The sequence below is a fragment of the Microbacterium lacus genome (assembly GCF_044794305.1).
GTDB lineage: Bacteria > Actinomycetota > Actinomycetes > Actinomycetales > Microbacteriaceae > Microbacterium > Microbacterium lacus_B.
In genome coordinates this window covers 2697456-2754002 of sequence record NZ_CP084996.1, presented here as the reverse complement: position 1 = coordinate 2754002, position 56547 = coordinate 2697456, and the positions used below count along the sequence as shown (strand labels likewise).

The window sequence follows — 56547 nt, the reverse complement described above, 5'->3', positions numbered from 1 at the left end:
CGAGGCGATAGTCTCGTCCGATTCGTGCTCCGAGACGACCGCGTCAACGTCTACGTGTACCAGGGTGCCGCCGACCCGAACGCGTCGTGAGGCTGGCAGCCTTTTCGGCTCCAGCAGGATGTGAATCAGACCGATGGCAGACTTCGCCAAGTTCGATGGTGGCTCCGCCTCCAAGCGTGTCGTCTGCGCATCAACCCAGCCGCGCTGAGCTGTGTAGCAGGTTCCTGCGCCGTCGACCAGGGTGTGGTGGTCGTTTCGCGGCGCGCGTACGGTCAGATGATGAGCGACTCGACCGATGACATGACGAACGAAGACATGACGAATGAAGAGAAGCGCCGCGACCAGTTGCTGCGGGCAGAAGGATCCACCGAGGCTGACGCGGCACCGCGGATCGTGACCTCACAGCACGGATCGACCGTGCGCATCGATGTCGCAGACTCGGCCGCTGTGCGACCGGGCCCCGGGCCCGGCGCAGAAGACGCGACCGACAACGACGGCTGAGGATCCTCAGCGAGGTAGACATCACGCTCACGCCGGGCGAGGTGTCAACCGACGCGCGAGCGGATCGGGTTCAACACGGCCTCGGCCGCCCAGGCGGCGGCATCCGCAATGTCGCTTCGGCTCATTCCGAACTCTCGACGAAAGGTGACCCATGTCGCAGCAGAGTCCAGGTGGGCCAGAGCCGCGACGACCGCCCGGCGCTCATCGCCCCCCAACGAAGGGATCTCGGCATCGATCATCTGCTCGAGCACCTCTTTGCGCGGGCTGGGCGCAGCACCGCTGATCCCTCGCATGGCCGTCTCTGCCACCACATGCGCCAGCTCCGGTCGGCGGTCATAGGACTCCATCGCCGCGCGAATCGTCAGCGGCATATCGAAGATGCTCGGCGAGTCCTGCCGCAAGAAGATCGTGCGCTCAATCCATGCGGCGGTGGCGAGCAGAAGATCGACCCGCGTCGCATAATTGCGGAAGATGGTGCGCTCGCCGACTCCCGCACGTCGAGCGATCAGCCGAAACGGAACGTCGTCGGTACCGAGCTCTTCGATGAGTTCGGCGTACGCGGCAAGGATTGCCTCCTGGGTTCGACTTACCTCACTCGCGAGGCCATCGTCGGTTTGCGAGAGCGGCGGGTTCACGCGGACGCCCGACCCGTAGCCCTATCAGCGACGGCGCCGGTGGTGGTGACGACGGCCAGCGCTTGCGACACAGAACGCTCGAACACGTCGGCGATGTCGGGCGAACTCATCTCGAAGCCCGTTCGCATGCGAGCCCAGAACTGTGCCGACGCGAAGTACCGCAGGGTCGCCGCGATCCGGCGCAGATCGCGCTCGTTCAGCGATGGATAGTTCGTGGCGAGCATCGCCACAAGCGCACGGGTGAAGTAGGTGGGCTCAGTTTCGCCCGTCGGCGAGATGGATGCTGCGCGCGCACACACAAAAGCGAACGCCGGCGACGCGTCGAAGGCCGCGAACCGCGAGCGCGCCGCCTCCCGGAACTCCGGGATCGTGACGAACGGCGGCAGCGGGAAGGCGGTGGTCTCGATCCAGTCCGCAACACCCTCCAACAGATGGGATCTCGTGGGGAAGTGACGATAGACCGTCCGCTCCGATACTCCGACGGCATCGCCCAGTGCGCGATACGAAACATCGTCGAACGGACTTTCGCGCAACGCTGCTGAGGCGTGGGAAAGAATCGCAGTCGGCGTGTCCGTGCCCTCCGCCATCATGCGTTCCTTTCCCTCTCACGCACGGGCATTTCGACCGTCCGCTCCCCCGAGCGACTCATCCGTGCAGGCGGCGGCTCGGCCGGCAACACGTACTGATCCGAGTCGTCCAGCGTCAACGCGAGCGACGATACATACTGCGTCTCGCCGTGCGGGCCTCGCTCCGCCGATGCCAGCATATCCGGACGCTCGAACGTATAGCCCGTGACGTGGCAGCGCAGCCGCTCCCCCGACGGATTGCCGTCGGGGTCGAGGAGCGGCGAGGCGATGCCGTCCGTCTGGCGACGTAGGTAGAACTTGCCGCGAGTGAGCAGCGCCATGGCCGGAGTCACGACCATAGCGACGCCGATCGCGATCAGCACCGAGAACGGCCGCAGATCCGCGCCGAAGAGTCCGGCGAAAGCCGCGAGAGAGAGTCCCGATGCCAGGCCGACCGACACCAGGCCCACCGGGTTCCAATCGCGCAGCATCCCACGACGGAATTCCGGGTAGATCGGTGAGATGCGCAGCACATGCTTGTTGACCACGATGTCGGCGGCGATCGTCACCAACCACGCCATCACGACGTTCGCGTAGAGGCTGAGTACGAAGCTGATGAGACTGAAGACGTCCATCCACATCAGAGCGAGAGCGGCGCCGAGGTTGAAGAAGATGAAGATCGATCTGCCGGGGTACGTCTTAGTGAGGCGGGTGTAGACGTTGGACCACGCAAGCGACCCGGAGTACGCGTTCGTGACGTTGATCTTGATCTGTGCGATGACGACGAGGATGAGCGCGAGCCCCACCGCCAGCCACTCCGGCATGAGCGATTCGTACAGCGCGATGAACTGGCGGACCGGCTCGGCTGCGCGCTGCCCGAGACTCGGGTCGACACGAGTGATGAGGTAGACCGCGAGAAACACGCCGATCACCTGCTTGATGCCACTGAAGAGCACCCATCCGGGCCCCGCGAACAGGAGCGACGCCCACCATGCCCTGCGATTCGCGCGTGTGCGCGGCGGCATGGCGCGGATCACATCGATCTGCTCGGCCAGCTGCGGCGTCAGCGCGAAGCACACCGCGGCGCTTGCGATGATCGCCTCGAACCTGACTTCACCGTCAGAGGCACCCGTGAACGAAACGAATGCACTCACCGCGTCCGGCTCCGACACGATCACCCACAGCAACGGAAGGAGCGCAAGCGCAAGCCACAACGGTGTGGTCCAGAACTGCAGACGCTCCAGCGCGCGCATGCCATAGATCACGATCGGGATCACCACGACGGTCGAGATCAAGTAGCCGATCGGAAGTGGGATGCCGAGCGCGATGTGGAGCCCCTGGCCCATGATCGCCCCCTCGAGGGCGAAGAAGATGCACGTGAACACCGCGAAGATCACGGTGGTGATCGAAGAGCCGTAGTACCCGAAGCCCGACCCCCGCGCGATCAGATCCAGATCGAGGTTGTAGCGGGCGGCGTAGTAGGCGATCGGCGCACCGACGATGAAGATGATGATCGATGCAAACAGGATGCCGAGCACCGCGTTGTTCGTACCGTGCTCGATTCCGATGCTCGCGCCGATGGAGAAGTCTGCGAGAAAGGCGATCGAGCCGAGCGCGGTGATTCCGATCGAGCCGGCGCTCCAGCGGCGGAAGGTGCGCGGAACGTAACGGAAGGCATAGTCCTCGAGGCTGTCTTCGGCGGCCGCCCGCGCGTTGTCCGCTCTGTTCATCGTGAACCGCACAACCGTCGCCACCCTCCGCGCCTCGCACGTGGGTTCCATTGTCGCCATCGCGTGTTTCGGTGGCGTTGCAGGCAAACAGCGGTTTAGATTGCCATCGCCGCGCGCACCCCTTCCGCTGCGACCGCCCCGCCGTTTCCCGTGCTCGAAGCGAAGCCGCTCGCGAGCACAAGGTACTTCTCTGCCGCCTCGAGCGCGAAGCCGATGTGCTGCTCGACGAGAAGGACCGAGAGCCCCTCGCTAGCGAGTTGCATCACCGTGTGCTCGATCTCGGCGACGATCGTCGGTTGAATGCCCTCGGTGGGCTCGTCGAGGATGAGCAGCTTGGGTTGGGTGATGAGCGCCCGGGCGATCGCGAGCTGCTGACGTTGACCGCCAGAGAGCAGACCGGCCTTCCGCGTCGCGAACTTCTCCAAGGCGGGGAAGCGCGTGAGCTGTTGCTCGATGAGAGCCTTGCCACCACTGCGCCCGTCGGCGACGAGCTGCAGATTCTCCATGGTCGTGAGCTGCGAGAAGGACTGCTGCCCCTGCGGCACGTACGCCATGCCCCGCGCGACGCGCTTGTTCGGAGGAAGGGAGGTGACGTCCTCGCCGTCGAAGATGACTTTTCCGCTGCGCGGCCTGATCAGTCCGATCGCGACGCGAAGCAGTGTCGACTTTCCGGCGCCATTGTGGCCGAGAACGGCGACGACGGTCTCGGAATGCGGGAGCGTCACACCGTGCAGCACGAGTGTGCGGCCGTAGCCGGCGTGGATATCGTTCATTTCGAGCATGTCAGGCCCCGCTTCCCTGGGTCGCGGCATCCGTCACCGCTGTCGTCGTTTCGGGCACCGCCAGCATTCCCGTGGTTGTCGCCGCACCTGCGGTACCGAGATAGACCTCCTGCACCTTCGGGTCGGCCTGCACCTGCGCCACTGTGCCTTCGGACAGCACCTTGCCCTGGTGAAGCACCGTGACGCGGGACGCGTAGCGGCGCATGAAGTCCATGTCGTGCTCGACGACCAAGACGATGCGGTTCTTCGCGATGCGCTGCATCAGTTCGCCCGTGGCCGTGCGTTCGTCCTGGCTCATGCCGGCGACGGGTTCGTCCAGCAGGAGTGCGCGGGGATCCTGCACGAGCATCATGCCGATCTCCAACCACTGCTTCTGACCGTGCGAAAGAATGCCGGCGGGTGTATCGCGCTCCGCGCTCAGACCCGTCTCTTCCAGTGCCGACTCGATCGCCGGATCAATGCCGCGTCGGGCTCGCAGGAGCGAGAACGAAGAGCGCCGCAGGCCTGCGGCGATATCGAGGTTCTGCAGCACGGTGAGTTGCTCGAAGACGCTGGCGGTCTGGAAGGTGCGGCCGACACCGAGGCGAACGATCTTGTTGACGGGCGTGCCCAGGAGCTCGCGGTCACCGAGCTTCACTGATCCGGTGCCCTTCGACAGACCGGTGATCGCATCGATGCACGTGGTCTTTCCGGCACCGTTGGGACCGATGAGAAACCGGACCTCGCCGGGATGAGCATCGAACGAGACACCGCCGACCGCGACGAAGCCATCGAACTCCACGCGCAGGTCGGTGACGACGAGCGAATCTTCGGGCGCGGTCATTTCTTCACCTCGTCGAGAACGGCTGCCGATCCGGCAGCTGGTGTGGATTCGGTCCGCTTTGCTCGGGGGCGCCAGATCAGGTTCTTCGCCTTGCCCAGCAGAGACGACAGCCCCATCGGGAGGAAGAGCGTCACCAGGATGAACACCAGTCCGAGGATGTAGATCCAGCCGCTCGGCCAGCTCGATCCGAGGCTCGACTGGCCCCAGCCGATCGCCATCGCGCCGAGAGCCGGGCCGAAGAGCGATGCACGTCCGCCGAGTGCGACACCGGCGATCATCAGGATCGACGCAGAGGCTCCGATCTCGGCGGGGGTGATGATCCCGACGATGGGGACGAACATCGCTCCGGCAATGCTGGCCATCACCGCGGCGACCACGTACGCGACGAGCTTGATGTTCGCAGGGTCGTAGCCGAGGAATCTCACACGCTCCTCAGCATCCCGCGTCGCAATCAGGAGTTCACCGAAACGACTGCGGTTGAGCTGCCAGACCACCAACAGGCACACGATGAGAAGGGATGCCGCGATCATGTAGATCATGATCTTGTTGGCGTCATCGTTCAGGACGAACCCGAAGAAGTAGGTGAAGTCGCTGAGCCCGGTGTCGCCGCCGGTCTCACGGATCGTCGAGCTGATCAGCACCGCCATCGCCACGGCGAGCGCTTGGGACAGGATCGCGAAATACGCCCCCTTGATCCTGCGCTTGAAGAGCGCAAATCCGAGAACCGAGGCCACGATCACCGGGAGCGCGATGATCGCGACGATCGTGAAGACGTCGCTGCGGAACGGTTCCCAGAAGGCGGGAAGTCCTCCCGAGGGGTCGTACAGGATCATGAACACGGGAAGGCTGTCGGGCCCCGCGCTCTCGAGCGTGAGGTGCATCGCCATGGCATACGCGCCGAGTCCGAAGAAGACACCCTGGCCGAGCACCAGCATTCCGCCCCGGCCCCACGCAAGACCGATACCGACGGCGGCGATGGCCCAGCAGGCGTACTTTCCGAGGTTGTTGATCCAGTGCATCGAGAGCACCGCAGGCGCCACGACCAGGAGCAGGATCGCGAACACCGCGATGCCGATGAGGGGAAGCCACGGCTTCAGCTTCGTCATGGTCATGTCAGCCCCCGGGTCCGGACCGTGAAGAGGCCCTGTGGTCGGAATTGCAGGAAGATCACGAGCATCACGAAGGCGAGCACCTGCGCCATGCTTCCGGTCGTCCAGTCGGCGAAGTACGACAGGGCGATGCCGAAGGCAAGAGCCGCGATCACGGTGCCCTTGATCTGGCCGATGCCGCCGGCGACGACGACGAGGAAGGCAGGGATGATGTACTGCGTGCCCATCTGGGAGTTGGTCCCGCCGATGAGGGATGCTGCAACCCCGGCCACACCGGCAAGCCCCGAGCCGACGAAGAAGGTCAGTCGATCGATGGTGCGAGTGCGGATGCCGCTGGTCTCAGCCAAGTCGCGGTTTTGCACCGTGGCGCGGATCCGGCGCCCGAACGACGTGTACTTCAGCCATGCGGCGAGGGTGATCAAGCAGAGGACCGCCAGGAGGATCGTGAAGGCTTGGCGGAGAGGCCAGCCGTACCCGAAGACGTTGATCTGGCCATCCAGCCAGTCGGGGCTCTCCACAGGAACACCCTGTGCGGGGAAGATCTGCAGAGCCACCTGTTGCAGGATGAGGCTCACACCGACGGTGACCAGGAGTGTGTCCAGTGGACGCCGGTACATCCATTGGATGATGCCGACCTCGAGAAGAAGGCCCAGCAGTCCTGCGCCGATGAAGGCGAGCGGCAGAGCCAACAGGATGGACATGTTGACGGAGGTCACGACGAGCTGCGTCAGGTAGGCGATGAAGGCGCCGGCCATGATGAACTCGCCGTGCGCCATGTTGATCACCCCCATTTGACCGAAGGTCAGCGTGAGGCCGAGCGCGGCGAGCAGCAGCAGCGCTCCGAGAGCCGTGCCGTTCAGGAGCGGCGGTATGAGTGCGTCCACGTGCGGTCACTCTCTCTGCGGTGATGGAATCTGAAGAACGATGTGGAGCGTGGGGCCCGTGCTTTCGGACACGGACCCCACGCTTCGTGGGCTATCAGCCCGCGGCGGCCACGAGAGCGTCACGGACGTCAGCGGGGAACCAGTCGTACTCTTCGAGGTACGGGTCGGGCTCGATGAATCCGTCGGACGACCAGACGATGTCGAACTGGTTGTCTTCGTTGATCCGGCCGATGTTGCCCGGCTTCGAGATGTGGTGGTTCTCGCCGTTCAGCGTGACCACACCCTCCGGCGCGTCAACCGTGATCTCGTTCTCGAGCGCTGCCGCGTTGATGGCATCGACGTCGAACGAGCCGGCAGCCTCGACCAGTGCCTTGTAGAGGTAGAGCGAGATGTACGCGGCCTCCATCGGGTCGGAGGTCACTCCACTGCTGCCGGGGTAGGCCTGCCAACGCTCGATGAACGCCGGATTGTTGGGGGTATCCATCGACTGGAAGTAGTTCCACGATGCGTAGTTGCCCGTGACCTCGTGGCCCATGGCCGGTGCTTCTTCCTCAGCGATCGACACCGAGATGATCGGGGTCGTCTCGGGCGTCAGACCCGCGTCGTAGTACGCCTTGACGAAGCCGACGTTCGACGATCCGTTGATCGTGTTGAACACGTAGTCGGGGTCGGCCGCGACGATCTTGGCGACCTGCGTCGTCCAATCGTCCTTGTCGAGCGGAACGTACTCTTCGCCGACGATCTCGATGCCGAGTTCCTCCGCGTAGAGCTTGATGATCGCGTTCGCCGTGCGCGGGAACACGTAGTCCGAGCCCGCGAGGAACAGGGTCTCGACGCCCTCCGCGGCAAGGAAGTCCAGCGCCGGGATGATCTGCTGGTTGGTCGTGGCGCCGGTGTAGTAGATGTTCGGCGACGACTCGAGGCCCTCGTACTGCACGGGGTAGAAGAACAGGCCGTTGTGCTCTTCGACGACCGGCTTCACCGCCTTGCGGGAAGACGAGGTCCACCCGCCGAAGATCGCGCCGACGCAGTCCTGCGTGAGCAGTTTCTCGGTCTTCTCGGCGAACGTCGGCCAGTCAGTAGCACCGTCCTCCTGGATGTACTCGATCTCCTTGCCGAGGATGCCGCCGTCGGCATTGATCTCATCCGCTGCCATGTGCAGAACGTTCGAGACGGTCTGCTCCGAGATCGCCATGCCGCCGGTGAGCGAGTTGAGGAATCCCAGCTTGATGGTGTCGCCGGACGTATCGACGCAGCTTTCGGATGCTGCGGAACCGGATGCGGCGGGCTCCGCGGTGTCGCCGGCGCGGGCTCCACAGCCGACGAGGACGAGGGCCGCGCTGGCGACCATCGCCGGGACGACCAGGGCGGTCCTCAGCCGCCGTGTACGAATGGTGCTCATGTGAGGGATCTCCATTTCTGTGTGCTGCGTGATGGTGCGTTCGGGAAGGGGTGAAGCGATAGAGCGGTGCGATCACGGCCCTGCAATCCACGGTCGGCGAGGCACGCCGAAGTGAAGCTGCCTTCATCGATCCGCACACACCGATCAGCGGTGGTACCGGCCGAGAGACTTCGGCGGGGCTGCCTTCGTGGAAGCCAGAGCATGGAGCAGGAAGTGCGATGGTGCGGGATGGATCGCGGGACTGCTTCGGTAGAGCTGCGGTAGTGCCCAGCATGGGACCGTGTCATTACTCTGACATTTCTCGATTGTTCCGATTGTGTAAACCGTGCGGAGGCCGACGACGCGTATCTCCCGTAATTTCGGGGTTTGTGCGGGATTCCGGGCCAGGTACGCCCCCTTCTGCATCCTCTGAGAGCGTCCGTTGTGACACACTTCTGACATCGATCAGATGCCCGAGGAGAGCGATGCACTTCACGCCAGCCGAGACCGAGAAGCTCTTGCTCTCGGTCGCCGCCATGGTCGCTCGCGACCGGCTCGACCGCGGCATCGCGCTGAATCACCCCGAGACGATCGCCCTGCTGTCGTGCTGGGTGATCGAGGGGGCACGCGAGGGTCGCGGGGTCGCTGAGCTGATGGAGGCCGGCCGGCACGTGCTCACCCGCGACCAGGTCATGCCCGGCGTTCCCGAGATGATCGCCGACGTGCAGATCGAGGCGACCTTTCCTGATGGACGCAAGCTCGTCACCATCCACCACCCGATCGACTGAGGGCAGCACATGGCATCCGTATCGAGTGAAGGCCCGGGCGCCTTCCGGATCCAACCGGGGCGCATCGAACTGAACGCCGACCGGCGGGGCGACGAGCGCATCCGTCTGGTGTTCGTCAATACCGGCGACCGGCCCATCCAGATCGGGTCGCATCTTCACTTGCCAGACGCGAATGCCGCTCTCTCGTTCGACCGTGCGGCCGCGCACGGGTTCCGTCTCGACATCCCGTCCGGAACCTCGCAGCGCTTCGAGCCGGGCGCATCGCGCGAGCTCGACGCGGTCGCACTCCGCGGACTGCGCCGGGTTCCCGGCATCCAGATCAAAACCGACGGTGAGGAGTTGCTCGATGGTGTGGCTTGATCGATCGCGATACGCCGCCATCTACGGCCCGACGGTGGGTGACCAGGTGCGGCTGGGCGATACAGACCTGTGGATCGAGGTCGAGCAGGATCTCACGATCGGCGGCGAGGAAGCGATCTTCGGCGGCGGAAAGTCGATCCGCGAATCGATGGCGCAAGCCACGACGACGCGGGCAGACGGCGCGTTGGACACCGTGATCACGAACGCGATCATCCTTGATTGGTGGGGCATCGTGCGGGCTGACATCGGCATCCGCGACGGTCGCATCGTGGGCATCGGCCATGCCGGCAACCCCGACATCAGCGACGGCATCGACATGGTCATCGGCCCGTCGACCGACGTGATCGCCGGAGAAGGACGCATCGTCACCGCCGGCGCGATCGACTCGCACGTGCACTTGCTGTCCCCCTCGCAGATCCACGAGGCACTCGCCACCGGCATCACGACGATCGTCGGCGGGGGCACGGGGCCGTCGGAGGGGTCGAAGGCGACCACAGTCACCCCGGGCGCCTGGCACCTGACGAACATGCATCGGGCGCTGGATCCGCTACCCGTCAACGTACTGCTGCTCGGCAAGGGCAACACCGTCTCGGCGGCGGCGCTCAAGGAGCAGGCCCTCGCGGGGGCCGCCGGCTACAAGGTGCACGAGGACTGGGGCTCCACCCCGGCCGCGATCGACGCCTCGCTCAGGGCTGCCGAGGATTGGGGCCTGCAGGTCGCGCTGCACTCCGATTCGCTCAACGAGGCCGGCTTCGTCGAGTCGACGATCGAGGCGATGGGTGGCCGGTCGATCCACGCGTTCCACGTCGAGGGCGCAGGAGGTGGCCACGCGCCCGACATCCTGTCGATCGCCGGGCTGGCGAACGTGATCCCGGGGTCAACCAACCCGACGCTCCCCCACACCGTGAACACCGTCGCCGAGCATCTCGACATGCTCATGGTCTGCCACCACCTCAACCCCGCAGTGCCTGAAGATCTCGCGTTCGCAGAGTCCCGCATCCGGGCCACCACGATCGCAGCCGAAGACATCCTGCATGACATCGGGGCCCTCTCGATAACGTCCTCGGACGCGCAGGCCATGGGACGCATCGGTGAAGTGATCACGCGCACGTGGCAGGTCGCGCACGTCATGAAGCACCGCCGAGGCGCGCTCGGGGGCGGAATGCCTGCCGACAACGAGCGCGCGCGCCGCTACGTCGCGAAGTACACCGTGAACCCCGCAATCGCGCACGGTATCGCCTACGACCTCGGCTCGATCGAGGTCGGACGCCTGGCCGACCTTGTGGTGTGGGACCCGAAGTTCTTCGGCGTGCGGCCCGCGGTCGTCGTCAAGGGCGGCGCGATCGCCTGGGCCGCGCTCGGCGACCCGAACGCCTCGATCCCCACGCCGCAGCCCGTCATGATGCGGCCGTCGTTCGGTGACACGATCGGCGCCGACCTCTCGGTCACGTACGTCTCCCCGGCCGCCCTCGACGACGGCCTCGTCCAGACGCTGGGGCTACGGCGTCGCCTCGCGGCAGTTCAGCCGACGCGTCACATCGGCAAAGCCGACATGAAGAACAACGACGTGTTGCCCTCGATCCGGATCGAGCCCGACACGTTCGAGATTGCGATCGACGGTGATACCGTCGTGCCGGCACCAGCCGCGTCGCTTCCGCTCGCACAGCTCTACAACATGTTCTGATGACGCCGTCAGCCCACACGATCGCCCTCTTGCTGGCAGACGCGCGCCTTCCCTCGGGCGGCTACGCGTTCTCTTCCGGACTCGAGCCCGCCCTACAGGGCGGGTTGACGCCGGGTGAAGTGGGCGCGTTTCTCAGAGCGCGGGCGCGCACGACGACGATGGTGGATGCCGCGACCGCCGTGGTCGCGCGAGCTGCGGGCATCCGCGGCGATGCGTATTCGCCGGTGGAACGCGCCTGGGCGGCACGCACTCCGAGCCGCGCGGCCCGGCGATCATCTCGCGAGCTCGGCAGGGGGCTCCAGCGTCTCGCCACCAATCTGTGGCCCGCGTCGCCTCCGATCGTTCGCCTCATCCCCACCGTCGATGGGTGGTCGCGCCCGGTCGTACTCGGCGCCGTCGCTGCGCACGCCGGTCTCGATGCCGAGTCGCTCGTGCGTCTCGCGGTATACGACGACATGGCGTGCGCCGTGGCCGCCCTCCTCAAGCTCGAGCCGGGCGACCCGATCGACGGTGTCCGCCTCGTGATCGACGCGTGCGCGTCGGTAGACACCTTCACCACCCAGCTCGCCGCCCTCGCCTCTCCCGAGGCGATCCCCGCGGCGAGTGCTCCCCAATCCGAGTTGTGGGCAGAGACCCACGCCCTCACCAACAGGAGGCTCTTCCGTGCCTGAAACCCCCGCATCCGCCCGTGCCCTGAGGCTCGGGGTCGCCGGCCCCGTCGGCACCGGCAAGTCGTCGCTCATCGCGACGGTGTGCCGAGCGCTCGGCGAAGAGCTGCGGCTCGGCGTCATCACGAACGACATCTACACCGACGAAGACGCGCGATTCCTGCGATCGGCCGGGGTGCTCGATCCCGACCGCATCCGGGCCGTCGAAACAGGTGCGTGCCCGCACACCGCCATCCGCGATGACATCACCATGAACCTGCTCGCCGCGGAAGACCTCGAGCGGGATTTCTCGCCCCTCGACATCGTCCTCATCGAATCCGGCGGCGACAACCTCACCGCCACGTTCTCGCCCGCTCTCGTCGACGCGCAGATCTTCGTGCTCGACGTCGCCGGCGGCGGCGACGTCGCCCGCAAGGGCGGCCCGGGCATCGGCCGAGCCGACCTGCTGGTGGTCAACAAGACCGACCTCGCCCCCTACGTCGGGGTCGACGTGCCGCAGATGGTCGCTGACGCCGCAGAAGCTCGCGAGGGCCGCGCCGTGCTGGCGCTCTCGAAGCATGACGCGGAGTCCGTCGCCGCCCTGCGCGCCTGGGTGCTGAGCATGCTCGCCGCCCACCGTTCGGGTGACCACGTTCCGCAGGACCCGGGCCCGATGGCCCCGCACTTCCACGCCGACGATGAGCACCCTGAGGGTGGATTCGTCCACGCGCACGACGAACACGAGCACGCCGACGCAGAGGCGCACAGCCACTGACCAGCACCGCCCTTACGCAGCACCGCCGCTCACCAGAACAGGCACGAATGACCTCGACCCGCATCGCCGTCCGCCGAGGCGACCCGCGCGCACGGGTCGATCTCGCGGTCGGCGCGCTCGCGCCACGGCTGATCTCGCGCGATGAGTCGCGAGCACACGTCGCGCTCGCGGCAGCCGGCATGATGTTGCTCGGCGGTGACAGTGTGCACCTCAAGATCGAGGTCGGTGAAGGCTGCGTTCTTCAGTTGGAGGATGTCGGGGGCACGATCGCCTATCGCGCCGACGGCCATCCCTCGTCATGGACCCTGGACGCACGCGTCGAGGTGGGCGGCACGCTGCTCTGGCGAAGCCTCCCTTTCGTGGTGACCGATGGCGCGGATGTCGTTCGCCGTTCAACCATCGTGCTCGCGGCGGGAGCGACAGCGGTGATCCGCGAGACGCTCGTACTCGGGCGCCACGGCGAGCGCGGGGGCAGGCTGGCCTCGTCATTCACCGCGCGAGACCCCGATGGCCCTGTGCTGTTGGAGCATCTCGATCTCGACGGGTCGACCCCTGAACCCGGCGTGCTCGGCGGGCACCGCGTGCTCGATACCGTGATCGCGCTCGGGTTTCGGCCTCTCGTGTCAACAGGCGACCTCGTGCTCGAGCATCCGGGTGCGATTGCACGCCACCTCGGAACCGAGACTCATACGTCGCGGCTCGACCGCGTGTGCGACGAATGGTCGGCACTGCCGGCGCTGGCTCGGAACGTAAGCGGTAGCGAGTAGGCCCACAGCACGAACCGCCCGCAGTATTCTGCGGGCGGTTCGGAGCTCTGAGATGATCTCAGAGCACCCCAGCTTTGTTAGCCGTCCTCACGCACTTCGCGGCCGTGGACGATCAGAGCGTAGATGACCAGAACATCGATGGCGATCACGATGACCGACCACCAGGGCTGCGCAGGAATGAGGAGCATGGCGCCGACTGCGTTCAGGACCACCAGGATGATGGCGACGACACGAGCCCACGTCTGACCAGCGAGCAACGCGGCTCCGACGAGGACGAGAAGGAGGCCGATGATGAGGTTCCACCATCCCCATCCCGTGACATCGAGTAGCCAGAGCCCTCCCTCTGTCACCACGTAGTAGCTGCTCGGCCCGATGAGAGCTACGAGGCCCTGGACCGCGCTGAAGATGCCCACGGTCATGAGAATGACGCCGGCAAACACGACCCAGCCGGTCCACCCGCTTGTCTTGGTTGTACTCATTGGTTTCTCCTGTTCACCCGTGCTCCACGGACTTGTCGATGAGGGCAGGCTTCACACTTCAGCCATGAATGAAGTGAAGCGTTCACTGTGGCGAGAGCGCATCATCCGAGTCGGGTGACATCGGGGTTCGAGTCATCACCCGTCCGTCGCTGTCGGCGTCGGCGTTGGGTCGACGGGCGCCGCCGGCTGCTGGAGCCCCGCGATCGCCCTTTCGACGGCAGAGATCGTCGCGGCATCCACCGTGCCGGTGGGTTCAACACCGAGCGCGAGCTGCAACGTCTGAACAGCTGCGGTCAGTTCGGGCGTCCAGATGCCGTCCACGGGACCGGTCCACAGGCCCGCGAGTTTCAACGTCTGCTGAACCGCTGCTGTCGTCGCCACGGACTCTTGCGCCGCCGCGCCACCCAAGGCCAGCAGCTCCGCCTGTAGAGCGTCGGCTGTCGCGTTGTCCATGGTGCCCGTCACCGGCAGCCCGTTCGCCTTCTGCAGTTCTTCGACCGCTGCGACCGTTGCGGGCCCGTAGATTCCGTCGATCGCACCGGTGTAGTACCCCGCGGTAGCGAGATCCTGCTGGAGTGCCGTTGTGTAGACGGCAACGGCCGCCTGGGCCTGCTGGCGCTGGTCATCGGGCAGACAGCCCGCCTCGGCGAAGAGTCTCAGCCATGCCGCCTCGAGCGCGACAGCGGCGCTGTTGAACTGCTCGGATGCGTCGGTCAGCGGCGTCTCGTCGGTGATCGCGCTCTGCGCGTCAGCGAACTCCGACTCGGCCTGCGTGACCCGATCCACGGATGCTGCGGGCGCAAGCGGGGCGGGCGACGACGGCTCAGCCACGGGTGCGGCAGGCGTCCCGCTGGGGCCCGCCTCGGCCCGCGCCAAAGCCGCTTGGGCGTCGACAAGCTCTTGTTGGGCGGTGATGAGCGCCTGCTGCGCTTCGGCGGCCGCGGCGGCGCTGTCAAGTGCGGCGTCGCTCGGGTCGGCGAGGTCGGCGCCCGCCGCCCTGACGTCGCCGACGGTCGGTGCCGTGTCGTTGAGGATGTCGCCGTACTGGTCCAAGGCCAGGATGTATTCCTCGCTCGACTCGCAGAACTCCGCCGAGGCCTCGGTCAGGTCAGCCTCTGCTTGCGTCACTGCCTTCTGCGCCGCGGTCACCTGAGCCTGTGCCCGTTCGGCAGCGCTGACACCGTCCCCGCTACATCCCACCAGAACGACCGCGATGACCACGGTCGACACCGCCGCGACTGCTCGGTGGGTCAGGGTCCTCGTCGCTGCGATTTTCATCGTGGGCTCCGATCAGTAGAGAACTGCGAATGTCAAGAAGTCGAGCCTTGCCGCGACGTTGTCAGCGACCCTGCCAGACCTTCGCGGGTCCGGCGAGCGACGCCGACGAACACCCGTATGCCGGCCCCGAGGACGATGAGGTTCAGCACCATCTGCACGGTGACCAGGACTCGCGCGACCTGACTGGCCGCAGAGATGTCTCCGAATCCGACCGAACTGAACACGGTCACGGTGAAGTACAGGGTGTCGACGCGTGTGAGTCCCGCGACATCGAAGGTGGAAGCATCCTGCAACGCCATCGCGTAGTACGCGCTCGCGAAAACGAGGATGTACAGCGGCACCGTGATCGCGAGGGCTTCGACGCCCCGAAGCCTGGGGTGAGGAGAGGTGCTAATGGCAGTGAGCTGCCACGCGCCGATACCGACCAGCAACGCTCCGGCGACCGTGAGAGTGAAGCCGAGTGGGACGCCGCGGAGTCCGTCAAGTGGAGCGAGGAAGTACAGTCCGACGAGCACCACCATCGATAGCAGGGCGCGCATCAGGCTCCACGCGACGGTGGCTTGTGGAACCGGCGTAGCGGACGGTGCTGCAACTCCCGTCATCGTCACTCCGGCTGCGTGTCGGGGTGTCGGGAGTAGCGCGCCTTCCCGCGGTCGCGGGCGCGCTTCCAGAGGACATCGAACAGCACGGCTGCGGTCAGGATGACAAGGAGGGCGATCGCCGTCTTGGGTTCATTGACCAATGTCGTCATCGTGAAGACGACGAACGTGCCCAGCGTCGCGACGAGGGCGATGATCAGCACGATCAGGCTGGCGCCGGTTTCCTTATACGTCCTGAAGTGCGAGACGGTCACGGCCGAGAAGATGAGCAGGGCGACCGCGCTGCCGAGCGATGCAATGCTGTTCAAGTCGAGGGCGATGATCATGAAGATCGTGATGAGCGCCATGACGACCAGCCCCACCGGCGCTCGCTTTCCCACGTTGCGACCGAAAGCGGTGGGGAACTGGCCCACCTCGGCGAGATGACGCGTCATGCCCGCGGACGGGTACAGGCTCGCGTTCACGGCACCGGCGGTTGAGAACAGGGCCGTGATCACCATGAGGACATACCCGGCCTCACCGAGCACGGGTTTGGCAGCCTCCGCGAGCGCGGTTGCGCCGTACTCGACGACCTGCTCAGCCGTGAGCGTGCCGAACACCCCGAGGGAGACGCCGACGTAGACGGCCGTTGCGACACCGAGCGCGAGGTACATGGCACGCGGAAGCTGCCGCGCGGGGTTCGGGAGGTCTTTGGCGGTGAAGGTGATCACGCCGAAACCGAGGAAGGCGAAGAACGTCAGAGCGACACTGGAGATGATCTCGCGCAGACCCGGGTAGCCCGCCGGGTCGAGAAGGGTGGGGTCGAAGTTCACGATCGTCACGATGGCGAAGAGCGTGAGGATGGCGAGCACGATCTTGACGATCAGTGACTGAACCCGAGCGACCGCGCTGGACCCGACGATGTTGAGGGTGGTCATGACGAGCACAAGCAGGACGGCGAACACGACCGCCCAGACCGGGTCGTCATCGGCCACGACCGCACTGGCGTACCCGCCGAACGAGGTCGCCACCATGGCCGCGACGATGGCGCCCGTCATGTAGAAGAGCCAGGACACGATCCCGGTGATGTGCCCCTCACCGAATCCTTTTGCGAGGTACGCGAGCATCCCGCCCGATGAGGGGTAGGTCGATCCGAGCTTCGCGAACGAGTACCCCTGCAGGGCGGCGATCATCCCGGCGATGAGGAACGACAGCCATACGGCTGACCCTGCGACAGCGCCGGCGGCGCCGAGGAGCGCGAAGATGCCCGCTCCCACCATCGCACCGACACCGATGAACGATGCCTGCAGAACCGTCATCGCCTTCTTCGGCGCACCGGCCGGTTGCGGTTGCGGTTGCGGCACGCTCATCCCGATCGCCCGACCCTCATCGGGTCCCGACCGACGCGACATTGCGGATGAAGAGCGTCTGGGCCGTGATCATGCGCTCGATCTCCGCCGGATCCACAGATTCGTCGGAAGCGTGGATGCGGGACTGCGCAGTGTCTTCGGCACCCCAGAGCAGGATGGCCGCATCGGGCGAAACCTTCTTCAGCGAGGCGACGAGCGGGATGGACGCGCCGCTGCCGATGTTCTCGACCGGAGCACCGTAGGCCTCCTCCAGCGCAGCCTCGGCCGCGACGACCGCGGGATGCGACGCGTCGACGGCGAAGGCATGTCCTACCTTGACCTTCGCCACTTCGACCTCGCAGTTCCACGGCCGCTGTGCGCGGAGGTGCGCCATCAGGGCCTCGAGCTGCCCATCGCCGTCCGAGCCGGGAACGATCCGCATCGAGAGTTTCGCGGTCACCTCGGGCAGCAGCACATTCGACGCTTCCGCGGTGTTCGGCAAGTCCATGCCGAGGACGGTCACCGAGGGCTTCGCCCAGATGCGGTCGGAGAGCGATCCGGTCCCGAGGAAGTCGACGCCCGGAAGGATCGACGATCCCTCGCGGTACACCTCCTCGTCCATGTCGGCGCCCTCCCACCGGGAACTGTCGACCCCCGGGATGGAGGTGTCGCCGTTCTCATCGTGCAAGGTGTCAAGGATGCGGATCATCGCCGTCAGGGCGTCGGGTGCTGCTCCCCCGAACATGCCGGAGTGCACCGGGTTTGCGAGCGTCCGCACCGTGATCGTGCATGCGACATCGCCCCGCAAAGCAGTTGTCAGGCCGGGACGCCCCACTCGCTGGGGTCCGATGTCGGCAATGACGTAGGCATCCGCGTGGAACAGCTCCGGGTTGGCCTCGACGAAGGCTTCGAGGTGCGAGATGGTCTCTTCTTCGCCTTCGACGAGGATCTTGAGACTGCAGGGCAGCTCGTCGCCGAGCATCTTGAGTGTTCCGTAGTGAATCACCAACCCCGACTTGTCGTCCGCGGCGCCCCTCCCGTAGATCCGTCCGTCGTCCTTCGTGGTCGGCTCGAACGGCTCGCTCGTCCAGTTCTGGCTCTCCGGTGCGGGCTGCACGTCATAGTGCGCGTAGAGGAGCACGGTCGGGGAGCCGTCCGGGCCTGGAATGTCTGCATAGACGCACGGGTAGCCGTCGGGCACGTCGAGCAGCTTCACGCCGGCGACGCCTGCGGCCGCGAAGAGATCAACGACGGCGGCGCCCATTTCGTGCACCGGAGCCGGGTCGAACCCCGGGAAAGCGATCGACGGGATGCGCACGAGGTCTTCCAGCCGTGCGAGGACATCCGGCATCAGTTCTGCGACGTCCCGTTTGAGTTGATCGGAGTTAGTCATGAGTGACCCTTCGGATTGGCGTTGTAGTTGTGCAAGCTGTCGAGGCAGGACTCGCGGTTCAGGCCGGGACGACGAGCTGAATCAGCAGACCCGCAGCGACCACCGCTGCCCACGAGACGAGCATCGGGATCGTGAACGAGTGCCAGACGGGCACCTGGGTCAGCTTGGTGGAGCCGGTCAGGTCGGTTTCGACCGCAGCGATCTGTGATCCGTTCGCGGGGAACAGCCACACACCGATGAGCGAGGGCCACATGGCCGTGATGACGCCCGGTGCAAGACCGGCGGCCAACGCGATCGGGATGAGCGTGTTGGTCGTTGCCGACTGACTCGTCGTGAGACCGCAGACGAGGAAGAGCGCAACCGCCAGCAGGAGCGGATTGGCCTCGATCATCGCGCCGAGCGGCTCGATGATGGTCTCCTGGTTCGCTGAGATGAACGTGTCGGCCATCCATGCGATCCCGAAGAGGGCGACGGCCGCAACGAAACCTGCTTTGAGAAGCGGCTGCTCCACGACGACGCTCGGCTTGATGCGCCGAGCCAGGATGATGACGAGCGCCACGCTGAACATGATCATCTCGATCACCGTCGACATGCCGATCGGCGTGAGTTCACCTTCGTCGTTGGGGAAGGCCGGGCGCAGATCCGGGAACAGGCCGAGCAGCACGATCAGAAGCGTGCCGGAAACGAAGATCATCGCTGCGGTCTTGCCGCCCTTCGGCACGGGATGCTCGATGAGGGGCACAGCGGTCTTCGTGCGAGTCCGCGTCTCGTCGAGGCGGGTCTCCGTCGAACCGTCCGTCGTCGCGCCGCCACCGAACTTCTCGGCGTAACGGTCTCGCAGGCTGGCGGGCACTTCGACCGTGCCGGCCTTGACCCTCTTCAGGAATTCCTTGTCTTCCAGCAGGTCTTTCCCGACTCGCTGCTGGATGAAGGAGGTCGCGAGGCAGGCGACGATCGCCGCGGGGATCGTGATCGCGAGAATCTGTGGCAGTCCGTATCCCGTGCCTTCCATGAGCACGAGGTAGGCGGCCATCGCCGCTGAAACCGGGCTGGCTGTGATTCCCAGTCCTGACGTGACAGTCGAAGAGGCCAGGGCCCGCTCGGGTCGCTGACCGTTGCGGTATGCCGTTTCATAGATGACCGGGATGAGCGCGAAGAAGATGTTCGACGTTCCCGACAGAACGGTGAAGACGAAAGCAACGATGGGCGCGACGTAGGTCAGTCGTTTGGGATTGCGCTGGATGATCTTCGACGCGATCGAGACGAGGTAGTCGATGCCCCCTGCCGCCTGCATGGCCGAGGACGCCGTGATGACCGCGATGATGATGAAGAACGCATCGACCGGGATCGATCCAGGGGGCAGTTGGAAGGCGAAGACCAGGATGACGGTGCCGACCACACCCCACAGGCCCAGCCCCAAACCGCCTGTACGCACGCCCATCACGATCGCGCCGATGACCACACACGCCTGCAGCGCGACGATCAGGTATTCCATGGCCACTCCTCACCCAGCGCCGGGGCGCTCACGTTGCGCCGCTCATGCGACAACCACCCGTCCTGGTGGGGATTCGATGGGGGATGTTCGCTTGTGATGGGAGGCTACGACCGCGGCCGCCCGGGTCGTATCATTCCGACAGGGTGATTTCGGCGGCACCGGTCCACGTGCCGACACAGAGCGTCTTAGCATTGCCGGGCTCCCGTCGGACGCGGCGATGGTCGGAGGTGACCGTGCGGACAGAGAAAAAGAGCAGGTTGGAAGGACTTCTTCCGATCCTGCACTGGTTGCCCCGCTACGAGTCGCGGTGGCTCCGGGCCGACGTCATCGCGGGAGTCGCCGTCGTGGCGATGATCGTGCCGAAGAACCTCGGCTATGCCGAGATCGCAGGCGTCCCGGTTCAGAACGGTCTGTACGCTGCGGCCGCCGGCGCGATCATCTACGCGCTTTTCTGCACGTCACGGCAGATCTCCACGGGTCCGAGTTCGGCCTTGGCGACTGTCGCGGGGGGCGCCGTGATCGTGACAGGGGTCACCGGCGGCGATGCGGCGCAACTCGTGGCGGCCATCACGCTGGTGACCGGCATCCTGTTGCTCCTTCTGGCGCTCCTCCGAATGGGATGGATCGCCCAGTTCCTCTCGCGAGCCGTGGTCACGGGGTTCCTTGCCGGGGCGGCGATCGACGTCGTCGTCGGCGAGCTGCCCAAACTGACCGGCACCTCTGGCGACGGCGACAACGTCTGGCGAGAGTTCGCGTCGTGGATCATCGGGCTGGGCGCCATCCACCTCCCCACACTGGTGATCGGTGCCGTCGCTCTCGCGGTGATCCTCGCCCTGCGATTCTGGGCGCCGAAGGTTCCGGGCGCACTCGTGCTGGTTGTCGGCGGCCTCGTCGCCTCCTCTCTCCTTGGCCTGGGCGAGCGAGGCGTGGCGCTGGTCGGTGCCGTGCCGAGCGGGTTGCCCGTCCCGCAGGTGCCGAGTCTCGATATCGTGCTGCAGAACATCCCTGAGGTCTTGCTCGCGTCGTTGGCGCTCGTGCTGATCGGGTTCTCACAAACGGCGGGCGACGCTCGGTCGTTCGCGACGCGGCACCACTACCGCATCAACGTGAACCAGGAGGCGGTCGCTCAGGGGATGGCCAACGTCGGCGCGGGCCTCATGCAGGGAATGCCCGTTTCCACGAGCCTGTCGGCCAGTTCCCTCAACGAATCCGCCGGCGCGCGAACCCCCGTGGCTTCGCTCACCACCGGAGGGCTGGTGATCCTGACACTGCTCTTCCTCGCACCTCTCTTCTCAGACCTTCCGAAGGCGGTGCTCGGAGCGATCATCATCGACGCCGTCGTGTTCGGGATGATCGATCTGAAGGAATTCAGACGGTTGCGGCGCGTTTCCAGGTTCGATTTCTGGATCGCGATGGCTGCCTTCGTCGGTGTGCTCTCGGCGGGCGTCCTCTTCGGAATCGTCATCGGCATCGCACTGTCGCTCGCATGGCTGATCTACGTCTCGACACGGCCCGCCATGCCTCTGCTCGGCCGTGAGCCCGGCACCCAGGTCTTCCGCGACGTCGGCCTCAACCCTGCCGATGAGATCATCCCCGGCATCGCGGTGATTCGCCTGGACGGCGGCCTCTTCTTCGCCACCGCCGAGGCATTCGATGAGCGCATCCGCGAGATCATCGCCGGGGACTCGCCCCCCACGGCACTGGTGATCGACCTGGAAGGCGTCGCATTCGTCGACTCGCAAGGCGCAGCGAAACTCACCGAGCTGATCGACCTGACCGAGGCGGAGGGTGTCACGCTCCGGCTCGCGCGAATCAAGCCGCAGATCCTCGGTGTGCTCGAGGCCCAAGGCATCCTCGGGCGGATCGGTGCCGACCACTGTCACGGCAACGTCCATCGGGCCGTCGAGGCGCAACAGTCTCAGCGCGACTGACAGGATTGCCGGATGAGTCCCCCCGCAATGCCGCTGACCGAGATGCCGTCCCCGCAATTCGTGATGTCTGCCGACGGTCACCGCATCGCCACCTACATGTGGGGCGATGACGCCGCCCCGACCGTCCTGTGCGTGCACGGATTCGCGTCCAACTGTCGCGACAACTGGGTGAATACCGGGTGGGTGCGCGACCTGACCCGTGCAGGCTTTCGTGTGCTCGGGGTAGACCAGCGGGGGCACGGCGCCAGCGACAAGCCCCACGACCCGCAGGGTTACACGATGACCGCCCTCGTCGGCGACCTCTTGACCGTTCTCGATACCCATCTTCTGGACTCCGTTCTGTACGTGGGGTACTCGTTGGGCGGGCGGGTCGGCTGGCAACTCCTGGTCGACGCCCCCGATCGGGTGGGTCGCGGCGTGCTCGGCGGCATCCCCGATGGTCGCCCCCTCGCCCGCCTCGACCTTGAGCAGGCGCGCGCCTACGCCCAGTCAGGAATCGCGGTCACCGACCGGGTCACGCAGAACTATGTGACCCTTGCCGAGCGGGTACCGGGCAACGATCTGGGCGTGCTGGTGGCGTTGGCCGAAGGGATGCGCCTGGGCGACGCCGACCCTGACCCCCGACGACCCCCGCAACAACCCGTGCTGTTCGCCACCGGCAGCGACGACGCGATCCTCGAGCGATCGCGACACCTGGCATCATTCGCACCCCACGGACGGTTCGTCGAGATCCCCGACCGACACCACTTCAATACCCCTGGGTCGCGCGTCTTTCGGACCGAAGCACTCGGCTTCCTCGCCAACGCGTAGCTCGTCTCGCGCCTCCTGGTTTTCATCAAGCCCGTCGATGAACGCGGCGATGTGATCCGCAGCTCCCCCCACATCCCACAGGGACACTGTCGAGTGAGGTCTTGTAGACCGGCTGAATCCCCATCAATGATGACGCGACACCTAGGGGTGTTTCAGTGCCAACCCGCTCCAGGCAGCGTCGCGCCGGCCGCGGCGACCGCGCCCTCACCGCACAACACGCGAGGGATCACACGCGAACGGAGACACCACTCAAATGGACTGGACCAGTCGCGCCAGGTGGCCCGTCGCCTGACGTCATGATCGCCCCGCAACCGAGTCCTGTGAGTAAGCGCAATCACACCAACGGTGTTTGGGCCAGAGCATGGACGGCCATCTTCAGAGCGGTGGTGGCCATCGGACCAGGGGAAAACCGGTTCGCGCCGGCCGACGGGCCGGGTCGGCGTCGTGCGCCGAAGGGAGTATCTCACTTGGCCGTGGAGAAGCCGCACCCCAGGGCGTTCAGCGCGAATGAGGCGATGTCGAGCGTGGGCACATTCACATGGCGGAGGATGTCATCCCGAAGCGCGGGCAGCAGTGTGCACTCCAAGACGAGCACGCCGATGTCGGCGAGCCGACCGCCAGGAGCGCACTCCCGCTCCAGGACCGCGTTGACCCCATCCCGGAGCGTCTGATAATTCCACCCGTTGTTGTAGGCGTGATCGTTCGTGAGGATGCCGTCCCAGCCGGGCTGGTCTTCCAACCCGACAATCGTCAGCCGTGGCGCGAGTCGGTGGTTTTCGAGCAGCTTTTCGGCAAGCGGAGCAGACACCGTTAGCACGCCGATGGCTCCGTCGGTCATGGTCGCGGCCATCGGCAGCAAGTCGAGGCTGCTGGTGAGCGTGTTCGGTGCGGGCCGAGCGGATTGGCGCGCGTAGTAGAAGAAGCCGCAGTCAGTGATGATGAGCGAGCAGTCTGCGAGACGTTCGCGTGCCGCCCAGAACGCGTCGATGGCAACCGGGTCTCCGGTGACGAGCTGCTCGACGCGAGCACCACGGGCCACAGCGTACGAAACCGGCAGTCCGCCCCAGCTGCGAGGGTTCTCGAAGAAGCCGACCGGATTGTCGCTAATGGCGGTCGCGTCGGGTTGGACGCAGGAGATGTCGTCGACGGCGTACGAGTCGAGGTCACAGAGGATGACACCGAGTTTGCGCGAGGTCATGCCGCTTCCCCCTCGCTCTGGTTGCGGGCGGCGCTGCCGACCACTGCGACGGCGTTCACTTCGACGCAGATGCCGGGGATGTTGAGCTCCTTGCCGATGAGAATGCCGGTCGCGGTGGGGCCGGGCGCCGGGAAGTAGCCGAATCGGATGTCGTAGGTGCGCTGCCATTCTTCAACGCTGAGCTCGCCGGCGTAGAAGGTGTTGAACTGTACGACGTCGCCCATCGTGCCGCCGAGGGACTCGATGACGGCCTGGAGTGACTGCATGACCGCATGGGTCTGCGCAACGACATCGCCGGGATGGCGAACGTTGCCGTGCTCGTCAAGGTCTTCCTGACCGCCGACCCAGATCATGTCGCCGACACGGATGCCGTGGCTGTGGTTGATGGTGAACTGGCCCGGCACTTGCCAGTGCCCGGGGAGCTGTGCGGTGCGTCGTTCGATGGTCATGACTTCTCCTATCGCCTGATGTCCGAAGACGGAACGCACTCAGTCTGCAAGCGGGAGATGCGCTCCAAGCCGGTCGGAGAAGGAGGAACGCTGACGCTGTCGCAAGAACTTCTTCAGGTGGTCGCGGATGCTTCGGCGGCGGCGCGTCGAATCTCGTCGAGCACGGCACGCACGATGGGGCGGCGCTCGTCAGTGGTTCTGCTGACGACGAGCACCCGTCGGCCGAGCTTCGGCTGCTCCAACGCGAATACGCTCACTGGCGCGACTGCCTTGTCCACCGACAGAGGTGGGAGCACTGACACGCCGCGCCCACGAGAAATCGACTCGACGAGCAGCAGAAGGTCGGCGGTGTGCCAGCGCACATTCGGTTCGAACCCTTCCATGCGACACGCGAAGCGCACCGCTTGCCCGCACGCACCCGTTTCGTCGGGCATGACCCACGACTCGTTCCTGAGGTCGGCGAGCCGCACCGGCGACGGGGCGGAGAAGCCGGGAGGTGCGATGAGCACAAGGGGCTCGTTCATCAACTCCTCCGTGTGGAGGTAGTCGGGGAAGGTCATCGGCACGTTGTCGTACAGATCGATGACGGCGATGTCGAGTGAACCGTTCACCAGGGCATCGATGCTCGCCGACGGTTCGAGGACGTTCACGGTCAGCTCGATGTGCGGCAGCGCGTCACCCAGCTTGTCCGCGACGGGGAGCAGCATCGACCTCGCCACCGACGGGATTGAGCCGATACGCACGCGTCCGGCGAGCTCGCCGCTGAGCTGATCCATCTCTGCGCGCGTGACTTCGAGCATGCGCAGGATGCGGTGAGCGTGCTCGACCAGAACTTCGCCGGCGCCCGTGAGTCCGACGCCCCTCGGTGACCGGTCGAGCAGTGTGACTCCCGCTTCACGCTCGAGGACGCTGATCTGTTGCGACACGGCCGAGGGGCTGATACCGATCACACGCGCAGCGCCGGCCAGCGAACCCTGCCTCGCGACCTCGCTGAGGATGCGCAACCGGGGGACATCGGGGAGTGAGTTGTCCGTCATCGCCACATTCTTTCACCCTTAGCTGTACTTTTTACACATGCGGATGTATCGTAAGTTCAAACTTACACTCATCCCTCCCGCCCGAGAGGACGACGATGTCCACCGAAAGCCAGTCCCCGCCGGCGCTCGTCGCAGAGCATGGTGCTTCACAAGCCGTTTACGACACCATCACCGATGCCATCATCGAGGCTGAGGCCGCGCTCGTCGCCTTGAGTCACCGCATCCACGCAACACCCGAAGTCGGCTTCGATGAGCACCGCTCCGCTGCACTCGTCGCCGAGTTCTTGAGTGACCGCGGCTTCGCCCCATCTGTCGGTGTGTACGGGCTCGCCACCGCGCTGCAGGTGCAGACGGGCGCGCGTCGACCCCGGGTCGCCGTCCTCGCCGAATACGATGCATTGCCCGGCGTCGGGCACGGGTGCGGCCACAACGTCATCTGCGCGGCCGCCGTCGGCACGTTCCTCGGGCTGGCCGCCTCTGTCGACACGCTCGGGGGTTCGGTTGTTTTGGTGGGTACGCCCGCCGAAGAGAACGGCGGCGGCAAGGAACTGCTCGAACGAGCGGGCGCATTCGACGACATCGATGCCGTCGTGATGGTGCACCCGTTCACCGGACCTCACGAGGTCGCTTCGTTCACCTCGCTCGCCGTCCGCGACGTGGAGGCGACCTTCCACGGTGTCGCCGCCCATGCATCCTCCGCGCCGCAAGAGGGTCGCAACGCATTGGATGCCGTCGTGGCGGCGTACCAGGCCATCGCGGCGATGCGCCAGCACATGCCCGACACAGACCGCCTCCACGCCATCATCACCGACGGCGGCACGGCGACCAACGTGGTTCCCCACGTGGCGGGACTCACCGTGGAGCTGCGTGCGGAGTTCGTGAATGAGCTCGTCGAGCTGTCTCACCGCGTGCAAGCGGTCCTCGACGGCGCGGCGGTCATGACCGGCACGCGAGTCGAGGCCCGGTGGGATCCCTTCCCCGCCTACCTCCCGGTGCGCAGCAACGCCCCGCTTGCCGGGCGCTACTTCACTCATATGGCCGGCCGCGGCCGGTCCATCGTTTTGGAGCAGCCAGGCCTGGTGGGAGGCGGGTGGTCCACCGACCTGGGCAACATCAGCGTCCGTCGCCCCGCCATCCACCCCACGGTCAGCATCTGCCCGACCCCAACAGCCATGCACACCGAAGAGTTCGGTCGCCACGCCATCAGCCCAAACGGCGACAGGGCGATCATAGACAGCGCGGTCGGACTCGCCCTCACGGTCGCTGACTATCTCGCGGACTCCGAGCTCCGCGACCTCGTGCGCGAGGACTTTCGAGCCGCCGGTGGCGCCATCGACGTCGAACGGCTGGTCGCCGCCCCCGTCAACGCCGTCCACCCATAGCAGGGACCGACCCACCATGCTCAATCCCGTCCACCTCCGCACCCTCGCTGTCGTCGTGCGCACCGGTTCCTTCGCCAACGCCGCCCGTCAGATCGGGTACACCGGGTCGGCCGTCTCCCAGCAGGTCGCAGCCTTGGAGCAGAGCCTGCAACTGGAACTGTTCGAGCGGGACGCGCACAGTATTCGACCGACGCCGACCGCGACGTTTCTTGCCGAACGCGCTCACGACATCCTCGCCGCGCTGGGAGCGCTCGAAGACGACGTCCGTGGCTTGAACTCGGGAACCCTCGGCCAGCTCCGCGTCGGGGGCTTCGCGACCGCGAACGAGCTGTTGGTTCCCCGCAGCCTCGCCGGCTACCTGCGCACCCACCCCCGGATGGACATCTCCGTGGACGACGGGGAGCCCGAAGACCTCATCATGAAACTCAGCGATGCGGCGCTGGACATCGCAGTCGTGTACGAGTTCCACCTCGTGCCACAGCGCTGGCCCGCGAGAGTGACCGTCACACACCTGCTCGATGAGGACCTCCATCTCCTGGTCCCCCGTTCTCACCCGCTGCTCCACGCGAATGCCGTGGACATCGAAGACCTTTCGGACGAGACCTGGGTGTCCACCAAAGAGGGCACGGCCGCCGACACCTGCCTTGCGCGACTGTGCGCAGCCGCCGGCTTCGACCCCCTCATTGCGATGCGCGGCGCCCACTGCGACAGCGTGCGCGGGCTCGTTCATGCAGGCCTCGGTATCGCACTGGTCCCCGCGATGTCCGTCCTGCCCACCGACCACGTCGTGCCGCTGACCACACCGAATCGGACTGCCCTCCGCCGCGTGGTCGCACTCCATCACGCCGGGCAGCAGAACAGCCGCGCCTCGGATGCAGTCAGCTCGCTGAAGCGCGTCGCCAACAAGCTCGCCGAGGAGTTGCCCGGCGTTTCGACGGCCGCTCGTCCTCCACGGCCCCTCACCGCAGTCGAAGACCTGGCATCGCTCATGGCTGTCGCCAGCTGAGCACCGCCGGGCGCCGTTGACACTGTCCGTCGAGGCCGACGGCTTCAGGCAGACGAGGGCGGCCCGTGCATCTCGCACAGGCCGCCCCCCAGTTTGAGAAAGTCAGGTCTTCAGCCGGCGGGTGATCCCCGTGGTCGATTCGATGACCGGTGCGATCTTGCGGCCGAGAGCCTCGTAGAACATCGAAAGCGGAAACTCGTCGTCGAGCACGGCATCGGTGTATCCGGCCGGCGCGCCGGCGAGCGTCTCGTCTGGCAATCCCCGAGCCCAGATCGACGCGGGATGCGGTGTGAGCGTTTCGGTGAGCATTTCGTACGCAGCGAGCCAATGTGCCGTCTTCGGTCGGTCGATGGACTCCCAGTAGAGCCGGTTGATGCGGTCGCTGAGCGCCACGACCACCTCAGGCACAGCGTCCCAGTCGATGGCGAGTTGGGTGTCGGTCCAGTGCAGCACGCCGTGCTGGTGCAGCCACGCGAACAAGAGCTGGCCGCCGAGCCCGTCGTAGTTGCGCACTCGAGTGCCGGTGAGGGCAAACCGAAAGATGCGATCGAAGATGACGGCGTACTGGACGAGTTTCGCGTGTTCGCGGATCTCGCGTTGAGCGGCCGACAACGCCTCGCGCGGAAGAAGTGCGAGCTCCCGCTCCAAGCGCACGGACTCGCGGAATGCGGTCAGGTCGCAGCGCAGTTCCTCGAGCGAGTACAAGAAGTACGGCATACGCTGCTTGATCATGAAAGGGTCGAAGGGGAGATCGCCGCGCATGTGACTGCGGTCGTGGATGAGGTCCCACATCACGAAGGTCTTCTCCGCGAGGTGCTGGTCCTCGAGCAGGCGGGCAGCATCCGCAGGCAGGTCGAGCTTCGTGATCTCCACAGCCTCTCGTACGACGCGCCGGTAGCGGGCCGCCTCTCGATCCTGGAATATGGCACCCCAGGTGAATGTCGGCACCACCTTGACCGCGACGCTCTCCGGGAACAGCACCGCGGAGTTGGTGTCATATCCCGGCGTGAAGTCGATGAACGCGATGGGTACGAACAGTGGGTTGGCGTACTCGTTCTCCAACTCATCGATGAAGTCCGGCCAGATGACCTCGACCAGCACGGCCTCGACGAATCGGTTGTTGCTGCCGTTCTGGGTGTACATCGGGAAGATCACAAGGTGTGTAAGCCCATTCACACGATGCAGCTGAGGCTGAAAAGCGACGAGCGAATCGTGGAAGTCAGGGACGCCGAAGCCGCCGTCCGCCCAGGACCGGAAGTCCCGGTCGAGCGCGTCGAGATACTCGGAGTCATGCGGGAACAGGGGTGCAAGCTCAGCCACGGCGTGCAGGATGCCGCTCACCAGCTCGGCCGCCGCCTCGTGTCTCGCCAACTCCGGAACGGAGCCGTCTTTTGTCTGCAGCGACTGCAAGTCGATCACGGCTTGCTTGAGCGAAAGCCAGTCAGGGTTCGTCGCCAGCCGGTCACTTCCGGCCATCTCGGCCACGGCGTGCGTGGTCTCAGGGGTCATCGGTATCTCCTTTCATCGAAACGGTGGCGGTAAGGCTGCCGGGCGGGCGGGGTTTGTCGCGACTCGCCCGCCCGGCAACCAGCTATTCGATGAGTCGGGGCTCACCGGTATCTGCGGCGGAGGCGGGCAGTCCGTGCGCCTCGAGGATCTCGGCCAATCGGCCGTCCTCCCTCATGGCGACGATGAAGGAGTCCAGCGCAGCGAGCAGTTCTGGGTTGTCCAGCGAAACCGGGAAGGTCGTCTGCGGCGCCTCCAGCGATGCGCCGATGGCGGGGTCGGGTTCGGCCACCTCGACCGCGAAGTCCGGCGCGTTGAACGAGCCGGAACCGAAGCTGTCCATAGCGACGTCGATGCGACCCGCCGTGAGGTCGTTGTACATGTCGGGCGTCGACTTGTACACCTTCAGAGCGTCGCCGAAGTACGCCTTGGCCTCGGCTGTCCAGAGGTATCCGTCGACAGTCCCCACCGGCTTGCCTTCCATCTCCGACAGAGAGGAGAACCCCTCTTCGGAAATGTAGGCCATCTGGTCGAGATAGATCGGGCCCGTGAGCCCGACGATTTCCGCGCGCGACGCAGAGCGCCACCACGAGCCGGCCGCGACGTCCGAGCGTCCTGTCTGCACGGCAGGAATGACGGCGGCGGTGGCGACGGGCGTGCCGGTGACGGTGAGGCACTGTTCCTCGGCGAACGCTGTGAGGATCTCGCCGTCGATTCCGCCGACGGTCGAGCCATCAGCGGTGACGAACGGTGGCAGGGCGGCCAGGGTGACCGTGAGAGTGCCCCCGGTGATGGTGGTCAATGTGTCCGCGGGTGTGCAATCCGCCGTGACGTTTGATGTCGCGGTTGCTGCTCCGCAGCCGGCGAGAACGGTCGCCACGACGGTGGCGGCTGCTGCGACCAGGACGGTCTTGGTGCGATGTTGCATGGTCTTGCTCCTTTCAGTGGGCGGCGACAGGCGTCCGGTGCGGCGCGAGGCGCTTCTCGATGCGAGTGGCCATCCAGCTCGCAGGGATCGTGACGGCGGCGTAGAGCATGCCGGCGAGGGTGAGGATGCTGAGGTAGTGGAAGGTGGTTGAGCCGATGGAGTATGCCTGCGACATCAGCTCGGGCATCGCGATCGTGTACGTCAACGAGGTCGCCTGAAAGATCATGATCGAGAACCCGACGAGCGGCGGGATGGCGATACGTATGCCCTGGGGAATGACGACGAAGCGCAGCGTGTCCACGCGACTGAGTCCGAGCGCGTCGGCGGCCTCCACTTCGGGCTCGGGTACTGCCTGCAACCCGCCGCGGATGATCTCGCTCGTGTACGCCGCCGTCGTGAGGCCGAGCGCGATCACCGATGCCGTGAACGAATCGAACGTCGTCCCGACTGTCGGCAGACCGAAGTAGACCAGTTGCAGCACCACGAGCGCGGGAGTGCCTCGCCCGATCTCCACCACAACGATGCTGGTCATGCGCAGCGCACGATTCTCCGCGTTCGCACCGAGCGCGAGCACGAGGCCCGCCGGCAGTCCGACCAGCAGGATGACAGCCGTCAGTTGCAGACTCACCCAAAGGCCCGAGAGCAGTTGCGGCCAGTACTGCAGCCAGTCCTCGATGAGATTCATCGGGCGACCCTCTTTCGCAATGTCGAGTCCAAGCGGCGCGTGACCCAGGCACAGGGAATGGTCATGGCGATGTATAGCCCCGCCGCATACAGGAACGGGACGATGCCCTGCGCGGTCTGGCTCGCATCCTGGTATGCGAAGAACACGATGTCCTGCACGCCGATGACGGACGCGACGGATGAGTCTTTGAGCAGGCCGATGCCGAATGTGGCCGCCGCGGGAATGGAGACGCGAATCACTTGCGGTCCGATGACGCTGGCGAGGGTCGCTGATCGCGACATACCGAGGGCGTCGCTCGCCTCCCACTGGCCGTCGCTGATCGCCGACAGACCCCCGCGGTAGATTTCGGCCATGTAGGCGGATGATATGAGTCCGAAGCCGACCACGGCCGCGGTGAACGAATCGAACTTGATGGCGCCGATGCTGACGCCGAAATAGAGGATGAACAGCCACACCAGCGGGGGCACGCCGCGGAGCACCTCGATGACCGCCCGCGCCAGGAACCGGACGACGCCGAAGCGCGAGCGGCGGGCCATAGCCAGCGGCACACCGCCGACTGCGCCGATCACGAAGGAGTACACCGTCACCAGAAGGGTCATCTGCACGCCCTGAGCGACGACTACCAGATGATCCATGTCAGCGCTCCAGCACGGCCCGCAGGAACTGTCGGGTGCGCTCATGGACCGGTTCGGTGAACACCCGCTCAGGGTCGCCCTGCTCGAGTACCGCGCCCTTGGCCATCACGACGACCCGGTCCGATACGTCGCGGGCGAACTGCATCTCGTGGGTGACGACGACCATCGTCATGCCGTCCCGCGCCAGTTCGCGCATCACCGCGAGAACCTCCAGCCCGACTTCCGGGTCCAGCGCGGAGGTCGGCTCATCGAAGAGCATCACGCGCGGGTCCAATGCCAGCGCGCGGGCTATGGCGATGCGCTGCTGCTGGCCGCCGGAGCAACGGGCCGGGAATTGGTCCGCTTTGTCGGCGAGACCGACCCGCTCCAGGAGAGCCATCGAGCGGGCGTTCGCATCACCCCGGCTCCGGCCGAGCACACGTTCCTGGGGAAGGCTGACGTTGCGCAGCACGCTCATGTGCGGGAACAGGTTGAACGACTGAAACACCATGCCCACGTTGCGCCGAAGAGCCTGCAGGGACTTTCGGCTGATGTCCGATCCGGCATCAACTTTGGTGCCCTCCACCGTGATGCACCCACTGTCGGGAACCTCGAGCAGGTTGATGCATCGGAGAAGCGTCGACTTTCCCGCACCAGACGGGCCGATGATGGCAACGACTTCCCCCTCACGCACATCGAGTGAGACATCATCGATAACCGTGTGCTCGCCGTAGCGCTTCACAACGGCCTGCAACGAAATCGCGTTGCCTTTGCCTGGATGTGGTTCGTTCATGTCGAACTCGTTCCTCAAACTCGTCTGACGTAAGCCGAAACCGTGTCCCTCGCCGCTTCGTCACAGCTGCTCGCGTCACCGCCGCGGCGTTGTCAGGTTTCCTCAGACCAGAATCCGCCGGATGCGTCATCATCGAATAGGGGCTGAGAGCCACCGTCGGTTGAGCGAGCGCAAGAACTGTTTGCGCTGACCGCGACGGTTACGGCCTCGGAGGCCCGTGGTCCGGGATGCCGAGACATAGGCTTGATACTCGTGATCACGCTCCACGACCCGAAGAACCGCGGCTTTGCGTCCGACAACTACTCCGGCATTCACCCCGAGGTGCTCGCCGCGATCGCTTCGGCGAACGCAGGACACCAGGTCGCCTATGGGGAGGACGAGTACACCGCCCGCCTGCAAGAGGTCATGGCTGGCCACTTCGGCGAGGGCGTCGAAGCGTTCCCCGTCTTCAACGGCACCGGCGCGAATGTCGTCGGGCTGCAGTCGATGCTCCCCCGCTGGGGTGCGGTGATCGCGGCATCCACCGCGCACATCAACGTCGACGAAGGCGGGGCACCCGAGCGGGTCGCGGGCATCAAGCTCCTGACCGTCCCCACCGACGACGGCAAGCTCACCCCCGAACTCATCGACCGCGAGGCCTGGGGCTGGGGCGACGAACACCGCGCTCAACCGCTCGTGGTCTCGATCACCCAGTCCACGGAGCTCGGCACGCTGTACTCGGTCGACGAGCTGCGCGCGATCGCCGATCACACCCACTCGCTCGGCATGAAACTGCACCTCGACGGTGCGCGGATCTCCAACGCCGCAGCATCCCTCGGCGTGCCCCTGCGCGCATTCACGCGCGACATCGGCGTGGACATCCTCAGCTTCGGCGGCACGAAGAACGGCGCGATGCTCGGCGAGGCAATCGTCGTGCTCGACCCGTCCGCGTCGGCGGGGCTTACCTTCCTGCGCAAGCTGAACATGCAGCTGTCATCGAAGATGCGGTTCGTCTCGGCTCAGCTCATCGCGCTGCTCGAGGGCGACCTGTGGTTGCGCAACGCGACCCACTCCAACGCCATGGCCCGGCGTCTGCGGGCCGGGGTCGAGGCAGGGCTCGCCGACGGGTCAATCCACGGCGTCGCCTTCACTCAACCCACCCAGGCCAACGGCGTGTTCGCGACCGTGCCCGACGGTGTCGCCGACCGCCTGCGCGAGTCCTTCCGTTTCTACGACTGGGACGCCGCGAAGAACGAAGTGCGCTGGATGTGCAGCTTCGACACCACCGAAACCGACATCGACGCCTTCATCGCCGCGATCGCGCATGAAACGACGCGGATGCACTTCCGGAGGCAAACGCGCCTGGAAGACGAACGCGAGCACGAGCACGCCGACGCCCGCGACCGCCCACGCGATGATCGAACCATACACGCCGGTCTCGCTGGCGAAGCGTTCCGACGTCCATAGCCCGTCAGCGCGGGCAGACTGATCTTGTCGCGGCGGGATCGAACGCATCGAGAGTGATCCCTCAGTCCACCCCGGAGACGTCGCCGATGCGTTCAACGACTCTTACGCCTCCTGCGACGTGCGTTCGCGTGCGAGCCGGTAAGCATCACCGACGAACAAAGGAATCAGAACGGGAGGACTAACGGCACCATGACCACGCTGACGACGAGGACGACGAGCGTGAAGGGTGCACCGACCTTGAAGAAGTCGAGGAAAGAGTACCGGCCGGGTTCGACCACGAGGGTGTTCACGGGTGACGAGACGGGTGTCATGAATGCGGCGGATGCTGCCAGTGCGACGATCATCGCGAACGGATAGGGCGAGACTCCGAGCTGCGTGGCGATCCCGATCGCGATCGGCCCCATGAGCACGGCGGTTGCTGTGTTGGAGACGAAGAGGCCAATGACTGCGGTGAGCAAAAAGACACCGGCAAGCAGGATGGTCGGGCTTGCGTCGCCGAGCCCGCCGAGCAGGCCGTCGACGACGAGATCCACGCCGCCCGTGCGCTGCAGGGCGAGCGCGAACGGCAGCATCCCGACGATGAGCAGGATCGTGGGCCAGTGGATTGAACGGTAGGCACTCGGCATGTCGATGCATCGGAACAGCCCCATCAGGAGGCACGAGATGAGTGCTGCGATCACGTTGGGCACAATGCCGGTGACCATGAGCGCGACCATCACGACGACGGCGCCGATTGCGAACGGGGCTTGATTGGCGGCGGGTGCGACCTCTTTCACCTCGGCGGGGAGGTCGAGCATGATGAAGTCCTGGGGCTGTGCCTGGAGCCTGTGGATCGCATCCCACCCGCCCGCAACAAGCAGGGTGTCTCCCGTTGCGAGTCTGATTGCGGGGAATGCGTTCCCTGCCGCCTCGCGCCGATGCCGGACCCCCAGCACAACGAGATCATGCTTCTGTTGGAAGCGGATGGACCGAACGCTGAGCCCTCGCGCAAAGGAGTTGGGAGCGATCATGACTTCAGCCATGCCCACCATCCGCGAATACGAATCAAAGAAGTCTGGGGTCATCGGCAGTTCTTCGAGTCGGAGCCGACGCCGTTCCGCAGACGGCACTTCCAGGTCCACCACCACGACGTCCCCCGTGGTGAGGACGGCATCGTCCGCGGACGTGCGCACGGTTGTACGTAGCAGTCGCGTGCGCTCGAGCACCAACACACCGACCATCGCATCCACACCGAACTCGGCATCCGCCAATCGTTGCCCGATCAGCGGTGATCCTGCCGTGACGCGGTAGCGATGCGTCCGGGCGTCCACACCGTAATCGAGGATGAGGCTCCCGAAAGTCGATCGCTTGGTCCCGTCGGCGATCTGCTCCTCACCGAGTAGTCGGCGGGCGATCAGCATGTACCCGATCCCGAGCACCAGGATGACGAGCCCGAACGGGGTGGGCGCGAAGAATCCGAATCCATCCAGACCCTGTCGCTGCAGCTCGGCGTCGATCACGAGGTTCGGTGTCGTCGCTATCAGCGTGAGCATGCCGCTGATGAGCCCAGCGAAGCTGATCGGCATCAGCAGTTGGCGCGGCGAGATTCCGGTACGGGATGCCACGCTCAACGCCACCGGGATAAAGATGGCGACGACCCCGGTCGAGCTCATCACCGCCCCCAGCAGAGCGACGCACAACATGAGGAGCACGATGACGCGGGTCGCGCTCGTCCCCGCCGTCCTCGCCAACCAGTCCCCTAGCCGATACGTGACGCCGGTGCGCGAAAGGCCCTCGCCCACCACGAAGAGCGCAGCTATCAGCACGACGTTCGGGTCAGCGAAACCGGCGAGCGTCTCAGGGACGGTGAGGATGCCGGTCAGCGGAAGCGCGACGATCATGATCGTCGCCACGACGTCCATACGCGGCCGCCCGATGGCGAACATCACGATCGCTCCGACCAGGAGGATCAGCACCACTGCCAGCTCGCCGTTCAAACGCGGCCTCCTGTCGCCGATGGGTCACGTGAAGCGTATCGAGTGCCATGACAACTTCAAGGAAGGCGGTAGTGTCCCGCTCCCACGTTGCGCCGTCGGGAGCCGGTCGGTTTCGATGTCCTTGACCGCGATGACCGGTAGATCGCAGCATTGGAAGCGGAGGTCGAGTCGCGCTTCGGCCGACACCCGGCTATGTGCCGAGCTGGAGCTGCTGAAACGACGGCGGGACTGCACCGGCACGTCCCACGACGAAGGCAGCGGCGCGCGAGGCCATGGCCCCGACATCGAGAAGGGTGCCGGGGCCAAGGTTCGCGAGTCCAAGTCGAGCCGCATCGTTGAGGATCAGCGCTCCGAGAAGCGCTGACATATAGGCATCGCCGGCACCGATTGTGTCCACGACCTGGACCCGTGGAGAGGGGACCTCGACCCTGTGCTGATGCGTGGAGACGATTGACCCCAAGGCACCCCTCGTCAACGCGACGAGCTCGGGACCGAGTGCGAGCAGGGATGAGATGACGTCACTCATCTCGACCCCGGGATAAAGCCAGGAGGCGTCCTCGTCGCTGAGTTTGATGACATCCACGCGTTGGCTGATGTACTCCACGCGTGCTCGTGCCGCGGAAGGTGACCCGACGAGGGCCGGTCGGATGTTGGGGTCGAAGGAGCGCAGACGTGCGCGTCGCTCCTGAAGAAACTGGTCGACGACATCGCGTCCGGGAGCGACGAAGGCACCAATCGACCCGATGTGCAGCGCGTCCAATGGGTCATCGATGCACACGTTGTTTATCGGTCGTGGATCCCAGTCGAGCGCGAACTCGTAGGTCGCCGAACCAGCATCATCCAGGGTTGCGAGTGCGGTCGACGTCGCCCCGATACGTTCTCCGACGAAGGTCACGTCGGCTCCGTCGAGCGCGCTCATCAGCAGGTCACCATCGGAGTCGGCGCCCACACATGTGAGCAGCGCCGTCGGGACGCCGAGCCGCGCCAGACCGATGGCCACGTTGAGTGGACCGCCACCCGGAGTCCGACGAAACGGTTGTCCGGGCGCGTCGACGATGTCGATGAGTGACTCACCGATGACGAGCGCGCTCACAGGACCGACATCTCCCGAATGGCAAGCCCACGGAATGTGGCTTGACCTTCGTTGGCATAGAGACGGATGCGGTCATCGCCCTCAAGGGGGAACACACGGTGGGAGTGCACGACCCGACCGTCCCCGACAAAGAGTTCCACGCTTGTGCGGTCGACGAGGATGCGAACAGTGAGCCGGCCGGAGGAAGGGTCGATCGGCGTCTGCGACTCTCCACCCGTGGGGTTGATGGTGGGACGCCGGTTGACATAGACGAATGGCCCGCGCAGGAATGCGCCGACGGCTACGTGACGTCCGCCGCCGGGAGCGCGGCACACTTCGACGCCGACATTGGCCGGTGCCGCCGCGGGGTCCCACGTCATTTCGCACGTCAGGTCGTACGCGAGCGATCGGACGTCGAGATCCCGGGTCCCGTTCACGACGACATCGCCGAGTTGATGCGTCTTCTTTGCGTGCTTTTCGAGCGCCGCGGTGGGCGTCGACGCGAGGTAGTACCCGTCGTTCCCTCGCATGAGGCGGATGTCGCGCACGATCATGTCGTCGCCGTTGTACCCATCGGTGGCGAGTGTGGGGGTGTTGTGAGGGTAGTCCCAGAAGTTGGCCCAACCGATCACGCGGCGCAGAGCCGAATCTTCGGCCCCTGACGCATCATGATTCGGGTAGGTCACGGCGCCATAGAAGTCGAACCCGTAGTCCAACCATTGCGGTTCGCCGTGATCGGGAGCAAATGATGCGCCATCGAATGCCCCGGTCCAGTATGCGTAGGTTGCGGGAAGCCCCCGCCCCTTGCCGTTGGCGCTGATCCCCAGCACCCAGTGCGAGGTGCCGTCGTTCGCGGTCATGCGGAAGATGTCGGGGCACTCAAGAACGCCGAGATCGGCGCGTCGAAACTCGCCGACACGCTTCCACGAGCGCAGGTTGACCGAGGTGTAGAACCCGATCGTCTGCCCTTCCGCGTTCGCCATGAACCAGCGCCCGCGGTCGGCGTCCCAGATCACTTTCGGATCGCGGAAGTCAGCTACCCCCGGGTTCGGCAGCACCGGCGAATCCCCACCTGGACGGAATGACCGTCCGCGGTCGGTTGAGTACCACAGATACTGCGCTTGCTTCCCTGCAGGCGCCTGCGTCACGAGCGCGATGACGGCGCCCTTGCCGTACCCGGCGGTGTCGTGTTCGTCGACGACGAGGCATCCCGACCAGCAGTCGCCGTTCCCGTCGCTGAACTTCGGGATCGCGACGCCACGGTCGCGGAACGAGACGTGGTCACGGGTCGTTGCCCGGCGCCAGGCAGTGCCTCCGCCGCCGTCGATGTAGTCGGCGTTGTACAGGTAGTAGTAGTGGTACTCGCCATCGAGGTAGATCGGGCGCTGCGGATCGTTCTTCCAGTTGTCGGGAACGCTGAAGTGATAGGCAGGTCGCATGCGCATGCGTCCTTTCGAGGTGGAGCCGGTCGCGGCGGCACCGGGGCTTGCCGCCGCGGGTGCGCCGGCAGCTACGAGCGTGCCCGAGAGAGCTACCGCGCCAGCTCCGGTGAAGAGCGCTCGACGCGAGACGCTGAATGAATCTTCCATGTTTCGCCTTCTCTTGCGTGCAGCGTGACCGCTGCCGGTGGGGGTGGTCAATTGCGGGTGGATGCGACGCGCCAGGCGCGGATTGAACCCTGTGCATCATTCAGGGTGACCGCGATGCGATTCGCATCGGGGCGCGTGGGGTAGACCCGGGCGGCGAGTGGGACGCCGTTCGCGAAAGCCTCCAGCGCGGAGTGATCCACGAGAACGCGTAGTCGCACAGTGTCGCCGTCGAGCGGTATACGCCCCGACAGCGCCCGCGCGTCAGTGGTCTCATCGAGGCTGGATCGAGATCGGTCGAGCGAGAACTCCGCCTCGCCGCCGACCCGGCGCAGGCGGTAGACGGTCTGCTCCTGACCGTCGGGTGCGGCGCGCACCGTGAGTTCGACGGAGCCGCCGGGAGCCAGGATCACGACAAGCTCAAGATCGAGTTGATCGCCATCGAGTGCGCCGAGTTTCGGCGAGGATGCGTCGCCGTCGAAAAGTAGCTCGGTACGCAGAGCGTCGACCTCTGGTGCCGGCGCCAGGTGCAGCGCACCGTCCGCGCCAGCGGAGACCACGCGCGGTAGCGACATCACCCCGGACCATCCGGCGGCGACGGCTGCGGCATCCGTTCGTCCCTCCTGCATCCAGCCGAACATGAGGCGCCTACCGGCCGCGTCCTGCATGGATTGCGGCGCATAAAAGAAGCGACCGCCCAGGTCGAGGCGATGCAGCGCCCTGGGTTCGAATTGATCGCCCCGGTAGTCGCCGGTCCAGTAAAGCGGGTGGTGCGTAACACCGTCGTCCCATGCGGAGAAGACCAGGACGTCCGTCGCGTTCTCCTCCGAGTCGACGCGGAACAGTTCGACGCATTCCCACATCGTCCCGGTCCAATCCGGAGCCGTGCGTGCCTGAGCGTCCGCGTCACCGACCAGGAGTGGCCCGACGTACTGCCACGAACGCAGGTCGTCGGACTCATAGAGCAGCGCAGTCCCACCTACACCGCGAATGCCGGCGCCGATGATCTGGCGCCACCGTCCGGGCGCTCCGTTGTACTCCGGCTCGCGCCACACGCAATGGTCGCGGAAGGCGACGATGTCGAGGTCGCTGGGTGGAGCGGGAATGACCGGGTTCGCGGCAGCCGTCGTCCACTCCACCAGGTCAGCCGAACCTGTGGCCACACAGGGCAGCTCGATGCCGTCGCTGCGGCCCGAGTACACCAGAGTCGGGACGCCGCCGTCGTCTACCAGCACACCCGACCAGCAGCCATCGGCGTCGGGCCCGTTGCCGGGCGTGAGTGCGATCGGAAGGTGCTCCCAATGCATAAGGTCGGTGCTGCGGGCATGCCCCCAGTGGATCCGGTCGTGGATCGCGGCGTACGGGTTGTACTGGTAGAAAAGGTGGTACCAGCCGTCCCGTTGCGTGAGTCCGTTGGGGTCGTTCAACCACCCTGCCGGTGCAACGAAATGGAATGCCGGGCGGTGCGGGTCACCCGCAGCACGGGCCGCGAGATCAGTGGCTACCACGTCGGGGGCCGCGGTGTGGTTGGTCATGCGGTGTCGTTCTCCAAGTCGTCTGCGGCTTCCAGTGCGGTTCCGGGTGCGTCCGAGGGCGGTGCGTACAGCCCGCACCTCACCCAGTGCTGCGGCTTCTCACTCAATCGATGGAACACCGGCTTTTCAGCCGAGCAGGGTTCCGCTGTCTGCCCAGACCATCGGCATTCGGTCGGTTGCAAGACCTCCCGACGGAGATTCGCTCGCTCGACGGCATCGAACGGATCGGTGCGTTTCGGATCGGGCACCGCAGAGATGAGAAGTTGCGTGTACGGGTGGGCGGGGTGTGCGAGCAGCTCCATCGCATCGCCACCCTCGACGAACTCCCCGGCGAACATGACGACGATGCGATCGGCCAGGTAGCGTGCCGACGCGAGGTCATGCGTGATGTAAAGCATGGAGATGCCCTGCTCTTCGCAGAGGCTGCGCATGAGGTTGAGCACACCGATACGCACGGACACATCGAGCATCGACGTCGGCTCGTCCGCGAGCAACAATCGAGGGTTGACCGCCAAGGCGCGTGCGATCGCGATGCGCTGCCGCTGACCCCCCGAGAGCTCGTGCGGGTATCGATCGAGCATCTCTTCGGGCAGCCCGACTTTCGCCATGAGGCGACGCTTGGCCTGCTCGATCGCGGCGCGGCCGGACGCGGCACCGTGGATGCGCAGTGGCCGCTCGAGGAAGTGGCCGATGCGATGGACCGGATTCAGCGAGCCGAAGGGATCCTGGAAGATCATCTGCACCGCCGAGCGGTACTCGCGCGTCGCTCTCCGCTTCGACGTGGCCATGATGTCTTCGCCCTCGAACAGGAAGGTCCCCGCGGAAGGCTGCTCCAGGCGGGCGATGCATCGTGCGAGCGTGGACTTTCCGCTGCCCGACTCACCGACGAGCGCCACGATCTCGCCATGAGCAATATCGAGGTCGACCCCGCCGAGGGCGCGTACCTGCGTGCGCGAGAACGCGCCGCCGACCGTGAAAGTCTTTTGAAGTCCTCGCGCGGACAGCACGGGGGTTTCTGTGATGGTCATGCGATGGCCTCCGTAATCAGGTCAGCGTCAGTGCTGGGGGCGACCCAATGGGACGGCGTCACCGCTTCGAGGTTGGGAATGTCGCGGAATCGCACGCCCTCACCCAGGCCCTGAAGCCGTGTTCGTGGGCCCGTCATCGGGGGAAACGCGCTCATGAGGGCACGGGTGTAGGGATGCTTCGGGCCGTCGAAGATCTCTTTCGCGGGCGCGGTCTCAACAAAGCGACCGGCGTACATGATCGCCATGCGGTCAGACAGTTCGACCATCAGAGAGATGTCGTGCGTGATGAAGAGGATCGCGAATCCCAACTCTTGTTGCAGCTCCTTGATCTGCGCCATGATCTCCTGCTGCACGACCACGTCGAGCGCGGTTGTGGGCTCGTCCATGATCAACAGAGGTGGCCGTAGCGCCGTTGCCATTGCAATGACGACACGTTGCCGCATTCCTCCCGACAACTGATGCGGGTAGGAACGGAGGCGGTCACGCGGAATGCCGACGAGATCGAGAAGCTCGCCAGCTCGAACTAGCGCCGCCTTCTTCGACACCCCTTCGTGGGTGGTGAAGATGTCGGCGATCTGTTCACCGATCGTCAGCACGGGGTTCAGTGAGTTCATCGCGCTCTGGAAGACCATCGCGACCTGACGCCAGCGGAATGCCCGCAGTTCAGTGGCGCTCAGTGCCAGCACGTCGGTACCGGCAAACCGGATGAATCCTCCCGAGATGACGGCGGGGTCACGCAACAGGCGGAGGATGGCGTTGGCGATAGTGGACTTGCCGCATCCGGACTCACCGGCCAACCCGAACACTTCGCGTTCTGCGATCGAGAAGCTGACGCGGTCGACCGCCCGGATCGTGCGCGCCTCGGTGACGTATTCAACGCTGAGATCTTCGATCTCTAGCAATGGGGTGCTCATCGGCTCTGCTCCTTCTGCGAATCTCCGGACAGCGCTGTGCTGCTGTCTTGGGGGCGCGCGACGCGCGTGGGCTCATCAGGGGTGGTTCGGCGACGGGGTCGGCGTAGGCGCGGGTTCGTCGTCTCGTCAACGCCGTAGTTGACCAGGGCGAGCGCGAATGCGACGAGCGCGATGCAGACTCCGGGAGGGACGAACGCCCACCATGCGCCAGTCAGCAGGGCGCCGTCGTTGCTTGCCCAGTAAAGGTTGGTGCCCCAACTGACGGTGCTGATATCACCAAGACCCAAGAACTCCAGGGCAGCTTGTGCACCGATTCCGAAGATGACGCAGGCGAGGAAGGTGCTCATGACGATGGATGCCATGTTCGGCAGCATCTCCTTGAACATGATGCGCAGGCCGCTCTCACCCGTCACCTGGGAGGCTGCGACGAAGTCCTTGCCCCTGATCGACATCGCCTGCGAGCGGAGAACGCGGGCCGACCCTGCCCACCCGGTGATGACGAGAACCAGGATGACAGTACCGAGGCCCTGCGGCAGGAACGCTGCGAGGATCACCAGGAGCGGCAGGCCAGGCAACAGCAGGAACACGTTGGTGACGAGCGACAAGAGGTTGTCGACCCACCGTCCGAGGTATGCCGATGCGAGGCCGACGAAAAGCCCGACCAGCGTCGCAAGAATCCCGACGGAGAAGCCGACGAAGAGCGACGAGCGCGAGCCCCAGATGTTGAGCGCCAGGACATCCTGCCCTTTTGCGGTGGTGCCGAGCCAATGCTCGGGCGATGGCGGCTGGGAGCCCATGCCGGTGATGAGGGTGGGGTCTCCGGGTGAAATGACGGGGGCAAAGATCGCGATGATCGCGAAGATGACGAGAATGGCGATCCCGGCAACCGACTTGGAGTTGCTGACCAAGCCACGCAAGAGTCCGCCACCACCACCACGCCTACGGCGCGGAGACGATACGGGCCGCAGCCCGCCGTCGGGGGCAGGTCCTGTGCCGAGATCGAGCTCGGCCATCGCCTGGGGGTTTTGTGCGAGTGACATCACGCGCTCCGTTCAGCTCACGCGTACGCGCGGGTCGAGCCGCACGTACACGATGTCCACGAGGAAGTTGGCGATCAGCACGAAGGTGGTGATCGTGAGGAAGAGCCCCTGCATGAGGGGATAGTCGAGGTTCTGCACCGCGGAGAGCAGCGTGTAGCCGATCCCCGGGTAGGCGAAGACGACCTCGGTGAGGAGCGCGCCTCCGACGAGGAAGCCGAGCGACATGCCGAACGCGGTGACGGATGGCAGCAACGCATTCCGCGCCGCGTAGTTGGTGATCACGCGGTTGGGTCGAAGGCCTTTTGCCTCAGCCATCACGATGTAGTCTTCGGCGTTCGTGGCGATCATTGTGTTGCGCATCCCCAGCATCCACCCGCCGATCGAAACGAGCACGATCGACGTCGCGGGCAAGACGAGGTGGTATGCGACGTCGCCGATGAACGCGAGAGACAGCTCGGGAGTCGTGCCCACCCCGTAGGCATGCCGGACCGGGAACCAGCCCAAGGTGACACCGAATACGTAGAGCAACCCCATGGCGAGCCAGAAGTAGGGGAACGATCCGATGAAGATGAGAAATGGTGGGACATAGGAATCGAGGATCCCGCCTCGGCGCCAGGCCGCGAGGATACCGAGGACGTTGCCGAGGATGACCGCGATGATCAATGAGACGAAACCCAGGAGAAGCGTCCACCCGATCACGGCACCAATGACATCGATGACCGGCGTGGGGAACCTCGAAATGGAGAACCCGAGATTGCCGGTGAACAGTTGTCCGAGGTACCGCAGGTACTGCTCCCAGAGCGGGGCGTCGCTGAGTCCGAAGGACTCTCTCAGGGCCTCGATCTGGTCGGGGCGAAGCTGTCCCTGGAGGCGCGCGACCATGCGCGACACCGGGTCTCCCGGCATGAAGCGGGGAAGAAAGAAGTTGAGGGTAATCGATACCCAGAACGCGACGAGATAGAACCCGAAGCGTCGCAGCATGTATCCCATGGTGTGACTCCTGGTTCGTCCTGCTGCGCCGCGTCCGCGACGCAGCAGGACGATCCGTTTCTCAGTCGGCGGCGACTGGCTCGAGGGTGGTGAGGACGAGAACCGTCGTTCGCGAACGTGTTGACAGCGTTGCGTACGGGTTCTCCTCAGTGGGCCAGCCCGTGAATCGCTCGTTGCTTGCCGCGCCCCACTCGGGTCCAGGGAACAGCGGAGCAACCGGAGCTTCTTCGGCGAAGAGTGCTTGCAGTTGGTTCGCTGCGTCGTGCTGCGCGGCTTCGTCGGGCGCGGCGGCGAACTGCGTGAGCAGTGCGTCAGCTTCAGGACTGCCGAACCGGTGGTAATTGTCGAAGGTCTGCTCGCCGACAGGCTTCACCGTCTCGGTCGACATCACGCCGCGGTAGAACTGGAACGGCGTCGGCGCGTTGGCGCTCCAGACAATTCCGGAGTCGAACGTGCCGTTCTCGTACGCGGCCACCACGTCGCCCCAGTCCTTCGCGGCGACGGTCACCGTCACGCCCAGCTCGGCGAGATTCTGCGAGATCACGTTGCCGACCGACACCCAGTCACTCGAGGTCGACCCGACCGAGAAGTCGAACGCGAACGGCGTGCCGTCGGGAAGCACCCGCTTGCCGTCTGCGCCGAGGGTGATGCCCGCGTCATCGAGCAGTTCCCCCGCGCCCTCGAGGTCACGGTCCGTCCAGGTGCACGACTCGACGACCGTGTTGTCGCGCCAGGTGTCATAGGAGCCGCTCAGACCCGTGCAGTCGGCGGCGGAGGTGTAGCCCTGCATCCCGATCTCGGTGACCTGCTCGCGATCAACCGCCATCGAAAGCGCCTTACGCACATCCGCGTCATCGAACGGCGCCTTGGTGGTGTTGAACTGCCAGTTGATCATCGAACCCGTGGGCGGGAACCAGAAGAAGCGGTTGTCGGGGTCCTTCGCGACGTAGGCCTCTTCGATGTTGGGGATGAACTGCGGTGCCCAGTCGACGTCGCCATTGGCTGCGGCGAGGTTCGCACCGTCGTTACCCGCGAATGCGAGCATGCGGATGCCCTCGATCTGCTGCCTCTCGGGTTGCCAGTACTCGGGATTCTTCCCCAGGTCGAAGGACTGGGCCTGGAAACTGGTGACCTCGGTGTAGGGCCCGGTACCGACCGGCTCCTCGTTGGCGAATTTCGTGGTGTCCTCGACCTCGCTCCAGATGTGGGCGGGCGCGATGATCTGCTGCCCGATATCGAGGAGGGCGGGCGAGAAAGGCTGGCTGAAGTCGAACTGCACCGTGAGCGGGTCGATCGCGGTGACGGTCTCGATGTAGTCGAAGCCGCCACGGATCTCGCGCTGCAGATCGAACGAGAGCACGACATCGTCGGCAGTGAGTGCCTCACCGTCCGACCACTTCACACCTTTACGAAGCTGGTAGGTGATGCCCATGCTGTCGGGGGCGACCTCCCACTCCGTCGCCAGCCACGGAGTCGTGGAGCCGTCCGCCGGGTTGTAGACCAGCATCGATTCGTAGATCGCCTGCTGCGTCATCGGGAACTCGGGGTTCGAGAACGGGTTGAAATTGCGGTCGAAGGTTCCCATGTCTTCCCGCGGAATGGTGAGCAACTGACTGCCGTCGAGCGAGTCAGCGGAAGTGCTCGCACCGCCGCTGCAGCCCGAGAGCGCGAGCGCCGCCGTCGCCGCGAATGCGGCGGCGATGAGCACCGCCTTCTTGTGAACTGTCATGATGAGGGTGTTCCTTTCTTCTTCGTTGAAGCCGAAGGGGCTGCGCGCCGGCAAGGATGTCCAGTCACACCGACGCGCGTTCGAGGAGCGGGCAGTCGACCGTCACGGTTTCCGTGGCGGTCGACTGACCCGTGATGATGGCGGCGAGGAGATCCACGCCTTTCGCGCCCATCGTTTCGAAGGGCAGCGCCACCGTCGTCAGACCGGGTCTCAGGTAGGCCGCGATGAGCTCCTGATTGTCGAATCCGATAACGGCAACGTCGTGGGGGATGCGCAGTCCGCGCTCCTTGATTGCGTCGTACGCGCCCATCGCCATACGGTCGTTGGCGCAGAAGAGCGCGGTGGGCGGTTCGGCGAGGTCGAGAAGAGCGGATGCTGCGGCGTACCCGCCGTCAGCGGTTGCGTGTCCGTAGATCTCGAGATTTTCGTCGTTTGCGATTCCCGCCTCGCGCAATGTCTCGTGGAAGCCGATACGTCGACCCACTGCGGCCGGCATGTCGGGGTCGAGGTTGACGAAACCGATGCGACGGTGTCCCGCCGCGAGGAGGCGCTCCGTAGCTCGGCGCCCACCGGCGCGCTCGTCGGGGACCACTGCGGGAAAGCGACCCTCGCGGTCGAAGCAGTTCACAAGGACTGTCGGCACCTCTCGGGCGATCTCGGGAAGTGTCACCGCTCGGTGCCACGTCGCCGCGTAAAGGAGACCCTCGACCCGCTGCTCAAGGAGGCGTTCGATAACTGCGGTTTCGGCGGCAGGGTCGGATTCTGTCGACGCAATCAGCAGGTACTTCTCATCGACGTGCGCGCGGTCTTGTGCACCCTTGATGATGTCCACCGCGAACGGCGCCGTCACGATCTCCGTGACGAGTCCGTACCAGTCGCTTCGCTGATTCGCCAGAGCCCGCGCGCCCGCGTTCGGCCGGTATCCGAGTTCCGCCGCGACGGCCAAGACCCGGGCCCGCGTCTCGTCGGCCAGCGCCACGGAATCCCGGCCGTTCAGGACCAGCGAGACCGCCGTGCGAGAGACACCGGCGTGACGGGCGACGTCTTTCATCGTGACGGGGCGGGGAGTCGTCTTCGACATTGAGGGGGCTTCCGTGTGAGCTGAGGAAAATACATACTAACGCGGGTTAGTAGCAATGAAGACGACACTAACCCGCGTTAGCGGGACGTGTCAAGCACAAGTTTTGGCAGACCGACCAAACACAAGAGCTGTCGCTTGCCCATTCAGTCGGCGAATCCGGCTCACGCCAATCGGTCGGTCGCCGAGGTTGCTCGCGCAAGTGGATTCACAGAGGCTGCTCACTTCAGTCGCGCATTCCGCGCGCCCTACGGCGTGCCACCGTCCGCGGTGCGCGGCGCGACCCGCTGAGGCGCGAAGTCACCCTGACGATCACGACAGATCGACCTCGCGGGCGCGCGCACGTTCGGGCGCTGTGAAGTCGCCACGCAAACGAGAAACCTTCGATCCTACCCCACGGGAGGCGCAATCGACAGGGGTCCGGAATGGGCGAGACACCGGTGCTAGCTTCGGGTTGACGGCACCAGGACCCCGCGCCCAGTCATCGAGACGGGCGGAACCATGATTGCGAATGTGCCGGGCGTTCACCGCACACGTGCTCTTGAGGGCGTTGCGCCGTGAGGTTCTCGCGTCTTTCCACTGCCATCCGTCAGAGCCTGTGGTTCATACCGGTAATGTGCGTCATCTTCGGCGCCATGCTCTCGTTCGGGACGATCGCGATCGACGGATTCTTCGACAATGGGCTTCTACCGGAGTCACTGGTGGGCGGTCCCGATGCGGCGATAGCCATCCTGTCTGTCATCGCGGGGTCGATGATCAGTCTCACTGCCCTTGTGCTCACCATCACGATGGTCGTGGTGCAGCTCGCCATGGGTCAGTTCTCACCCCGGATCGTGCAGCGAATCCTGCGCGACAAACCCAGTCAACTCGCCATCGGGCTGTTCGTCGCCACATTCGTCCACGCCATCCTCGCCCTCCGCGAGGTGACACTGGCCGGGGATGGGGAAGAGGGCACCGTTCCGGGCCTCGCGGTTGTCACTGCCTTCATCCTCGTCGTCATCAGCATCGCTGTGCTCGTCATGTACGTGCACCACCTCGGCCAGGCGCTTCGAGTGTCGGCTCTCATCGAGTTGGTGGGCGACGACACGCGAAAACTGATGGACAAGGTCTTTCCCGACAAGGGAGATGGCGCCACTCCGGATCACGGTTCGAACCCGACGATCACGTCGGAGAAGTCCGGAGTCGTCACGATGATCGGCCACCGGCATCTCGTCGAGGAGGCGCGGCGCGGCGGCTGCGCGGTGGAGTTGGTTCCCGAGCTCGGCGAGTTCATCCCGGCCGGCGCGCCCTTGATGATCGTGCACGGCGACGCATCCCGGCTCGACCAGCAGCATCTCAGAGATGGAATCGTGCTCAAGTTCGAGCCGGAACTCGAGCAGGACGTCGCCTATGGGCTGCGCCTGCTCGTCGACATCGCCGAGCGATCCCTCTCTGACTCGCCGTTCCAGGATCCGACCACCGCGGTACAGGCGATCGACCGGTTGCACGATTGCCTGCGACAGCTGGCGCGACGCCCATTCCCCGACGGACGCTACTACGACGACGAGGGTGACCTGCGGCTGATCGTCCCGACGATGAACTGGGAAGGCCTCGTGCACCTCGCGTTCGACGAGATTCGCATGGCCGGCGCGGGATCGCCCCAGGTCACGCGCCGGATGCGTGAGGCGCTCTTGGACCTGAGCAGGATCGCATTGCCCGAACGCCGGGCGATCCTCGACGCGCAACTCGCCCAACTGACTGACGCAACGAGCGCGGCCATGGACGACAAGCGCGATGCGGAGTTCGCGATGCGTGTCGACGGCGGGGACCGCACGCGGCGCTGACGGCTTCGCACCGCCCTACCGTGGGGCAGAATCTCACGGTAGATCCGGCGACCGAACCATTCATCTATCAGGACTTCACTTCGAGCGTTGCAACTCACGAGCGGCAGGCACCGGGCGCGCTAAACGACCCTCGCACCGACCACCGCAATTGCCATGAGGAGCGTCGACGCTCCCATCGCCGCGTGCTGAACGCGAACCGACAGCGCGGCGCTAGCTGCGCACGCCACGAATGAGCCGAATGCGTGTCCGATCGCGACGAGGAGCACCACTGCGAGCAACACACCCAGGGGCGCGCCATGTCCGGCGTGGCCACTTTCGGACGCAGATCCAACGTGCATAAGTGGCAACAGTGCCGCAGTGGCGACAAGGCCGAGCGGGTCCTGCGCGGTGATCCATACTCCCCGGCGAGCGGCGGCGGACGCGCGCCTGCGTCGCACGGATTGCGCTGCCGCCAACCCCATGGCGGTGGCGAGCAGCGCAGGTATCCATACGACGATGCTCAACCGACTCGTGAATGCGACGTCGACCATTCCCGCCAACATGAGGAAAGCGGCCACGAGACTGAGCGAGGATGCCCGGCTCCGCCAACCTGAGTGCACACACACCGCCACGACCGTGAATCCGATCGCAACAAGGTGCAGGGCAGCGTGGGTATCCATGGTCGATTCGCAGTGAGCGGTGGTGCCTATGCCACGACGGGGATGGATGCGGTCACAGCTTCGAGGCCCGAGAGTCGTGCCGGAGAAAGCTGTTTGGCGACTTCTTCTTCTGACATGAGGCCTGCTTCGACGACGAGGTCGGCGACGTTGCGGCCGGTGAGGAGCGCGGTCTTGGCGAGGGCTGCGGCGGCGGCGTAGCCGATGAACGGGGTGAGGGCGGTGATCACGCCGACGGATGCTCCGACCATCGCGCCGAGGCGCTCGGTGTTGGCCGTGATGCCGTCGACGCAGTTCACGCGGAGCGTCCACATCGCCCGGCGCATCCAGGTGATGGACTGGAAGATCGAGTGGGCGATCACCGGCTCGAACGCGTTCAGCTGCAGCTGACCGGCCTCCACCGCCATCGTCACGGTCATGTCGGCGCCGACGACGGCGAACGCGACCTGGTTGACGACCTCGGGGATGACCGGGTTCACCTTCCCGGGCATGATGCTCGAGCCTGCCTGGCGTGCCGGCAGGTTGATCTCACCGAAACCAGCCTGGGGACCACTGGAGAGCAAGCGCAGGTCGTTGCAGATCTTCGACATCTTGATCGCATTGCGCTTGAGCGTCGACGAGAACGACATGAACGCACCGGTGTCGCTGGTCGACTCCACCAGGTCGGTCGCGGTATCCAGGTCGAGCCCGCTGATCTCGCGCAGGTGGTGCAGCACACGCCTGCCGTACTCGGCGTGCGTCGTGATTCCGGTGCCGATCGCCGTGGCGCCCATGTTGATCTCGCACAGCAGGTACGCGTTCTCTTTGAGTCGGCTGTGGTCTTCGCCGAGAGTCGTTGCGAACCCGTGGAACTCCTGCCCCAGCGTCATCGGCACAGCATCCTGCAACTGCGTCCGCCCGACCTTGAGAATGTCGTGGAACTCGACCGCCTTCGCCAGGAACGACCGGCGCAACAGATCCAGCTCCTCCAGCAGACTCCGCAGGTCAAGCCCCAACCCCACCTTGATCGCCGTCGGGTACACGTCGTTCGTGGACTGGCTGCGGTTGGTGTGATCGATCGGCGACAGGAACCCGTAGTCACCCTTCTCACGACCGGCGAGTTCGAGCGCGACGTTGGTGATGACCTCGTTCGCGTTCATGTTCGTCGACGTCCCGGCACCACCCTGGATCACACCCACCACGAACTGGTCGTGATACTCACCATCGATGATCAGCTGCGCGGCCCGATCGATCAGATCAGCCTTCTCAGGATCGAGCACACCGATCTCACGATTCGCGCGAGCCGACGCCTGCTTCACCATCGCCAGCGCCACCACGAGATCCTTGTAAACCGAAATCGGACGCTTCGAGATCGGAAAGTTCTCCAGCGCACGCGCGGTATGGATGCCCCAATACGCGTCCGCGGGAATCTCAAGGGATCCCAACGAATCAGTCTCAGTACGAGTGGCGGGAGTGATGTCAACAGTCGTCAGTGAGTACTCGACGGTCAGCCGTGCTGGAACCATGTCGTCTTCCAGTCGGTGTAGTTGTCCCAGGCGTGCCGTGAGAGGTCGCGACCGAACCCCGACTGACCGAAGCCGCCGAAGGGCGTGGTCAGGCCGAGCGCGTCGACCGTATTGACTGACACTGTTCCGGCGACGAGCCGGTCAGCAACCCGGTGCGCACGGGCGAAGTCTGACGTCCACAGCGAGGCGGCGAGCCCGAACTCGGTGGCATTGGCGAGGCTCACGGCCTCGTCTTCCGTGTCGAAGGCGAGGACGGCGACGAGAGGGCCGAAGATCTCCACGCGGTGCAGCTCGTGGTCGGCATCAAGCCCCGTCACGATCGCGGGGCGGAGGTAGGCATCCGAACCAGTGATCGTCACGCGGTCGCCACCGCTGACGAGGGTGCCGTCACTCGTCGCCCGTTCGATCGCACCGCCGACCGCGTCTGCGTGCGTGCGACTGATCAGGCTGCCGTTACCGGGCGCCCCGGCAAGCGGATCACTCGGCTCATATTCAAGGGATGCTGCGGCCAGCAGAGCGACGAACTCGTCGTGCACCTCACGCTGGATCAGGATGCGGGAGTTGGCCGAGCAGACCTGACCCTGGTTGTAGAAGGCTCCGAATGCCGCCTTTGCCGCCGCGGCGGCGAGATCGGCATCAGCGAAAATCACGTTCGCGCTCTTACCCCCGGCTTCGAGAGCGAGCCGTTTCATGTTCGAGTTGCCGGCATCCACCATCAACTGCTTCGCCACAGCGGTCGACCCCGTGAAGGCCAGTACATCGATGCCCGGATGCCGCGCCATGCGGCTTCCCGCGGTCGAGCCTTGACCCGGCACGACGTTGAGAACCCCGGCTGGCAGCCCCGCCTCGAGAGCGAGGTCGGCAACGCGCAGCGCTGTCAGAGAGGTCTCGGTCGCGGGCTTCAGCACGACGCTGTTGCCCGCGACCAGCGCAGGTGCGAGCTTCCACGCGGCGATCTCGAGCGGGTAGTTCCAAGGAACGATCGCGCCCACCACGCCCAGCGGCACCCGGCGTACGAGTGCGGTAGAACCGGGCGGGGTCGCAGGAATCTCATCGAACCGTTTGTCGGCTAGTTCGCCGTACCAACGGAATGTCTCGGCTGCCCCAGGGACGTCCACGGTCAGTGTCTGCGCGATCGGCTTGCCCGAGTCGAGTGTCTCGAGAAGCGCGAGCTCGTCGAGGTGGTCCATCATCAGGTCCGCGAGGCGGATGAGCACCTTGCCGCGCTCGGCCGCGCCGATGCGGCTCCAGATACCGGCGTCGAAGGTGCGCCGGGCATGGTCGACCGCCACGTCGATGTCACGCGCAGTTCCGGCGGCCAGGTCTGCCAGGTGCGCGAGTGATCCCGGGCTGATGGCCGTGATGACGCCGCCGTCCGCGGCATCCACCCGGCGTCCGTCTATGACCGCGCGGCCGTCGATGCTCAGTTCGCGGCTGCGGGCCGCCCAGTCGATGGGGTTCATGACTTGTTCTCCTGCGGGTTTGAGGTGAAGACGTCGATCGCGGTCCAGGCCATAAGGACGGCGGCATCCAGCAATGCACGTTCGGCGACCGGGCCGACGCACGCCGCCGCGAACTCTTTCTGATGGTTCGAGAACGGCAGCGAATCCACACCGATGTAGGGATGGATCGCGGGCACGATCTGCGACACGTTGCCCATGTCCGTCGATGCGCGGTTCATGCGCGCGGCGACGCCGGCTTCGGCGAAGACGCGCCCGCGATCGATGGCGTTCGTCTTGTACGCGGCGAGCGCACGCTCGTCGGTGCGGAACTCGGCGTAGGGCTTGCTCTCGGGAGTGATGGTCAGGGTCGCTCCGGACGCGAGCGCACCTGCCTCGAAGCAGCGCCACACGCGTTCTTCGAGCTCGGCGAGTTCGGTCAAGGAGTTCGCCCTCGTGTACCAGCGGCCCTCGGTGTGCTCGGGAATGGCGTTCGGCGCGAAACCGCCCACCGTTTGGATGCCATGCACTCGCGTGTCGGCGGGAAGCTGCTGACGCAGAAGTCCGATCGCAAGTTGGGCAATCAAAAAGGCGTCGTTCGCGTTGACACCCTGATCGGGGTAGGCAGCCGCGTGCGCGGAGATTCCGTCGTATGCGACGTGGCTGTGCGACACCGCGAAGGGGCGGGCTTCGGCGACATCGACGGGAGCCGGGTGCACCATCATGGCGAGATCCAGATCGCGGAACGCTCCGGCATCCATCATCTCGATCTTTCCGCCTCCCCCTTCTTCTGCGGGTGTTCCATAGACGCGGACCGTGATTCCGAGGTCGTCGGCGACACGGGCGAGCGCCAGACCGGCGCCGACCGCGCTGGAGGCGATGAGGTTGTGACCGCACGCGTGACCGAGGCCCGGCAGCGCGTCGTACTCCGCCATGATCCCGATCGTGACCGGACCACTGCCGGCTTCAGCGAGCAACGCGGTCTCATAGCCGAGGTAGGCGGGTGTGACCTGAAAGCCCGCATCGCTCAACGCGTCACCGACCCAGCCCGCCGCGCGGTGCTCCTCCCACGCCGTCTCGGGGTGGGAGTGGAGTGTTTCGGACAGACCGATGAGGCCAGCGGATGCCGCGGCCACCGCGTCGTCTGCGGCATGCTTCATCGTGCTCGAGGCCCGCTCACTCATCGCCGGGCACCCCATAGGAAGGCGCGGCGGTGGGGTGGAGGGCGCGCGTGACGTAGTCGTCGCGTTGTGGCATCCATAGCTCGACGAGCTTTTCAAGTTGATCGATGGGGCCGGCTTCGGTCCAGTCGATGCGCAGGTCGGTAACCCGCCATCCGGCGTCGCGCACGACCGCGAGACCGGCCGAGTGCACGGGACCCGCCTCGCCCCCCGCGTCGATCGCGGCGCGCATCGCCGCAAGCAGACGCCACTCGAGGTCGCCCGGCGTCTTGTGGAGAGCCTTGACCATGAGGTCGGGGATCTCGGCGGTTGCGAGCATATTCCCACCCGCGACGACGCCGTCGCCGACGGCATCACCGAAGACGCCCAGAGCACGGGGGCCCGAGTACGCGGCGGCGCGGCCATGACCGTCGACGACGAGCAGCTGACGCACCTCGATGTTCTCTGCGCTCGCCACGACCGCCGCGAGCGCATCGGTCGCCGAAAGCCCGTTGCGGAGGTGATCAAGCACGAGCGGGCCGAGCCGAGGATCGGTGATGTTCTGCGAGTTGACTCCACCAACCCCGTCGGAAAGATGCACGCACCGCGCGGCGACCGCGGGCGAGGATGAGCAGATCGCCGATCCGAACGCGCCGGATGCGTCGCGGGCGACAATCGAGAACGTCATGCGCCCGGCTCGACGGTCGGGCTGCTGATCACTGCGGTCGCGTCGATCTCGACCAGCCATTCAGGCCGAGCCAGCGCGCTGACGACGATTCCTGTCGAAACGGGGAACACGCCCTTCAGCCAGCGACCCATCACGCGGTATACCGGCTCGCGGTAGCGCGGATCGATGATGTACACGATGACCTTGACGATGTCCTCCAGCGATGAGCCAGACTCTTCGAGAAGCATCGCGATATTGGCCATCGCCTTCTCGGCCTGAGCTTCGACGTCGCCGATCCCGATCGATTCCCTCGTTTCGAGGTCTTGTCCGATCTGGCCGCGCAGATAGACGACTCCACCGGCGACGACCGCTTGGCACAGGTCGTTGTCGAGATTCTGCTCGGGGTAGGTCACTCGGGTGTTGAAGGGCCGAATGCGTGTGTGCGTGGGCATTATGCGACTCCTACGGTCGTTGCAGCGGCGTGTGCAAGCGCGCGTTGTGCGGGCTGATCGGCGTTGTAGGCGAGGTAGCTGCGCTGGATCGAGATCTGATCCGCGAGGTATTTGGCATCGTGCCAGACACCCCAGATGAAGCTCGACCCGCGTCGGGACTGCCAAGGCAGCCCCAGGAAGTAGATGCCGGGCTCGATGGAGACGCCGCGCTGCTGCTTCGGCCGGCCGGTCGCATCGAAGGCGTCGACCTGCAGCCAGCTGTAATCCACCGCGAACCCGGTCGCCCACACGATAGAGGTGATTCCCGCCTCGGCGAGATCAATTTCGAGGATCGGGTTGGTGACGCACTCCGGGTCGGGGAGGCGCAGTCGAGCCTCCGGTTCTTCGGGCAGGTCGAGTCCGTTCTGAGTGATGTGGGCGTCTGCTTCGTCGAGGAGCGACAGGTAGTTCGCATCGCCGTTCGCGATGTTCTTGCCCAGATCGGGAGCGAAGCTCATCACGCCGTTCTCGAAGGCTCCTGCGCGCCCGACGAGCGTGATGCCTCCGGCAGCCAGGGCGCGGAAGTCGACGGTATGACCGCCGCGCGCTCCACTGACCGCGATGGTCACGTGCTCAGCGCCCATCGGGGGGGCCGAGGCGTCCCACTTTCCGAGTACGCCCAGCCACCAGCAGAAGTCACGCCCGCGATAGCTGCGCGGGGGGCGGTCGTGCGGCCCGACAGCCAGATAGACCGAGCGACCCGACTTCTGAAGTTCGTCGGCGATCTGAACCCCCGACGAGCCGGCTCCGACGACGAGGATGCCGCCCTCGGGTAGCTGCTGCGGGTTGCGGTACGAGCTGGAGTGGATCTGGTGCACAGCAGCGTCTTGGGGGACGACCGTCGGGATCACGGGCCGTTGGAACGGTCCCGTGGCCGCCACGACGTAGCGTGCCTCGATCGTGCCGTCCGAGGTTTCGACGCGGAAGCCGGGCTTGCCGATGTTGCGACGCACAGAGGTCACCTCAACGCCGGAGCGGATTGGAGCGCCGATCTTTTCGGCGTAGGCGACGAAGTACTCGGCGACCTGCTCCTTCGATGCGAATACATCAGGGTCGAGGTCGAACTCCAGACCGGGGAAGCGATCGTGCCAGGCGGGACCGTTCGCCACCAGCGAGTCCCATCGCCCCGTGCGCCAGCGCTCTGCGATGCGGTCACGCTCCACGACGAGGTGCGGGATGCCGCGGTCGCTCAGGTGTTCGCTCATTGCCACGCCGGCCTGACCCGCCCCGACGACGAGAACCTCAACCTCTTGAATCGACATCCCAACCTCCATTGACTTGGGCAAGAACTGCCTCGCCTGAGTTCAGGTTAGGGAGGCAACAAGCATCTGCATACTTCTTAATTGCGGCGTACTGCATCTAATTAATCGATATAGTTCGAGCCATGGCACGTGTGAGCAGACCCGACATGACCCTCGTTCAACTGCGCTACTTCGTGACCGCGGCGACCCGACGCTCGATGACTGAGGCGTCGGTCGATCTGCACGTGGCACAGTCCGCAGTCTCGACCGCCATCGCGCAGCTCGAGCGCACGCTGGGCGTGCAGCTGTTCGTCCGACAACGCAGCAAGGGACTCGCTCTGACGGATGCTGGCGAGCAGCTTCTGCGGGACTCACGGTCGTTGCTGGCTCAGGTCGACGAGATCTCCGACACGGTGCGCGGTCACCACTACGACGTGCGCGGAACCTTGCGCCTAGCGTGCTTCGTGACGCTCGCGCCGTTCGTCCTGCCCAAGCTGATCTCCGCTGTCGAGCAGCAGCATCCGCGCCTTCGCATCGAGATCATCGAGGCCGACGTCGACGGCACTGTAGAACTCTTGCTCAACGGCACGGTCGAAGGCGCAATCGGATACGACTTCGGCACCGTGCACGATCTCACCTTCGACCACCTGTATTCCACCGCTCCCCACGTCATCCTGGCCGCCGACCACCCGCTCGCGCACCGCAAGCGACTGAAGCTCGCCGAGCTCGCCGGGCTGGACCTCGTCCTGCTCGACACGGCGCACTCCCGCGAGTACTTTCTCGGCATGCTCGAAACGGCCGGGGTACAGCCTCAGATCCGCTACAGCT

General features: G+C 65.4%; 55 protein-coding genes (2 of these 55 running past the window's edge). 16 read left to right on the top strand and 39 right to left on the bottom strand.

The genetic code is table 11. The features are described 5' to 3' along the window. Both LG299_RS13105 and LG299_RS13100 read left to right on the top strand, forming a co-directional pair. Window positions 1-90, top strand: the 3' portion of a protein-coding gene (locus LG299_RS13105) for a hypothetical protein (RefSeq protein ID WP_404430930.1). Its footprint begins 783 nt before the window's first position; the window shows 90 of its 873 coding nt (coding positions 784-873); its start codon lies off the left edge, out of view; the stop codon is at window positions 88-90. A 189-nt stretch (window positions 91-279) separates the two neighbouring features. Next, window positions 280-501, top strand: coding sequence for a multidrug transporter (locus LG299_RS13100; protein WP_404430928.1), 222 nt, complete (start codon window positions 280-282; stop codon window positions 499-501). A 44-nt stretch (window positions 502-545) separates the two neighbouring features. Here LG299_RS13100 and LG299_RS13095 read toward each other — a convergent pair whose 3' ends face one another. The 8 genes from LG299_RS13095 to urtA form a co-directional block, all read right to left on the bottom strand. Next, a complete protein-coding gene (locus LG299_RS13095) occupies window positions 546-1136 on the bottom strand; it encodes a TetR/AcrR family transcriptional regulator (protein WP_404430926.1) in 591 nt (196 codons plus the stop codon). Beyond that, the gene (locus tag LG299_RS13090) at window positions 1133-1723 is read right to left on the bottom strand and encodes a TetR/AcrR family transcriptional regulator (protein ID WP_404430924.1); all 591 of its coding nucleotides are present in this window, start codon (window positions 1721-1723) and stop codon (window positions 1133-1135) included. The genes LG299_RS13095 and LG299_RS13090 overlap by 4 nt, the downstream gene beginning before the upstream one ends. Then, window positions 1723-3483: a purine-cytosine permease family protein gene (locus LG299_RS13085; RefSeq protein ID WP_404434888.1), complete on the bottom strand. Its 1761-nt coding sequence runs from the start codon at window positions 3481-3483 to the stop codon at window positions 1723-1725. Before LG299_RS13085 ends, LG299_RS13090 begins: the two co-directional genes overlap by 1 nt. A 44-nt stretch (window positions 3484-3527) precedes the next feature. Continuing rightward, window positions 3528-4214 carry an ATP-binding cassette domain-containing protein gene (locus LG299_RS13080; RefSeq protein WP_404430922.1) on the bottom strand — a complete coding sequence of 229 codons (687 nt, stop codon included), beginning with the start codon at window positions 4212-4214 and terminating at the stop codon, window positions 3528-3530. A gap of 1 nt (window position 4215) precedes the next feature. Then, on the bottom strand, window positions 4216-5037 hold the full coding sequence (urtD, locus tag LG299_RS13075; RefSeq protein WP_404430920.1) for an urea ABC transporter ATP-binding protein UrtD: 822 nt from the start codon (window positions 5035-5037) through the stop codon (window positions 4216-4218). Next, the gene (gene urtC / locus LG299_RS13070; protein ID WP_404430917.1) at window positions 5034-6149 is read right to left on the bottom strand and encodes an urea ABC transporter permease subunit UrtC; all 1116 of its coding nucleotides are present in this window, start codon (window positions 6147-6149) and stop codon (window positions 5034-5036) included. The genes urtD and urtC overlap by 4 nt, the downstream gene beginning before the upstream one ends. Further along, complete coding sequence (gene urtB, locus LG299_RS13065) at window positions 6146-7030, bottom strand: urea ABC transporter permease subunit UrtB (protein ID WP_404430915.1); 885 nt, start codon at window positions 7028-7030, stop codon at window positions 6146-6148. The genes urtC and urtB overlap by 4 nt, the downstream gene beginning before the upstream one ends. A 94-nt stretch (window positions 7031-7124) precedes the next feature. Further along, on the bottom strand, window positions 7125-8432 hold the full coding sequence (gene urtA, locus LG299_RS13060; protein ID WP_404430913.1) for an urea ABC transporter substrate-binding protein: 1308 nt from the start codon (window positions 8430-8432) through the stop codon (window positions 7125-7127). Window positions 8433-8896: 464 nt separating this feature from the next. Between urtA and LG299_RS13055 the strand changes: the two genes are divergently transcribed. From LG299_RS13055 to LG299_RS13030, 6 genes are read left to right on the top strand one after another with little or no spacing between them, the layout of a single operon-like run. Next, window positions 8897-9199 carry an urease subunit gamma gene (locus LG299_RS13055; RefSeq protein WP_404430911.1) on the top strand — a complete coding sequence of 101 codons (303 nt, stop codon included), beginning with the start codon at window positions 8897-8899 and terminating at the stop codon, window positions 9197-9199. A gap of 9 nt (window positions 9200-9208) precedes the next feature. Then, window positions 9209-9559: an urease subunit beta gene (gene ureB / locus LG299_RS13050; RefSeq protein WP_404430909.1), complete on the top strand. Its 351-nt coding sequence runs from the start codon at window positions 9209-9211 to the stop codon at window positions 9557-9559. Then, window positions 9546-11243, top strand: coding sequence for an urease subunit alpha (locus LG299_RS13045; protein ID WP_404430907.1), 1698 nt, complete (start codon window positions 9546-9548; stop codon window positions 11241-11243). Before ureB ends, LG299_RS13045 begins: the two co-directional genes overlap by 14 nt. Then, on the top strand, window positions 11243-11914 hold the full coding sequence (locus LG299_RS13040; protein ID WP_404430905.1) for an urease accessory protein UreF: 672 nt from the start codon (window positions 11243-11245) through the stop codon (window positions 11912-11914). Before LG299_RS13045 ends, LG299_RS13040 begins: the two co-directional genes overlap by 1 nt. Further along, the gene (gene ureG, locus LG299_RS13035) at window positions 11907-12665 is read left to right on the top strand and encodes an urease accessory protein UreG (RefSeq protein WP_404430903.1); all 759 of its coding nucleotides are present in this window, start codon (window positions 11907-11909) and stop codon (window positions 12663-12665) included. Before LG299_RS13040 ends, ureG begins: the two co-directional genes overlap by 8 nt. A gap of 47 nt (window positions 12666-12712) precedes the next feature. Further along, a complete protein-coding gene (locus LG299_RS13030) occupies window positions 12713-13432 on the top strand; it encodes an urease accessory protein UreD (protein ID WP_404430901.1) in 720 nt (239 codons plus the stop codon). Window positions 13433-13509: 77 nt separating this feature from the next. On the opposite strand, the gene LG299_RS13025 is transcribed toward LG299_RS13030, so the two are convergent. The 6 genes from LG299_RS13025 to LG299_RS13000 form a co-directional block, all read right to left on the bottom strand. Continuing rightward, a complete protein-coding gene (locus LG299_RS13025) occupies window positions 13510-13911 on the bottom strand; it encodes a hypothetical protein (RefSeq protein ID WP_404430899.1) in 402 nt (133 codons plus the stop codon). A gap of 135 nt (window positions 13912-14046) precedes the next feature. Continuing rightward, entirely contained in the window at window positions 14047-15189 is a 1143-nt protein-coding gene (locus LG299_RS13020; RefSeq protein ID WP_404430897.1) for a peptidoglycan-binding protein, read from the bottom strand. Window positions 15190-15221: 32 nt separating this feature from the next. Continuing rightward, window positions 15222-15791: an ion channel gene (locus LG299_RS13015; RefSeq protein WP_404430895.1), complete on the bottom strand. Its 570-nt coding sequence runs from the start codon at window positions 15789-15791 to the stop codon at window positions 15222-15224. A 2-nt stretch (window positions 15792-15793) separates the two neighbouring features. Continuing rightward, window positions 15794-17179 carry an APC family permease gene (locus LG299_RS13010; protein ID WP_404430893.1) on the bottom strand — a complete coding sequence of 462 codons (1386 nt, stop codon included), beginning with the start codon at window positions 17177-17179 and terminating at the stop codon, window positions 15794-15796. Continuing rightward, window positions 17154-18509, bottom strand: coding sequence for a M20/M25/M40 family metallo-hydrolase (locus LG299_RS13005; protein ID WP_404430891.1), 1356 nt, complete (start codon window positions 18507-18509; stop codon window positions 17154-17156). The genes LG299_RS13010 and LG299_RS13005 overlap by 26 nt, the downstream gene beginning before the upstream one ends. Window positions 18510-18567: 58 nt before the next feature. Continuing rightward, window positions 18568-20004, bottom strand: coding sequence for an anaerobic C4-dicarboxylate transporter (locus tag LG299_RS13000; RefSeq protein ID WP_404430889.1), 1437 nt, complete (start codon window positions 20002-20004; stop codon window positions 18568-18570). Between the two features lie 233 nt (window positions 20005-20237). Between LG299_RS13000 and LG299_RS12995 the strand changes: the two genes are divergently transcribed. Further along, on the top strand, window positions 20238-21935 hold the full coding sequence (locus LG299_RS12995) for a SulP family inorganic anion transporter (RefSeq protein WP_404430887.1): 1698 nt from the start codon (window positions 20238-20240) through the stop codon (window positions 21933-21935). A 12-nt stretch (window positions 21936-21947) separates the two neighbouring features. Further along, complete coding sequence (locus LG299_RS12990; RefSeq protein WP_404430885.1) at window positions 21948-22745, top strand: alpha/beta fold hydrolase; 798 nt, start codon at window positions 21948-21950, stop codon at window positions 22743-22745. Window positions 22746-23208: 463 nt separating this feature from the next. Here the strand turns inward: LG299_RS12990 and LG299_RS12985 are convergent, their stop codons facing one another. The 3 genes from LG299_RS12985 to LG299_RS12975 all read right to left on the bottom strand — a co-directional run bounded on the left by LG299_RS12985 (window position 23209) and on the right by LG299_RS12975 (window position 25429). Continuing rightward, window positions 23209-23943: a hypothetical protein gene (locus LG299_RS12985; protein ID WP_404430883.1), complete on the bottom strand. Its 735-nt coding sequence runs from the start codon at window positions 23941-23943 to the stop codon at window positions 23209-23211. Further along, entirely contained in the window at window positions 23940-24392 is a 453-nt protein-coding gene (locus LG299_RS12980) for a RidA family protein (RefSeq protein WP_404430881.1), read from the bottom strand. Before LG299_RS12980 ends, LG299_RS12985 begins: the two co-directional genes overlap by 4 nt. Before the next feature lie 113 nt (window positions 24393-24505). Further along, entirely contained in the window at window positions 24506-25429 is a 924-nt protein-coding gene (locus LG299_RS12975) for a LysR family transcriptional regulator (protein WP_404430879.1), read from the bottom strand. 95 nt (window positions 25430-25524) lie between these two features. Between LG299_RS12975 and LG299_RS12970 the strand changes: the two genes are divergently transcribed. Beyond that, window positions 25525-26811: an amidohydrolase gene (locus LG299_RS12970; RefSeq protein WP_404430877.1), complete on the top strand. Its 1287-nt coding sequence runs from the start codon at window positions 25525-25527 to the stop codon at window positions 26809-26811. 16 nt (window positions 26812-26827) lie between these two features. After that, window positions 26828-27817: a LysR family transcriptional regulator gene (locus tag LG299_RS12965; protein ID WP_404430875.1), complete on the top strand. Its 990-nt coding sequence runs from the start codon at window positions 26828-26830 to the stop codon at window positions 27815-27817. A gap of 102 nt (window positions 27818-27919) precedes the next feature. Here LG299_RS12965 and LG299_RS12960 read toward each other — a convergent pair whose 3' ends face one another. The 5 genes from LG299_RS12960 to LG299_RS12940 all read right to left on the bottom strand — a co-directional run bounded on the left by LG299_RS12960 (window position 27920) and on the right by LG299_RS12940 (window position 32343). After that, entirely contained in the window at window positions 27920-29326 is a 1407-nt protein-coding gene (locus tag LG299_RS12960; protein ID WP_404430873.1) for a DUF6421 family protein, read from the bottom strand. A gap of 82 nt (window positions 29327-29408) precedes the next feature. Further along, a complete protein-coding gene (locus LG299_RS12955) occupies window positions 29409-30251 on the bottom strand; it encodes a substrate-binding periplasmic protein (protein WP_404430871.1) in 843 nt (280 codons plus the stop codon). A gap of 13 nt (window positions 30252-30264) precedes the next feature. Then, window positions 30265-30936 (bottom strand): amino acid ABC transporter permease, encoded by a 672-nt coding sequence (locus LG299_RS12950; protein ID WP_404430869.1) that lies wholly within the window; start codon window positions 30934-30936, stop codon window positions 30265-30267. Beyond that, entirely contained in the window at window positions 30933-31571 is a 639-nt protein-coding gene (locus tag LG299_RS12945; RefSeq protein ID WP_404430867.1) for an amino acid ABC transporter permease, read from the bottom strand. The genes LG299_RS12950 and LG299_RS12945 overlap by 4 nt, the downstream gene beginning before the upstream one ends. Window position 31572: 1 nt before the next feature. After that, window positions 31573-32343, bottom strand: coding sequence for an amino acid ABC transporter ATP-binding protein (locus LG299_RS12940; protein WP_404434886.1), 771 nt, complete (start codon window positions 32341-32343; stop codon window positions 31573-31575). A 252-nt stretch (window positions 32344-32595) separates the two neighbouring features. Here LG299_RS12940 and LG299_RS12935 point away from each other — a divergent pair, with 252 nt between their 5' ends. Then, window positions 32596-33789: a threonine aldolase family protein gene (locus tag LG299_RS12935; RefSeq protein ID WP_404430865.1), complete on the top strand. Its 1194-nt coding sequence runs from the start codon at window positions 32596-32598 to the stop codon at window positions 33787-33789. Between the two features lie 164 nt (window positions 33790-33953). On the opposite strand, the gene LG299_RS12930 is transcribed toward LG299_RS12935, so the two are convergent. The 10 genes from LG299_RS12930 to LG299_RS12885 form a co-directional block, all read right to left on the bottom strand. After that, a complete protein-coding gene (locus LG299_RS12930; RefSeq protein ID WP_404430863.1) occupies window positions 33954-35765 on the bottom strand; it encodes an SLC13 family permease in 1812 nt (603 codons plus the stop codon). 190 nt (window positions 35766-35955) lie between these two features. Further along, entirely contained in the window at window positions 35956-36858 is a 903-nt protein-coding gene (locus LG299_RS12925; RefSeq protein WP_404430861.1) for a carbohydrate kinase, read from the bottom strand. Then, window positions 36855-38426 carry a glycoside hydrolase family 32 protein gene (locus LG299_RS12920; RefSeq protein WP_404430859.1) on the bottom strand — a complete coding sequence of 524 codons (1572 nt, stop codon included), beginning with the start codon at window positions 38424-38426 and terminating at the stop codon, window positions 36855-36857. The genes LG299_RS12925 and LG299_RS12920 overlap by 4 nt, the downstream gene beginning before the upstream one ends. A gap of 47 nt (window positions 38427-38473) precedes the next feature. Next, on the bottom strand, window positions 38474-39958 hold the full coding sequence (locus LG299_RS12915; RefSeq protein ID WP_404430857.1) for a glycoside hydrolase family 32 protein: 1485 nt from the start codon (window positions 39956-39958) through the stop codon (window positions 38474-38476). Continuing rightward, the gene (locus LG299_RS12910) at window positions 39955-40986 is read right to left on the bottom strand and encodes an ATP-binding cassette domain-containing protein (RefSeq protein WP_404430855.1); all 1032 of its coding nucleotides are present in this window, start codon (window positions 40984-40986) and stop codon (window positions 39955-39957) included. The genes LG299_RS12915 and LG299_RS12910 overlap by 4 nt, the downstream gene beginning before the upstream one ends. Next, window positions 40983-41900 carry an ABC transporter ATP-binding protein gene (locus LG299_RS12905; protein ID WP_404430853.1) on the bottom strand — a complete coding sequence of 306 codons (918 nt, stop codon included), beginning with the start codon at window positions 41898-41900 and terminating at the stop codon, window positions 40983-40985. Before LG299_RS12905 ends, LG299_RS12910 begins: the two co-directional genes overlap by 4 nt. Then, on the bottom strand, window positions 41897-42913 hold the full coding sequence (locus LG299_RS12900; RefSeq protein WP_404434884.1) for an ABC transporter permease: 1017 nt from the start codon (window positions 42911-42913) through the stop codon (window positions 41897-41899). The genes LG299_RS12905 and LG299_RS12900 overlap by 4 nt, the downstream gene beginning before the upstream one ends. Before the next feature lie 39 nt (window positions 42914-42952). Beyond that, window positions 42953-43930, bottom strand: coding sequence for an ABC transporter permease (locus tag LG299_RS12895; protein WP_404430851.1), 978 nt, complete (start codon window positions 43928-43930; stop codon window positions 42953-42955). A gap of 61 nt (window positions 43931-43991) precedes the next feature. Continuing rightward, complete coding sequence (locus LG299_RS12890; protein WP_404430849.1) at window positions 43992-45659, bottom strand: ABC transporter substrate-binding protein; 1668 nt, start codon at window positions 45657-45659, stop codon at window positions 43992-43994. 64 nt (window positions 45660-45723) lie between these two features. After that, the gene (locus LG299_RS12885) at window positions 45724-46740 is read right to left on the bottom strand and encodes a LacI family DNA-binding transcriptional regulator (RefSeq protein ID WP_404430847.1); all 1017 of its coding nucleotides are present in this window, start codon (window positions 46738-46740) and stop codon (window positions 45724-45726) included. Between the two features lie 87 nt (window positions 46741-46827). On the opposite strand from LG299_RS12885, the gene LG299_RS12880 reads away from it, so the two are divergent. Together LG299_RS12880 and LG299_RS12875 are read left to right on the top strand one after the other, a co-directional pair. Then, window positions 46828-47028, top strand: coding sequence for a helix-turn-helix domain-containing protein (locus LG299_RS12880; protein WP_404430845.1), 201 nt, complete (start codon window positions 46828-46830; stop codon window positions 47026-47028). A gap of 266 nt (window positions 47029-47294) precedes the next feature. Then, window positions 47295-48560 (top strand): DUF2254 domain-containing protein, encoded by a 1266-nt coding sequence (locus LG299_RS12875; RefSeq protein WP_404430843.1) that lies wholly within the window; start codon window positions 47295-47297, stop codon window positions 48558-48560. 119 nt (window positions 48561-48679) lie between these two features. Here the strand turns inward: LG299_RS12875 and LG299_RS12870 are convergent, their stop codons facing one another. From LG299_RS12870 to LG299_RS12840, 7 genes are read right to left on the bottom strand one after another with little or no spacing between them, the layout of a single operon-like run. Next, window positions 48680-49219 carry a hypothetical protein gene (locus LG299_RS12870; protein WP_404430841.1) on the bottom strand — a complete coding sequence of 180 codons (540 nt, stop codon included), beginning with the start codon at window positions 49217-49219 and terminating at the stop codon, window positions 48680-48682. 26 nt (window positions 49220-49245) lie between these two features. Beyond that, window positions 49246-50721, bottom strand: a complete 1476-nt coding sequence (locus LG299_RS12865; RefSeq protein ID WP_404430839.1) for an aspartate ammonia-lyase — start codon at window positions 50719-50721, stop codon at window positions 49246-49248. Then, a complete protein-coding gene (locus tag LG299_RS12860; protein ID WP_404430837.1) occupies window positions 50703-52184 on the bottom strand; it encodes an aldehyde dehydrogenase family protein in 1482 nt (493 codons plus the stop codon). The genes LG299_RS12865 and LG299_RS12860 overlap by 19 nt, the downstream gene beginning before the upstream one ends. Further along, a complete protein-coding gene (locus LG299_RS12855; RefSeq protein ID WP_404430835.1) occupies window positions 52181-53344 on the bottom strand; it encodes a M20 family metallopeptidase in 1164 nt (387 codons plus the stop codon). Before LG299_RS12855 ends, LG299_RS12860 begins: the two co-directional genes overlap by 4 nt. Beyond that, window positions 53337-54008, bottom strand: coding sequence for a DUF1028 domain-containing protein (locus LG299_RS12850; protein WP_404430833.1), 672 nt, complete (start codon window positions 54006-54008; stop codon window positions 53337-53339). Before LG299_RS12850 ends, LG299_RS12855 begins: the two co-directional genes overlap by 8 nt. Then, a complete protein-coding gene (locus LG299_RS12845) occupies window positions 54005-54439 on the bottom strand; it encodes a RidA family protein (protein WP_404430831.1) in 435 nt (144 codons plus the stop codon). Before LG299_RS12845 ends, LG299_RS12850 begins: the two co-directional genes overlap by 4 nt. Further along, the gene (locus LG299_RS12840; RefSeq protein ID WP_404430829.1) at window positions 54439-55740 is read right to left on the bottom strand and encodes a flavin-containing monooxygenase; all 1302 of its coding nucleotides are present in this window, start codon (window positions 55738-55740) and stop codon (window positions 54439-54441) included. Before LG299_RS12840 ends, LG299_RS12845 begins: the two co-directional genes overlap by 1 nt. 122 nt (window positions 55741-55862) lie before the next feature. Here LG299_RS12840 and LG299_RS12835 point away from each other — a divergent pair, with 122 nt between their 5' ends. Beyond that, on the top strand, window positions 55863-56547 hold the 5' portion of the coding sequence (locus LG299_RS12835) for a LysR family transcriptional regulator (protein ID WP_404430827.1). 245 nt of this gene lie beyond the right edge of the window; 685 of the gene's 930 nt are visible here — the first part of the coding sequence; its start codon is at window positions 55863-55865; the stop codon falls past the right edge of the window.

Bases quoted from the DNA above. Each gene is read 5' to 3' on its own strand.
- LG299_RS12860 (WP_404430837.1), bottom strand. From the start codon at position 52,184: ATGAACCCCATCGACTGGGCGGCCCGCAGCCGCGAACTGAGCATCGAC.
- LG299_RS13040 (WP_404430905.1), top strand. From the start codon at position 11,243: ATGACGCCGTCAGCCCACACGATCGCCCTCTTGCTGGCAGACGCGCGC.
- LG299_RS13085 (WP_404434888.1), bottom strand. From the start codon at position 3,483: ATGGAACCCACGTGCGAGGCGCGGAGGGTGGCGACGGTTGTGCGGTTC.
- LG299_RS13055 (WP_404430911.1), top strand. From the start codon at position 8,897: ATGCACTTCACGCCAGCCGAGACCGAGAAGCTCTTGCTCTCGGTCGCC.
- LG299_RS12980 (WP_404430881.1), bottom strand. From the start codon at position 24,392: ATGACCATCGAACGACGCACCGCACAGCTCCCCGGGCACTGGCAAGTG.
- LG299_RS12920 (WP_404430859.1), bottom strand. From the start codon at position 38,426: ATGGAAGATTCATTCAGCGTCTCGCGTCGAGCGCTCTTCACCGGAGCT.
- LG299_RS13005 (WP_404430891.1), bottom strand. From the start codon at position 18,509: ATGACTAACTCCGATCAACTCAAACGGGACGTCGCAGAACTGATGCCG.
- LG299_RS13045 (WP_404430907.1), top strand. From the start codon at position 9,546: ATGGTGTGGCTTGATCGATCGCGATACGCCGCCATCTACGGCCCGACG.
- LG299_RS12945 (WP_404430867.1), bottom strand. From the start codon at position 31,571: ATGGATCATCTGGTAGTCGTCGCTCAGGGCGTGCAGATGACCCTTCTG.
- LG299_RS13100 (WP_404430928.1), top strand. From the start codon at position 280: ATGAGCGACTCGACCGATGACATGACGAACGAAGACATGACGAATGAA.
- LG299_RS12840 (WP_404430829.1), bottom strand. From the start codon at position 55,740: ATGTCGATTCAAGAGGTTGAGGTTCTCGTCGTCGGGGCGGGTCAGGCC.
- LG299_RS13080 (WP_404430922.1), bottom strand. From the start codon at position 4,214: ATGCTCGAAATGAACGATATCCACGCCGGCTACGGCCGCACACTCGTG.
- LG299_RS12900 (WP_404434884.1), bottom strand. From the start codon at position 42,913: ATGGCCGAGCTCGATCTCGGCACAGGACCTGCCCCCGACGGCGGGCTG.
- LG299_RS13010 (WP_404430893.1), bottom strand. From the start codon at position 17,179: ATGTCGCGTCGGTCGGGACCCGATGAGGGTCGGGCGATCGGGATGAGC.
- urtD (WP_404430920.1), bottom strand. From the start codon at position 5,037: ATGACCGCGCCCGAAGATTCGCTCGTCGTCACCGACCTGCGCGTGGAG.
- LG299_RS12960 (WP_404430873.1), bottom strand. From the start codon at position 29,326: ATGACCCCTGAGACCACGCACGCCGTGGCCGAGATGGCCGGAAGTGAC.
- LG299_RS12975 (WP_404430879.1), bottom strand. From the start codon at position 25,429: ATGACGGACAACTCACTCCCCGATGTCCCCCGGTTGCGCATCCTCAGC.
- LG299_RS12910 (WP_404430855.1), bottom strand. From the start codon at position 40,986: ATGACCATCACAGAAACCCCCGTGCTGTCCGCGCGAGGACTTCAAAAG.
- LG299_RS13090 (WP_404430924.1), bottom strand. From the start codon at position 1,723: ATGGCGGAGGGCACGGACACGCCGACTGCGATTCTTTCCCACGCCTCA.
- LG299_RS13030 (WP_404430901.1), top strand. From the start codon at position 12,713: ATGACCTCGACCCGCATCGCCGTCCGCCGAGGCGACCCGCGCGCACGG.
- LG299_RS12905 (WP_404430853.1), bottom strand. From the start codon at position 41,900: ATGAGCACCCCATTGCTAGAGATCGAAGATCTCAGCGTTGAATACGTC.
- urtC (WP_404430917.1), bottom strand. From the start codon at position 6,149: ATGACCATGACGAAGCTGAAGCCGTGGCTTCCCCTCATCGGCATCGCG.
- LG299_RS12985 (WP_404430883.1), bottom strand. From the start codon at position 23,943: ATGACCTCGCGCAAACTCGGTGTCATCCTCTGTGACCTCGACTCGTAC.
- LG299_RS13000 (WP_404430889.1), bottom strand. From the start codon at position 20,004: ATGGAATACCTGATCGTCGCGCTGCAGGCGTGTGTGGTCATCGGCGCG.
- LG299_RS12855 (WP_404430835.1), bottom strand. From the start codon at position 53,344: ATGAGTGAGCGGGCCTCGAGCACGATGAAGCATGCCGCAGACGACGCG.
- LG299_RS12890 (WP_404430849.1), bottom strand. From the start codon at position 45,659: ATGACAGTTCACAAGAAGGCGGTGCTCATCGCCGCCGCATTCGCGGCG.
- LG299_RS13020 (WP_404430897.1), bottom strand. From the start codon at position 15,189: ATGAAAATCGCAGCGACGAGGACCCTGACCCACCGAGCAGTCGCGGCG.
- LG299_RS12990 (WP_404430885.1), top strand. From the start codon at position 21,948: ATGAGTCCCCCCGCAATGCCGCTGACCGAGATGCCGTCCCCGCAATTC.
- LG299_RS12850 (WP_404430833.1), bottom strand. From the start codon at position 54,008: ATGACGTTCTCGATTGTCGCCCGCGACGCATCCGGCGCGTTCGGATCG.
- LG299_RS12970 (WP_404430877.1), top strand. From the start codon at position 25,525: ATGTCCACCGAAAGCCAGTCCCCGCCGGCGCTCGTCGCAGAGCATGGT.
- LG299_RS12915 (WP_404430857.1), bottom strand. From the start codon at position 39,958: ATGACCAACCACACCGCGGCCCCCGACGTGGTAGCCACTGATCTCGCG.
- LG299_RS13015 (WP_404430895.1), bottom strand. From the start codon at position 15,791: ATGACGGGAGTTGCAGCACCGTCCGCTACGCCGGTTCCACAAGCCACC.
- LG299_RS12865 (WP_404430839.1), bottom strand. From the start codon at position 50,721: ATGGTTCCAGCACGGCTGACCGTCGAGTACTCACTGACGACTGTTGAC.
- LG299_RS13025 (WP_404430899.1), bottom strand. From the start codon at position 13,911: ATGAGTACAACCAAGACAAGCGGGTGGACCGGCTGGGTCGTGTTTGCC.
- LG299_RS12870 (WP_404430841.1), bottom strand. From the start codon at position 49,219: ATGGATACCCACGCTGCCCTGCACCTTGTTGCGATCGGATTCACGGTC.
- LG299_RS12885 (WP_404430847.1), bottom strand. From the start codon at position 46,740: ATGTCGAAGACGACTCCCCGCCCCGTCACGATGAAAGACGTCGCCCGT.
- LG299_RS12965 (WP_404430875.1), top strand. From the start codon at position 26,828: ATGCTCAATCCCGTCCACCTCCGCACCCTCGCTGTCGTCGTGCGCACC.
- LG299_RS12950 (WP_404430869.1), bottom strand. From the start codon at position 30,936: ATGAATCTCATCGAGGACTGGCTGCAGTACTGGCCGCAACTGCTCTCG.
- LG299_RS12895 (WP_404430851.1), bottom strand. From the start codon at position 43,930: ATGGGATACATGCTGCGACGCTTCGGGTTCTATCTCGTCGCGTTCTGG.
- ureB (WP_404430909.1), top strand. From the start codon at position 9,209: ATGGCATCCGTATCGAGTGAAGGCCCGGGCGCCTTCCGGATCCAACCG.
- LG299_RS12955 (WP_404430871.1), bottom strand. From the start codon at position 30,251: ATGCAACATCGCACCAAGACCGTCCTGGTCGCAGCAGCCGCCACCGTC.
- urtA (WP_404430913.1), bottom strand. From the start codon at position 8,432: ATGAGCACCATTCGTACACGGCGGCTGAGGACCGCCCTGGTCGTCCCG.
- LG299_RS12845 (WP_404430831.1), bottom strand. From the start codon at position 54,439: ATGCCCACGCACACACGCATTCGGCCCTTCAACACCCGAGTGACCTAC.
- LG299_RS12940 (WP_404434886.1), bottom strand. From the start codon at position 32,343: ATGAACGAACCACATCCAGGCAAAGGCAACGCGATTTCGTTGCAGGCC.